We start from the raw sequence: 54,474 nt of genomic DNA, 5'->3' as shown, positions 1-54,474 counted from the left end.
CGCTGGCTGCGTTGTCGTCGATCGCCGGAGGCCCCTCCTGGCTCCTCCTCCGCCTTGCCAGCGCGGCGCCATCCGCCGCGCGCTTGACCGGCGACCCCTTGGAATAGATCATCTAGGCGAACGAGTTGGAGCCACACCCTGCTATGAGCGGGCAAGGCCCCAGCGATGATCGCGGAACCAGCGCTGGGCCTTGTCGCGGTTGGGCTCGATCCGGTCGGCCAGTCGTCTCAGGGCGTTCGCCAGTTTGCGGCGGTTGACTTGTTTCGACCGCTGGGCCTGGTGGCTTCGCCGCGCCAACTCGGCCGTCTTCAGTTTCGCGACGTGCACTTCGTAGCCGGCGGGAAGCATGGGAGTTCTCCTTGCAGGTTGGGCGCCCCTTCCGGGCGGCCGCTCACCCTTTCCACGAACGCCGCCGCCCCGATCCGACAACCGCTTCCCGAATCTCCGGGCCGCAACCCGGGCATGCGACCGACCACGCGCCACGTACGAGACGTGGATCGCGTGGCCGGTCGCGCTATGGCGGGGCCCGCCTCACGCGGGGTGCCGCTGGGCCGGGATCCGCATCGACAGTGCGGGTTCGATCCAGTCGGCCAGTTTTCTCAAACCGCCGGCCAGCGTGTGGCGCACTCGTTGTTTCGACCGCAGTGCCTGCTGGCTTGACCGCGCCAGCTCGGCCATCCGCAGCTTCGCGATCTGCTGTTGGTACTCGACGGGAGGCAGCATGCTCATGAGAAGTTCTCCTTGAAAGTCGTTGTAGGAAAGGAAGGGAAGGAACGAACGAGGGGAGGGACCGGAGCGAGGCCGTCAGGCCCGCGCGATCACCACGTCGCCGGACAGGGTGCGGATCTGGATCTCGACGGTCTGCTCGCCATCGGACGGCTGGTCCGACTGGTCGAGCTGCGACGACACGTCTCCGGACAGCGAGGTGACGTCGAGCCAGGCGGCCGTGCCGGTAGCCACGCCGAGGTAAACATCGCCCGACGCGCCGTCGACGTGGACCTGACCGCGCTCCACCCGACCGACCCGCAGGTCGCCGGAGGCGAACTTGCCGGTGACCGAGCCGTGCGCGACCTCGACGGCCGCGTCGCCGGAAGCGGTGTTGATTCGCAGGTCGCCGTTGACCTCGCCGATCCGGGCATCGCCGGATGCGGAGGAGGCTTCGGCGTTGCCGCCCACCCGCTCGACCGACACCGAGCCCGACGCGGTGGTCACCCGGGCGTCGCCGTCGACGGTGCGGCAGTTGATGTCGCCGCTGGCGCACTCGGCGCGCAGCGAGGCTACGTTCTCGACGTGCAGGTCGCCGGACGCGGTGTTCAGCTCGGTGTTGCCGAACCGCCCGCTGCCGTGCAGGTCGGCCGAGGCGGTCTTGACCCGTACGTTCGACCCTTCGGGCAGTCGCACCCGAACGCGGACGGACCCGCTGCGGCCGAACCACTTGCGGCCCTTCTCTGGCCCGTCGATCACGAGCCGGCCGTCGCTGAAGTCGACAGTCGTGTGCTCGGCGGTCTCCACGTCCTCCGAACGCCCGGGCTTGTACGGCTCGACCTCGACCTCGGTCTCGGTCACCGCGCCGGCTTCGACCGTGATGCCGCCGGAGGCGATGTTGATCCGCAGGTCGATGGGCTCAGGGGTCGCGAAAGTAGGCATGGTGGCTCCTTAGGTGTGTGTAGAAGAGAGAAGCTGGTACGGAGGAGAAGCGGTGCGCCGTCAGCGCGCCCAGCCGGAGAGGCGCTTACCGGACTTCGGTCCGCGCGACCCCCGGTATCCGTAGGTCTGTTCGGGTCCTCGCTGCGGCCCACCGGAGAGCGCCGTGGCGATGGTGCGGACGAGCCAGGCGTTCACGGAGATGCCCTCCGCGGCCGACGCCTCCTCGACCTGGGACTTCAGCGTCTCGGGCAGTCGCAGCGTGATTCGCGAGGTGCCCTGGTCGATGTCGCCACCCCCGCCGCCACCACCTGAGATGGTGAGCGACCCGCCCGGCGTGGTCAGCTGGAAGCCCGGAGGTGCGGGCGGAGACGGCGGCTCGGGAGCGGGCGGCGGTGTCACGACGAAGCTTGGCTCTCGTCCGCGCATCCGTACCTCGACGGATCCCGGCGCGAGGTCACGGGTAATTTCCTCGGAAGCAGTGGACAGCGCGTCCAGCAGCGCCAGCCGTACGGCGGCATCGAGAGCCGCGGTCAGGCGTTCGGCGGCAGTGCGGGCCTGGTCACCGGCCACCTCTGCGGCCGCCGAGAGATCCCGCTGGATGCTTTCGACATACGGCGTAAGTTCCATGACGTCATCATGACATCATGTGGCGTCAGGCGCAAGTCATCTCGCCGAAAAACTTCTCAGTCCTGCTCAGGAGCGCTCTGACCTCGGCGAACGGAATCCAGCAGCAGCTGCGCAACGTCGACGACCTCCATCGACTCGGGCGCCTTGCCGTCAGATTGCTGCGCCGTGACGCCATCTGACAGCATCACGCGGCAGAACGGGCAGCCGGTGGCGATCCGCTCGGCGCCCGTGCCGACCGCCTCGGTGGTCCGCTCCAGGTTGATCCGGGTGCCGATCCGCTCTTCCATCCACATCCGCCCACCGCCGGCGCCGCAGCACAGCGACTGTTGCCCACTCCGCGCCATCTCGCGCACCTCGAGCCCCGGCACCGCGCCGAGCAGTTCCCGCGGCGGCTCGTAGACCTGGTTGTGCCGGCCGAGGTAGCAGGGGTCGTGGTACGTCACGGGCAGCGCGCCATCGGCCGAGTCGCCGGAAGGCGCCACCGGCTGCAGCTTGCCCTCCCGCACCAGGCGGTTCAGCAGCTGCGTGTGGTGTACGACCTCCAGCTCCAGCCCGAGTTGCTTGTACTCGTTGCGAATGGTGTTGAAGCAGTGTGCGCACGTCACGACCACCTTCGACGCCCCGGCCTCGCGAAGCGTCTCGACGTTCTGCGCGGCCAGCATCTGGTAGACGAACTCGTTCCCCGCCCGCCGCGCGGGATCGCCCGTGCACGTCTCGCCCGACCCCAGCACCGCGAAGCCCACACCCGCCGTGTGCAGCAGCTCGGCGACGGCCCGCGTTGTCTGCTTGGCCCGGTCGTCGTAGGCGCCGGCGCACCCGACCCAGAAGAGGTATTCGACCTCGCCCAGCGACTCCACGGCCTCGCCGACGACCTTCACCTCGAACGGCAGGCTCTTGGCCCACTCCATCCGCCCACCGGGCGGCGCGTTCCACGGGTTGCCCTTGCTCTCCAGGCCGCGGAACATCTGGTTCAGCTCGCTCGGGAACTCCGACTCCACCAGCACCTGGTTGCGCCGCATGTCCATGATGTGGTCGACGTGCTCGATGTCGACCGGGCACTCTTGTACGCACGCGCCACACGACGTGCAGGCCCACAGCACGTCCGGGTCGATCACGCCGCCCTCGTCGACCGCGCCGACCAGGTCGCGGTCGGCCTCGCCGCCGGCCGCCCGGGCGTACGCGTGCTCGCGCAGGTCCATCACGACCTTCTTCGGCGACAGCGGCTTGTCGGTCATCCACGCCGGGCACTGCGACTGGCAGCGCCCGCACTCGGTGCACGTGGTGAAGTCGAGCAGCGCCTTCCAGGTGAACTCCTCGACGGCGCCGACACCGAAGATGTCGTCCTCGTTCGGGTCCTCGAAGTCGATCGGCTTGCCGCGCGACTGCATCTCCGGTAGCGGCCCGAGAGCCGGCCGGCCGTCGGCGTTGCGCCGGAACCAGATATTCGGGAACGCCGTGAACCGGTGCCACGCGACGCCCATGGTGAGGTTCGCCGCGATCACGGCGAACCACGCCATCGAGATCAGGATCTTCACCGTCGCCGTGACCCAGATCGCATTCGTCAGCGCGGCGGCGCTCATCCCGCCGAACCAGGCGCCCAGTGCCCCGCTCACCGGATGCGAGAGATCGGTCTGCGCGTCGGCCAGTGCGGCTTCGAGCCCGCGCAGCAACAGGATGCACACCGTCACGCCGACGATCGTCCACTCGACGTAGTAGGCCTGCCACATCCGCGAGTTCGCGAACCGGCTGCGGCGTCCGAGCCGGCCCGGAAGATTGGCCAAGCGGACCACGATCAGCGCGAGGATCGCGATACCGGTGAGAACAGAGAACGATTCGGCCACGAATTCGTACGGCCAGAAGTGCCCGATCAGCGGCAGTGCCCAGAGCGGGTCACCGGAGAAGAGCTGTCCGTACGCGGTGACGAGCGTGAAGAAGAGCAGCCCGAACCCGACGAACACGAACCAGTGCGCGACGCCGATGAACTTCCACTGCGCGAGCCGGCTGTGCCCGATCGTCTCGCGCAGCAACGTGAGCCAACGCTGCCCTGGCTGGTCAGTACGGCCGGAAGCCGGCTGACCCTGCCGGATGACGGCGACCATGGCCGCGGCGGCTCGCCCGACCAGCGCGACCGCGATCAGGGTCGTGACGGCCGACACGACGACGGCTGCGACATGCATGGCGAACCTCCGTAAGCCAGATGTTACTCACGAGTAGTAAAGCACGCGCCGATGAGTCGATCATGCAGGAGGCTGATCGTGTCCGTGGATCTGGTTAGGGTGTTTAGGGTCCGTTTGCTCGTCCCAGGCGAGCTGACGGACCCTAAGCCCAGTAAGCGCTCGCGACGAGGGCGCTTCGGCTCACGCGACCGAGGAGAGCCGCCGTGATCGAATTCGAATCCGTCAGCAAGGAATACGCTGACGGCACCGTCGCCGTTGATGCGCTCGACCTCCAGGCTCCGTCTGGTGAGATCACCGTGTTGGTGGGTCCGTCCGGATGTGGCAAGACCACATCGCTACGGATGATCAACCGCATGGTCGAACCATCCGGCGGACGGATCCTGATCGATGGTCAGGACACCAACGACAGCGACCCGGCAATCCTCCGCCGCGGCATCGGCTACGTCATTCAGCATGCCGGTCTGTTTCCCCACCGCACGGTCGTCGACAACATCGCGACGGTTCCCTACCTCCTCGGCTGGGATCGCCGCCAGGCCCGCACCCGGGCACACGAGCTGATGGAACGCGTGGGCCTCGACCGCAAGCTGGCCCGGCGTTATCCCGCCCAGCTGTCCGGCGGCCAGCAGCAGCGGGTCGGCGTGGCCCGCGCGCTCGCCGCCGATCCGCCGGTGATGCTGATGGACGAGCCGTTCAGTGCGGTCGACCCGGTCGTACGCGAGGGCCTGCAGGACGAGTTCCTGCGGCTGCAGTCCGAGCTCGACAAGACGATCGTGTTCGTCACCCACGACATCGACGAGGCGGTCAAGCTCGGCGACAAGGTCGCGGTGATGCGGGTGGGCGGCAAGCTCGCGCAGTTCGCCCAGCCCAAGGAGCTGCTCGAGCGGCCGGCCGACGAGTTCGTCGCCGGGTTCATCGGCAAGGACCGCGGCTATCGGGCGCTGTCGTTCACGCCGGCCGAGGGCATCGAGGTCGCCGACGAGCCCACGATCGAGCTCGACGCACCCACCGACCAGGCCCGGGCCGCCGCCCGCGACGGCTGGGTGCTCGTCGTCGACGCCGACCGCCGGCCGCAGGGCTGGCTCGATCTCACCAACGTCAACGGCATCGTGTCAGCCGACCTCCTCAACCGCGGTGGCACGGTCGCCGCGGTCGACGGCTCGCTGCGCGGCGTGCTCGACGCGGCACTGTCGTCGCCGACCGGACGCGGTGTGGTGGCCGATCCACAGGGCCGCCTGCTCGGCACGGTCCGCACCGGCACGGTGCTCGACCGGCTCGAGGAGCTGCACGGCGTCACCTCATCCAACGACCCGGCTCCGGCCACCTTCGCACCCGCCGACACCGTGATCGAGTCCACCGGCGACGGCGACAAGGACGGCGCCGCGCGATGATCGAGTGGCTCTCCGCCAACGTCGGCAAGGTCGTCGGCCTGTTCGGCTGGCACTTCCTGCTGGCCACGATCCCGCTCGTATTGGGACTCCTGATCTCGATACCGCTCGGCTGGCTGGCTCGCCGCTATCCCAGGCTGTATCCCCCCATGATCGGCGTGACCGGTCTGCTCTACACCATTCCCTCGCTGGCTCTGTTCGTCGCGCTTCCGGTGATCATCGGCACCGGCATCCTCGACCCGCTCAACGTCGTCGTCGCGCTGACCGTCTACACCATCGCGCTGCTCGTACGCACGGTCGCCGACGGCCTGGCCGCCGTGCCGGATGACGTCATGCAGGCCGCCACCGCGATGGGCTACCGCCCGGTCTGGCGCTTCCTCCAGGTCGAGCTGCCGGTCGCCGTCCCGGTGATCGCCGCCGGCATGCGGGTCGCGGCGGTGTCCAACGTCAGCATGGTGAGCGTCGCCGCGCTGATCGGCGTGCCGCAGCTCGGGCAGCTCTTCACCGACGGCTTCCAGCGCGACTTCCTGGCGCCACTGCTCACCGGCATCGTGCTGTGTGTCGTGCTGGCGCTGCTGCTCGACGGGTTCATCCTCGTACTCACCAGGGTTCTGACGCCGTGGCGAAGGGCGGTGGCCGGCGCATGACGCAGTGGCTTCTCGATCCAGTTCACTGGTCGGGTCCAGACGGCATTCCCCAGCGCCTGCTGGAGCATCTGGGCTACTCCCTGGCCGCCCTGGTGATCGCGGCGCTGATCGGCATCCCGCTCGGGCTCGCGATCGGCCACACCGGCAAGGGCACGTTCCTGGTCGCCGGCCTGGCCAACGCGCTACGCGCGCTGCCGACCCTCGGCCTGGTGATCGTCGTGGTGCTGCTGGTCGGCCCGCTGCTCACAGGCGACTTCGCGTTCATCCTGCCGAGCATCGTGGTCCTGGTCGTGCTGGCTGTGCCACCGATCCTCACCAGCACCTATGCCGGCGTGCAGGGCGTCGATCCGGCAGCCCGCGACGCCGCCTACGGCATGGGCATGACCGGCAACCAGGTGCTGTTCAAGGTCGAGACACCGTGCGCTTTGCCGCTGGTGCTCTCGGGTATTCGCAGCGCCATGCTGCAGATCGTCTCCACGGCGACCATCGCCGCGTACGTCTCGCTCGGAGGGCTCGGGCGGTTCGTCATCGACGGCCTGGCGTCTCAGGACTACTCCCAGATGCTCGGTGGTGCGATCCTGGTCGCCGCGCTGGCAGTGGTCGTGGAAGCCGTGCTCGCGGGTATCCAACGGCTGGTCGTCCCGCGTGGGCTGGCCGGCCGTTACCGCAAGCGAGGTCCTGCCAACGTTACGGAGGACGAGCCGGCCGAATTCGAACGGCCGGAAGAGGAGCTCGCCGGGGTTCGTTGAGCCCTGTTAAACAGGAAACCTGAAGGAGTGCTCTCCCAGATGAAACTCATCTACAAGTCCGCGGCCGCGCTCGTTGTGGGGGTGCTCGCGATCGCAGGCTGCGGGGCAGGCGGCGACCCGCTCACCAAGGAAACGAGCAAGGCGCCCGACAAGCCCGCGCCCAAGGACACGATCGCGGTCGGCTCGGCCAACTTCCCGGAGAGCGCACTGCTCGCCGAGATCTACGCCGGTGCGCTGAAGGCCAAGGGCGTCGAGGTGACCACCAAGCTCAACATCGGCAGCCGCGAGGCCTACCTCGGTGGTCTCCAGGACGGCTCGATCGACCTGGTGCCCGAATACACCGGCAACCTCCTGCAGTACTACGACAAGAAGGCCACGGCCAAGACGGCAGACGAGGTCTTCGCCGCGTTGCCGGCCGCTCTTCCCGACAAGCTGATCGTGCTCGACAAGGCCGCGGCCGAGGACAAGGACGCGGTGGCGGTCACCAAGGAGACCGCCGACAAGTACAACCTGAAGTCGATCGCCGACCTGAAGCCGGTGATGGGCGACCTCGTTCTGGGCGGTCCGCCCGAGTGGCGTACCCGCGCCAACGGCCTGCCGGGCCTGAAGAGCGTCTACGGGTTGACGTTCAAGTCGTTCCGTCCGCTCGACGTGGCCGGTCCGCTGACCGTGCAGGCGTTGAAGAACGGGCAGGTGCAGGCGGCCAACCTGTTCACCACGCAGTCGGCGATCGCTGCCAACAACTTCGTCGTACTCGAGGACCCGAACAACCTCTTCCTGCCGCAGAACGTCGTGCCGCTGATCAACAAGGCGAAGGCGACCGACAACGTCAAGACCGCGTTGAACGGCGTCTCCGCCAAGCTCGACACCGCGACGCTCGCCAACTTGGTGAAGGAGGTCGAGGTCGACAAGAAGGAGCCGGCCGCCGTCGCCGACTCCTGGTTGTCGGAGTCCGGCCTGAAGTAGCCCATCCGCTGCACCCACAATGACCACGGGTGCTCGGTCATTTAGCGTTGCCAGGCGAAGCTGCCACGGGTGACCGCAAATGACCGAGCACCCGTGGTCATTTGTGGTCTGCCTTCGGTATGGTCCGTAAGCGTGAATGCTCCGGCCGACCAGCTTTGCCTGACCTTGTTCGCGGTCACGCTTGTCCTGGCCGACGACGAACTGTGTTGCCGATCTCGCTGCTCGTAGCTCTCGTCATCCTCGCTCGTCAACCGGAGACTCGCCTTGACCGCTCCTGCCGTCAGCCCTGCCGCCACTCGACGTGGCCCGTTCACGCTCAGTCCGTCCGTCACAGCGTCGCCCGCACCCGCGCAACCCGGGCTTTCGCCGGTGAAGTGGGTGCCGCTCGGCATCTCCCTACTCGGCACGCTCGCGCTGGTGGCATACGTCTGGTCGGCGCACGGCGCCAAGCCCGGCGTGCTGCTCGCGCTCGGCGCCGGCCTCGGGATCACCTTGTTCCACTCGCGATTCGGCTTCACCTCGGCCTGGCGGCAGCTGGTCGCGGTCGGCAACGGCACAGGTCTCCGCGCCCACGCGGTCCTGCTCGGCACGACGGCGACCCTGTTCGCGTTGATCATCGGTACGGGCACCGGCCTGTTCGGCAGCACGCCGGCACCGAGCGCCGGCCCGCTCGGTGTGGCACTGGTGCTCGGCGCCTTCCTGTTCGGCGCTGGCATGCAGCTCGGTGGGGCCTGCGCGTCCGGCACGCTGTTCGCGGTCGGCTCGGGCCAGTCGGCGATCGTGCTGACGCTGGGCGGATTCATCGTCGGATCGGTGTTGTACGCCTGGCAGTTCGAGCTGGTCGACGACCTGCCCGCGCTGCCCGCGTTCGTGCTCTCCGAGCACGTCGGCTGGTTCGGCTCGTGGGCGGTCACGATCGTCGCGCTGCTGGCGATCGTCGTGGTGTCGCGGATCGTGCAGGCCCGCCGGGTACCCCCACCCGTCGGTGCCGTGCCGACGTCCCGCGGTGTCGCACGGGTGATCCGCGGCTCCTGGCCGCTCTGGGTCGGAGGCGTGGTGCTGGCCGCACTCGGGGCCGGCGTGCTGCTGGTGTCGGGTGGTGCCTGGGGCGTGACGAGCGCGTTCGGCCTGTGGGGCGCGAAGTTCCTGCAGGTGCTGGGATTCCACCCGGAGGCGTGGGCGTTCTGGCAGCAGCCGAAGAACGCCCAGATGCTGGTCGGCCCGATCCTCGCCGACAAGACCAGCTTGACGGACATCGGCATCATGCTGGGTGCGGCCGTGGCAGCCGCGGCGGGTGGCGCGTGGACGCTGCACCGCCGGATCCCTTGGCGTACGGCCGTGGCCGCCGTGCTCGGCGGCATCCTCATGGGCATCGGCGCGCGGCTGGCCAGCGGCTGCAACATCGGCGCCTACCTCGCGGGAATCGCGTCCGGCAGCCTGAGCGGCTGGATCTGGGCAGTGGCGGCGCTGGCCGGTACCTGGGTCGGCCTGCGGGCGCGCACGCTGTTCCGCCTGCCGAACCCCAAACCTCGCGACTCGGTGTGCTGAGCCCTCCGTGACTCACCGGCATGCACGGTCGGGTCACGCGACTTGGATAGCCTGCCCGTATGTCGATGCCTCCGCCGCAAGGTCCGCCTGGCCAGCCACCCGCCGGTCCGCCGCAAGGACCGCCGTACGGAGGACCGCCGCCGCAAGGTCCGCCTGGCGGACCGCCTCAGGGACCGCCGCAAGGACCGCCGCCACAGGGCCCGCCGTACGGAGGTCCGCCGCAGGGCCCGCCCGGTGGACCACCGCCGTACGGTCAACCCGGCTGGGGCCCCGGACCGGGTGGATCGGGAGGACCGCCCAAGAAGTCCAACGGCGGCCTGGTCGCGATCATCCTGATCGTCGCGGTGGTCGTGATCGCAGGCGTCGCGGGTGGCGGCTACGTGCTCTGGAAGCGCTTCTCGGGTAGTGAAGGCTCCTCGTCCGCAGCGCCGACCGAGGGTCCGTCCGGAACCGTCCGGACCGTGCCGAACGGCCTCGCGCTCGGTCCCGACGGCGGCGGCAAGCCCGGCATGGGCAACGGCATCGGCGAGGGCAGCAACCCCCAGGCGACGACCGTGGTCGAGCTGTACGAGGACTTCTTCTGCCCGCACTGCCAGGCGCTCGAGACCGAGGCCGGAGACTTCCTGCGCGCCCAGGCCAACAGCGGCCGGATCCGGATCGTGCGTTACCCGTTGACGTTCGTGGTGGGGGAGCAGAGCAAGCGGGCCGCGCTCGCCTACGCCTGCGCGGCCGACCAGGACACCTCTGGCAAGGGCGAGCTGGCATCGAAGGTCGCCAAGCAGCTGTTCGACTCGGTGCAGGCCAAGCAGGCGGACGCGGTGGAGGATCCCGCGATGGAGGAGCTGAGCAAGCAGACGCCTGACCCGGACCAGTTCATGTCCTGCGTCCAGAACCAGGACTACTCCGCCTGGGTCGGCTCGGTGGGCGATGCCGCGTCCGCGCGCCAGGTGACCGGCACGCCGACGGTCTTCGTCGACGGCAAGCAGGTGACGGCCACCGAGGGCGGCTGGCAGCAAGCCATCCAGGCCGCCCTCCAGTAAAGAAGCCCTACCCCCGAAGTTCCCGTCCGCCCGTCCATATCGTGGAATGGGCGGATGGGACACCCATCCATTCCAGTCGGGCCGCGCGGGCTCGACGAGGCCGCCGTCGTCGCCGTGGCGCGCGACGGCGCCCGCGTACACCTCACCGACGAGGCGACCAGCGCGATCACCGCAGGTCGTCAGATCGTGGAGAAGCTGGCAGCCTCTGACCAGCCGGCTTACGGCATCTCCACCGGCTTCGGCGCGCTCGCCACCCGGCACATCCCGGTGGAGCGGCGCGCCCAGCTGCAGCGCAACATCGTCCGCTCGCACGCCGCCGGCTCCGGTCCGGAGGTCGAACGCGAGGTGGTCCGCGCGATGATGGCGCTCCGACTCGCCACGTTCGCGAGCGGCCATACGGGTATCAGGCTCGAGACCGCCCGGACCCTCGAAGCGTTGCTCAACCACGGCATCACTCCGATCGTCCATGAGTACGGCAGCCTCGGTTGCTCCGGCGACCTGGCGCCGCTCTCGCACGTCGCGCTCGCGTTGACGGGTGAGGGTGACGTCCGGGACGCCGCCGGCAACCTCCTGCCGGCGGCCGACGCGATGCGCGACGCCGGCATCGCCGCAGTCCAGCTGGCCGAGAAGGAGGGACTGGCCCTGATCAACGGCACCGACGGGATGCTCGGCATGCTGGCGCTGGCCTGCCACGACCTCGCCCGCCTGCTCGACAACGCCGATCTCACGGCCGCGATGAGCGTGGAGGCGTTGCTCGGCACCGACCGCGTGTTCGCCGCCGACCTCCAGGAGCTCCGCCCGCACCCCGGCCAGGCCGAGTCGGCTCGCCGGATGCGTGAGCTGCTCCAGGACTCCGAGATCGTCGCCAGCCACCGCGGCCCGGACTGCAATCGCGTTCAGGACGCGTACTCCCTGCGCTGCGCGCCCCAGGTCACCGGCGCTGCCCGCGACACGCTCGCGCATGCGCGAACGGTCTCCGCCCGCGAGCTCGCGTCCGCCATCGACAACCCCGTCGTGCTCACCGACGGCCGCGTGGAGTCCAACGGCAACTTCCACGGCGCTCCGGTCGCGTACATGCTCGACTTCCTGGCGATCGTCGCCGCCGACGTCGCGAACATGTCCGAACGTCGCACCGACCGCTTCCTCGACGTGGCGAGAAACCACGGCTTGCCGGCGTTCCTGGCCGACGACCCGGGCGTCGACTCCGGCCACATGATCGCGCAGTACACCCAGGCCGGCATCGTCAACGAGCTGAAGCGCCTCGCCACCCCGGCCAGCGTCGACTCGATCCCGTCGTCGGCGATGCAGGAGGACCACGTGTCGATGGGCTGGGGCGCCGCCCGCAAGCTGAGGCGAGCACTCGACGGCCTGACCAGGGTGCTCGCGATCGAGCTGCTCACCGCCGCCCGCGCGCTCGACCTGCGGGCGCCGCTCCAGCCCGCGCCGAAGACAGCGGCGGCCGTCCGCGCGCTCCGGGAGAGAGTCCAGGGCCCGGGCCCGGATCGTCAGCTGAGCAAGGAAATCGAGCAGGCAGTCGAACTCGTACGGGAAGGAGCACTGCCATGACCCACGAAGGCGTACCCCGCACCGTCACCGCGCCACGCGGCACCACACTGCACGCCCAGGGGTGGCCGCAGGAGGCCGCTCTGCGCATGCTGCAGAACAACCTCGACCCCGAGGTGGCCGAGCATCCAGAGGAGCTCGTCGTCTACGGCGGCTCGGGTAAGGCCGCCCGCGACTGGCCGAGCTTCGAGGCCATCATCCGCGAGCTGGAGTGGCTGCGGGCCGACGAGACGTTGCTCGTACAGTCCGGCAAGCCGGTCGGTGTGCTGCGTACGCACGAGTGGGCGCCGCGCGTGCTGATCGCGAACTCCAACCTCGTACCCGACTGGGCTTCCTGGGAGGAGTTCCGGCGGCTCGAGGCGCTGGGCCTGACGATGTACGGCCAGATGACCGCGGGCTCCTGGATCTACATCGGCACACAGGGGATCCTGCAGGGCACGTACGAGACGTTCGCCGCGGTCGCCGCCAAGCTCGCTTCTCATGGGCACAGCGACCGCGACCTCGCGGGCACGATCACGTTGACGGCCGGCCTCGGCGGCATGGGCGGCGCGCAGCCGCTCGCGGTCACGATGAACGGTGGTGTCGTGATCTGCGTCGAGTGCGACGAGAGCCGGATCCAGCGCCGCCTCGAGACACGCTACCTCGACCAGCGGGCCGACTCACTCGATCACGCGCTGGCGCTCGCCGAGCAGGCCAAGGCCGACCGAAAGCCCTTGTCGGTTGGCGTTCTGGGCAACGCCGCCGAGGTCGTACCCGAGCTGCTGCGCCGTGGCGCGCCGATCGACATCGTGACCGACCAGACCTCCGCGCACGACCCGCTCGCGTACCTCCCGGTCGGCGTCGCGTTCGACGACTGGGCCACCGAACGCCAGAAGGATCCGAAGGGCTTCGTCGACAAGGCTCAAGCCTCCATGGCGAAACACGTCGAGGCGATGGTGGGGTTCGCCGACGCCGGTGCCGAGGTGTTCGACTACGGCAACTCGATCCGCGACGAGGCGCGCAAGGGCGGCTTCGGGCGGGCGTTCGACTTCCCCGGCTTCGTGCCGGCGTACATCCGGCCGTTGTTCTGCGAGGGAAAGGGCCCGTTCCGCTGGGTCGCGCTGTCCGGCGATCCGGCCGACATCGCGCGCACCGACCGGGCGGTGCTCGACCTGTTCGGCGACAACGAGCCGCTGGCGCGGTGGATCCGGCTGGCCGGCGAGCGGGTGCGGTTCCAGGGGCTTCCGGCGCGGATCTGCTGGCTGGGTTACGGCGAGCGCGACCGCGCGGGCCTGGAGTTCAACCAGCTGGTGGCGTCCGGCGAGCTGAAGGCACCGATCGTGATCGGGCGGGATCATCTCGACTGCGGCTCGGTCGCCTCGCCGTACCGCGAGACCGAATCCATGCTCGACGGTTCCGACGCGATCGCCGACTGGCCGCTGCTGAACGCGATGGTCAACGTCGCGAGCGGTGCGTCCTGGGTCTCGCTCCATCACGGTGGTGGTGTCGGCATCGGCCGGTCGATCCACGCGGGTCAGGTGTGTGTCGCCGACGGCACGCCGCTGGCCGCGCAGAAGCTCGAACGGGTGCTGACCAACGACCCGGCGATGGGCGTGCTCCGGCACGTCGACGCCGGCTACGAGTCGCCGCATCGCGACGAGCTGGCGCTCAGGCGGGAGCCGTGAGCTACGACGACATTTGGGAATCGCTGCTGCCGATCGGCCGCGAGCCGGCCACGGGTGGGTACCGCCGGTTCGCCGGAACGTCTGCTGATCGGGAGTGCCGCGAGTGGTTCTTCGAGCAGGCGCTGGGGCGCGGACTGGACGCCGTGGAGGATGAGCACCGCAACCTCTGGGCGTGGTGGGGTGATCGTACGGCCCGATCCGCCGTGGTGACCGGATCGCATCTCGACTCGGTGCCGGACGGCGGGGCGTACGACGGTCCGCTCGGCGTCGTCTCGGCGTTCGCGGCGCTGGACCAGCTGCGGGCGCGGGGCCTGGAGTCAGAGCTTCCACTGGGAATCGTCGCGTTCAACGAGGAGGAAGGTGCCCGGTCCGGCGTTTCCTGCGTGGGCTCGCGGCAGCTGGTAGGAGCGGGTCTCCACCACGGGATCGGTGTGTTCGTCGAGCTGCACATCGAGCAGGGCCGGGCGCTGGCCGACCTCGATGCACCGATCGGCGTGGCGACCGGCATCTGGCCGCATGGCCGCTGGCGGTTCACGTTCACCGGCCGGGCCGACCACGCGGGCACCACGCGGATGGAGGATCGGGCCGACCCGATGCTCACCTACGCCATGACGGCGCTGGCGGCGAACAAGCGGGCGCGGCTCAGCGGTGCGCGGGCGACGTTCGGCCGGCTGGAGGTCGAGCCGAACGGCACCAACGCGATCCCGTCGGCCGTACACGCCTGGCTCGACGCGCGGGCACCCGACGAGGACACCCTGCGGAAGGTCGTCGACGAGGTGGGCGCGCAGGCGACCGACCGGGCCGGCCGCGACGGTACGGAGCTGACCGTGGAACGCGAGTCGTTCACGGGCGCGGTGGAGTTCGATCCGGCGCTGCGGGACCAGGTGGCTGCCCTGCTCGGTGGTGTCCCACTGCTGCCGACCGCTGCCGGACACGACGCCGGCATCCTGGCCCAGGCCGGTGTCGCCTCCGCCATGCTGTTCGTACGCAATCGCACCGGAGTTTCGCATTCGCCGCACGAGCACGCCGACCGCGACGACTGCCTGGCCGGTGTGGACGCATTGACGAGGGTGCTGGCGGAGCTGCTGACGCGATGACGACGTATTGGTGTGAGCTGGCCTGGCTGCCGCCGGGTGCGGTGCACAAGGGAGTTGCCGTCACGGTGCACGGCGCTCACATCGACGCCGTACGACCGGGGATCGCGACGCCTCCGGCCGGAGCCGTGCGGCTCGACGGGCTCACGCTGCCGGGCTTCGCGAACGTGCACTCGCACGCGTTCCACCGCGCGCTGCGTGGGCGGGTGCAGGCGGAGGGCAGCTTCTGGACCTGGCGCGACCAGATGTACGAGCTGGCCGGGCGGCTGCGGCCGGACTCGTACTTCGAGCTGGCTCGCGCGACGTATGCCGAGATGGCGCTGGCGGGCATCACGTGCGTCGGCGAGTTCCACTACCTGCATCACGACGTCTCCGGGCAGCCCTACTCTCCCGATCCGAACGCGATGGGCGAGGCGCTGATCGCCGCCGCGCGGGAGGCGGGCGTACGGATCGCGCTGCTCGACACCTGCTACCTCGCCGGCGGAATCGGTGAGCCGACGCACGGGGTGCAGCGCCGCTTCGACGACGGCTCGGCCGACGGCTGGGCCGCGCGGGTCGAGCCGCTGTCCGAGCGGTACCTCGCGGAGCCGGGCGTGGTGATCGGCGCGGCGATCCATTCTGTCCGGGCCGTGCCCGACGGTGAGCTGGCGACCGTAGCGGCCTGGCCGAACCGGCACCACGCGCCACTGCACGTCCACCTGTCGGAGCAGCCGCAGGAGAACGCCGACTGCGAGGCGGCCTACGGGCTGTCACCGACGCGGCTCCTGCACAAGTCCGGCGCGCTCGGCCCGCGAACGACAGCCGTCCACGCCACCCACCTGGACGACGCCGACATCGCGCTGCTCGGCCAGACCGGTACGACGATCGGCCTCTGCCCGACGACCGAACGCGACCTGGGCGACGGCATCGGCCCGGCCCGCGCGCTGGCGGACGCCGGCTGCGAGCTGACGCTGGGCAGCGACAGCCACGCGGTGATCGATCCGCTGGAGGAAACCCGCGCGCTGGAACTCGACGAACGGCTGCGTTCGCGCACCCGCGGCCAGTGGCCTGCCGCCGAGTTGTTGCGCGCGGCGTGCGAAGCGGGCCACGCGGCGCTCGGCTTCGCGGGAGCGGGCGTGATCACGCCGGGCGCGTGGGCCGACCTGGTGTCGGTGCGGCTGGACAGCGTTCGTACTGCGGGCTCGGACCGCGACCACGCCGAGACCGCCGTCCTCTACGCCGCGACCGCCGCCGACGTCCACCACGTCGTCGCCTCCGGCCGCGTCCTCACCACGGGCGACGGCAACCACCACACCCTCGGCCCAGTGGCGACCGCCCTCACCACCGCCATCACCGCCCTCGCCCTCCGCGAATGACCACGTTGCACGCCTGCTCGAAGCAGGCTCCCGTGGCGTGGCTGCACGGCGAACCGTGGGCTCGCTCATGCCACAAAGGCACACGCGGCCGGCGTGGAGTCATCGCCCTCGGCGGCGTGATCTGACGATCGCCTCGGAAGGGCGACAGTGTCACGGTTGCGCGGGCACCTCGATCGACATCACGCAGTTCTTCAACCCCTTGGGCCGGACGTACCTGAAGCCGAGTCGTTCGTAGAGCCGGCGGGTGCCGTTGTAGAGGAACGACGATGACATCTTCTTCGTCTGGTGCGTCAGGTCGTGCGGATAGGCCTCGACCACGCCGCCACCGGACTGCGCGATGAGGTCGAGGGCGCCCCGGATCGCGATCTCGGTGATACCCCGGCGGCGGTACCTCCGGTCAACGAAGACACAGGTGATCCGGTAGTCGGGGTCGCGGTCCTTCTCGGCGTCGTACTGCTTGCGATGGTGGAGCGTGGGCAGCTCGGTCGGCGTGCCGTACTCCGCCCACGCGATGGCCATGTCGCCGTCCATCACCAGCGCCGCGTGGGCTGCGCCGGCCTCGACGTACTGCTTCTTCAGCTCCCGGTTGGCCTCGGCTCCCTGCCCGCGCTCGGGGCCGTCGGGATGGAACCAGATGCACCAGCAGCCGCCGAAGATCCCGTTGTGTCGCTGCACGAGGGCGTCGAACGCCGGCCAGGTCGCGGCAGTCAGAGGGCTGACCTCCAACGTCGCGTCGCTGCTCGTCTCGGTACTCATGGGCTTACCGTAGAACGGTTACCGGACGATGCGCTTCCGGATCAGCGACCCGTTATCAGTATCGCGGGCGCGGGTCGGTCAGGTCAGGGCGCGCCGGAAGGATGGCGCCGGGGAAGATGAGCGGTATGACGTCGATCGCGCTGACGGGGATCGGGTTGCTGGTCACCAACAGTCCCGAGTACGGCCACGGCCCGCTCGGCGAGATCCGGGACGCCGCCCTCGTCGTCGACCATGGCGATGTCGTCTGGGTCGGCCCGAGGACCAAGGCTCCCGTCGCCGACCTCGCCGTCGACGCCGCCGGCCGCTGCGTGGTCCCCGGCTTCGTCGACAGCCACACCCACCCGGTCTTCGCGGGCGACCGGGCCAGGGAGTTCGCCGCCCGGATGGCCGGTGAGCAGTACGCCGCCAAGGGCATCGCCCAGACCGTCGCCGCCACCCGCGCCGCTCCCGACGACGTACTCCAGGCCAACCTCGCCCGGCTCGCGAACGAGCTCCGCCGCCACGGCACCACCACGTTCGAGGCGAAGTCCGGCTACGGACTCACCGTCGCCGACGAGAAGCGGGCGCTGGCCATCGCCCACCAGTTCACCGACGAGACCACGTTCCTCGGTGCCCACGTCGTCCCGCCGGAGTACGCCCACGCGCCCGACGACTACGTGGCGCTCGTCAGCGGCGAAATGCTCCAGGCCGTCCGGCCGTACGCCAGGTGGATCGACGTCTTCGTCGAGAAGGGCGCCTTCGACGAGGATCAGGCCCGTGGCATCCTCGCCAGCGGAAAGCGAGCCGGCCTCGGACTAAGAGTCCACGCGAACCAGCTCGCCCACGGCCAGGGAATTCAACTGGCCTGCGAGTTCGGGGCCAGTTCCGCCGATCACTGCACCTACGCCACCAAACAGGACATCGCCGCCCTCGCCGACGCCGGAGTTGTCGGCACCTTCCTGCCAGGCGCGGAGTTTTCGACCAGGTCGCCCTATCCCGACGCCCGCGAATTCCTGAAAGCCGGCGTCACGATCGCACTCGCAACCGACTGCAATCCGGGTACGTCCTATACATCCGCGATGCCATTTTGTATCGCGCTCGCCGTTCGCGAAATGCACCTTACGCCCGCAGAGGCCCTTTATGCGGCCACCAAAGGCGGTGCGAAAGCGCTCCGAAATGACCGCATTGGCGCTCTTTGTCCCGATTCACGTGCGGATCTGGCGATTTTGGATGCTCCCGACTACATTCACCTCGCCTATCGCCCGGGTGTGCAGCTCGTCGCCGACACCTGGAAGGCCGGTCGCCCCGGGTCAGAGGCACACTCTCGCTAACCGTAAGGGCGCATAACCGGAAAGCGATTTTGCCTTTCCCTACAAAGAAAAGTTTCCGCATTTTCTAGAGCGCCCACGCGATCTTGCCCTAGGCTCCCTGCTGCTCTTCTCTACCCAATTTCACGACAAGACCCGGGGGGTCGCCAACAGTGAAGCAGTATCGGCTGGTCGGTGGGCTGCTAGCCGCCGCCACCGCGTTGAGCGGTGCGGCGTTCCTGGCTCCAACGGCCAACGCGGGTTCTACAGGAAACTGGAGCGCTGGTGGCTCCAACACCGTCATGACCAAGAAGGGGTCGGACGGACGTACCCACATCGTCATCCCCAAGGGCGGTGCGATCGCGCGTCCCTCGGGTGTCTCCGCTGACCCGAAGGCTGCCGCCACGGCGCATCTGGCCACGCAGGCAGGGAAGTTCGGAGCGAAGGCCTCCGACCTGAAGATCGGGTCCGTCAGCAAGGTCGGCACCGGCAACATCGTCAAGGCCGACCAGGTGATCGACGGCGCCAAGGTCATCGGTGGCCAGCTGGCGGTTTCGCTCGACAAGAACGGCGCGCTGGAGTGGATCGCCGGTGAGGCCGCCCCGACAGTGGGCAGCTTCCCGGGCGCGACCACCTACAACAAGGGCCAGCTCGCAGAGATCGCGAAGCGCGCCGCAGCCCTGCGGATGGGCCAGCGGTCCACCGAGGGCATGAAGGTACGCACGGTCGGCCGTAACTGGTACGACCCGACGCTCGTCGGTGCTCCCGGTGCGAAGCCGGGTGCCAGGCCCGTCATCTCCTACGAGGTCACGGCCAAGGACGGCAGCGAGAAGTACCAAGTGATGGTCAACGCAGCCACCAAGCAGGTCGAGGTGGCTTACGACATGCACCAGGAGATCGACCGCCTGGTGTGCGACGCGAACAACACCGAAGTCGAGTTCTACGACTGCGCCAACGGCAACCCCGAGGTCACGATCGAGCGCCGGGAAGGCGACGGCCCGTCGGGTATCGCCGACGTCGACAACGCGTACCAGTACGCGCACGACACCTCGGTCCGCTACGCCTCGTACGTCAACGTCGACCTGACGAACCTCATTGGTTCCGACTACGCCGACGGCGAGGGCAAGAACATCCGCTCCACGGTCCGCTTCTGTGTGGCCGGCGCTGACTGCCCCTACGCCAACGCGTTCTGGGACGGCCGGCAGATCGCCTTCGGTGCGGGTCTGGTCGAGGACGACGTGGTGGCTCACGAGTTCACGCACGGCGTGACGCAGAACACCTCGAACCTGGTCTACCTCTTCCAGGCGGGCGCCATCAACGAGGGCCTGTCCGACATCTGGGGCGAGATCGTCGACCAGACGAACGGCAGTGCCGACGACACGGCGGCCAACCGGTGGAAGATCGGTGAGGGCAGCTCGCTCGGCGTGATTCGCGACATGGCGAACCCGCCGGCGTTCGACCAGCCCGACAAGATGACGTCGCCGATCTGGTTCTACGACCCGAGCGACCCGCTGGTCGACAACGGTGGCGTCCACGCCAACAGCGGTGTGCTCAACAAGGCCGCCTACCTGCTCGGCCAGGGTGGCACGTTCAACGGCTACACCGTCGACAAGATCGGTCTCGCCAAGCTCGGGAAGATCACCTGGTCGCTGCAGAACCTCATCACCAGCGGCGCCGACTACAAGGACATCTTCTACACGATGCCGCTGGCCTGCCGTAAGAACATCGGCCGCACCGGTAGCTACATCACCGAGGCTGACTGCCAGCAGGTCGACAAGGCTGTGCGCGCGACCGAGATGTACAAGGACCCGCTGCAGGGTGCGCCGACCAACGTCGACTACTGCCCGAGCGGCGCGGTGACGAGCAAGTACACCCAGGGCTTCGAGTCCAAGGTCGCTGACTGGACCTGGGACGAGAACTGGGTGCTCGGCAGCTCTGTCGACTTCCGCTACGCGGCGGTCGGCAAGGACTCCGCGGTCGCGTGGGTCTTCGCCGGTGACAACAAGTCGCTGACGCAGAACACCGCCATCGCGGCGACCAACGGCATGTTCCTCCGGTTCGACCACTCGTATCTGCTCGACACCGGCGACGCCGGACGGGTCGAATACTCGGTGAACAACGGCGGTACATGGCAGTCGGCTTCGACACTTCCGAACGTCGGCGGTCCGGCCACCTTTACCGGTGTGTCGAACGGTTACTCCGCCGCTCGTTACGACCTGTCGTCGCTGGCTGGACAGAACGTGAAGATCCGGTTCCGCGCCACCGCCGTTACTAACAACTCGGCGTGGTGGGTTGACAACGTTAAGTTCTACACCTGTGGGTAACTCTGTGGGTAAGTAAACGGAGTTAAAGGGCCCCATGTCTGGTTATCCACAGACATGGGGCCCTTGCTATGCAAGCGACATTTACCCCGCTAGGCTCTGCCAGGCATCTCTATATCCCTATTCCTCGAGAGATCCGGGGGTAAGTTGTGAAGTACCGACGCACAGTCGGCGGTTTCGCCGCGCTGGCGACGGTGGTTAGTGGAAGCGCGCTCGTCGCGCTAGCCACTCCATCGGTGGCCGGCGTGGGTACCGGGCCCAGCTTTGGCAGCAGTGGCCAGGGAGGATCGAGCGACGCGGTCAAGCTGCTTCGTGGCAGCAATGGCGCCGTCAGTGGTGTCGAGGCCAAGGACAAGCCGATCGCATCGCCGGTCAAGGGTTCGCCTGAGGTTGCTGCTCGGGCGCACATGAAGAAGTACGCATCCTCGTTCGGGGTTGACGCTGGTTCGCTGTCGACTATCTCGACCACCAAGGTCGGTGTTGGTTCCGCGGTCAAGCTCCAGCAGAAGGTCGGCGGACTGCCCGTCATCGGTGGCGACCTGGTCGTCGCGATGGACGGCGACAACGCCCTCGAGGCGATTGTCGGTGAGGTCGCCAAGGGCGGCCTCACGAAGTCGAAGCAGTCGATCAGCAAGGCCAAGGCATTGCTGCTGGCCCGTCAGTACGTCGCCGACAAGGCGAAGGTCGACCTGAGCAAGCTCTCGGGTTCCGTCGCCGAGCGCGCCGTGTACAACCCGGAGATCATCGGAGCGCCTGGCGCGAACTCCAACCGTGAGGTCTACGTCGTCAACATCGCGGCGTCCAACGGTGAGGTTTCGTACAAGGTGTTCGTCGACAAGGGCTTCGGCACGGTCACCCTGGCGGTTAACAACCACATGGAGGCCCTCAGCCGCAAGGTCTGCGACACCAACAACCAGCACCTGGCTCCCGAAGCTCAGGTCTGTGACGGTCAGGCCAACGACTACGTTCGTACCGAAGGCCAGGCCGCGAGCGGCATCGAGGACGCCGACGAGGTTTACGACAACCTCGGCAAGTCGGCGCAGTGGTACGCCTCGTACGCCAACGTCGACCTGACCAAGCTGGTCTCCAACCCGGACGAGAACGGTGGCGCCGCTCTGCGCGCGACCACTCGCGTCTGCGCTGAGGAGCTGCTGGCTCAGTGCCCCGAGCAGAACGCTCACTGGGACTCCTCGACGCAGCAGATGTACTACGGCGAGGGCTTCACCGCTCTCGACGTGACCGGGCACGAGGTCTCGCACGGTGTCACCGCTGCGACGTCCAACCTGCTCTACGCCTACCAGTCGGGTGCGATCAACGAGTCGCTCTCCGACATCTTCGGCGAGCTGATCGACCAGGCTTCGAACCCGGCCAAGCGCACGGGTGACCAGTCGTGGCTGATCGGTGAGGACATCCCCGGCGGCGCGATCCGCTCGATGTCCGACCCGGGCCAGTTCGACCAGCCCGACAAGATGACCTCTGACAACTGGACGTCGGACCCCGACTTCCAGGACCAGGGTGGCGTTCACTACAACAGCGGTGTTGGCAACAAGGCCGCATACCTGATCGCAGCCGGTGGCGACTTCAACGGCTACCAGGTTCGGGGAATTGGCCTGGCCAAGTCCTTCAAGCTCTGGTGGTCCGTCGAGAACCTGCTGAGCTCGGGTGCCGACTACAAGAACCTCTTCCAGGTTCTTCCGATCGCCTGCAAGAAGAACGTTGGCCGTCAGGGCACCTACATGACTGCTGACGACTGCGCGCAGGTCGAGAAGGCGATTCGCGCCACTGAAATGTGGAAGGACGCCGCCTCGGACGCCCCGACGGCCACCCCGTACTGCGAGAGCGGTTCGGTGAAGACGTCGTACGTCCAGGGCTTCGACGCCAAGCCGTCCGACTGGACCTACGCCGGTGGCGCGGACCAGACGAACGCGTTCGGCTTCGACAACGTTGAGTCGGGCGACGACTCGCTGGTCCTCTACACCTACGAAGGTGAAGTCACCAGCGGTTCGGCCACGTCGAAGGCAGTCTCGGTGCCCGCGGGCAGCAAGCTGCGTATCGACTACTCCACGCTGTTCGGTTACGGCACGCCGGTCGACAGCACCACGCTGACGCTCCAGTACAACGACGGCTCCGGCTGGAAGGCCGCGAGCGGTCTGGACAACGTCAACGGTGACGCTTGGACTGGTCACTCGAAGGGCTGGTCCTCGGCTCGCTACGACCTGTCCTCGCTGGCCGGCAAGTCGGTTCAGTTCCGCTTCACCGTGAGCGGCACGACCGGCGACGCGACCTACAACCCGTGGGCGATTGCCAACGTCGACAACTTCAAGGTCTACACCTGTGGCTGATGGCTTCGGCCTCAGCTTCCGGCTGACCTGAAGGTTGCTCGTCAACCTTTGACAGGAGCCCCGGATCCCGCCTCGGCGGGTCCGGGGCTCCTGCTTTCGGTGGTCTGTCGGTGGGCCCTGTTACCTTGATTGGCACAACCAACACAAACGAACACGAGAGCCCCAGATCCGCGTCGGCGGACTTTCTGGGGCTCTTTGTGTTTCAGGAGAAGGGATACCACTTGAGCCACTTCGGACCCACACACCAGTCCTCCGTGCTGCAGCCGACGCCGCTCAGCAGGTCGATGGCGCGTTGCACGGTCTCCACGTTGGTCTCCGCCCAGTTGGCGATCTCCTCACAGGTGGCGCCGTGCTGGTGCGCGCGAAACATGATGAGGTCGCGGTCGTCGCCGGCCTCGGTGAGCACCTTCGCCAGGTGGCCGAGGCGGTCGATGAAGAAGTCGGGCTTGTCGTCGGCACTGGGACCTCTGTCTTCGTCGAAGAGGACTGTCATACGGGCTCCCGTGAGTGTTGCTGTCATCGCTGGGGGTGACAGCAGTAAAGCCCGGCCTGACGGGCCTGTGCAACACTTCGGCGAACGGAATCGCCAACGAAACAAGGATTTCTGTCCTTCGGCGCGAAGAGGACCGCCGCGTCTTTCAGATCGGAGGAAGAAGTCTTTCAGAACGGGTGAAAGGGTCGACGATGACCGAAGAGACGACGGGCTCGACGCTGCAGCGACGGCAGCTCGGGCGGAGACTGCGAGACCTACGCCTTTGCGCACGGCTCACGGTACGCGCGGCAGCCGAGGCGCTGGAGTGGTCTGAAACCAAGATGTGGCGGATCGAGACCGGGCAGACCGCGATGCGCGGTCTCGACGTTGAGGCTATGTGCCGGATCTACGGTGCGACGGCGGAAGTGATGCGCGGGCTGATGAAGCTCGCGAAGGCGGCCAAGGCGACGGGTTGGTGGCAGACATACGACGACGTACTGCCGGAGTACTTCGATGCCTACCTCGGCATGGAAGAGGCGGCCTCGCAGTTGCTCGGCTATGAGCCGCAGTTCGTGCCAGGGCTGTTTCAGATCTCGGACTACTCGGCCGCGCTGTTCCGGACGAGCAATCCTGGCATGCCCGAGGGCGAGATCGAACGCCGAGTGCGGTTCCGGATGACTCGGCAAGGGTTGCTGACACGCGTCGCTGGACGACCAGAGCTTCATGCGGTGATCGACGAAGCCGCCCTTCGCCGGCCAATTGGCGGCCGGGCGGTGATGGCAGCCCAGCTGAGGCGGCTGATCGAGGTCAGCGACCTTCCGAACGTCACCCTCCAGGTGATCCCCTTCCGGGTCGGTGGACATATCGGCCTCGATACCGGAGCGTTCGTGCTCGTGCGATTCCCGTTGGATATCGCGGCGAAGGAGACTGAGCCGCCACTGGTTTTCCAGGAGGGGTTCACGGGGTGCCTCTATCTGGAGAAGCCATCCGAGGTTCAGAGGTTTGGCGACGCGTTCGCAACGCTCGTAGACTCCGCTCTCGACGCCAGGGCGTCACAGAGCTTCATCCTGCAAGCGGCAAGGGAGTTCGAACAATGAACTGGCGGAAGCCGAGCTATAGCAACGGCCAGAGCGGAAACTGCGTCGAGGTTGCAGGTGCGACGGGTCGGATGGTTGTGCGCGACTCGAAGGACAAGACAGGGCCCGTCCTGTCCTTCGGTCTCGCAGATTGGTCCGCGTTCGTAGCGGAGGTTCAGCCACTGAGCCGGCGGTAGCGACGCACGGACAACGGCAGGCAGACCGCCACGATCAGCAGCGGCCAGAGGAGCGCCAGGACTACCGCGTGCTGCGCCACCCAGGTCTCGCCGCCCCAGCCGGGGTTGCCGAACAGCTCGCGGGCGGCCGAAACGGTCGCCGACAGGGGGTTCCACTCGGCGATGGCGCCCAGCCAGCCGGGCATCGTCGCGGGGGAGACGAAGATGTTGGCGAGGAAGCCGATCGGGAACTCCAGCGTGCGTACGGCTGTCACGCTCTCGGGATTGCGGTAGAACCTGAGCCCGAGGTAGATGCCGAGCCACACGAACGCGAACCGCAGCCAGAGCAGGAGCCCGATCGCCACCAGGGCCTCCGTCAGTCCGTTGTGTGCGCGCCAGCCCATCAGCAGTCCGCACCCGAGGAGTACGGCCAGTGCGAGCACCGAGTTGAGCAGGTCGGCGCAGGCGCGTCCGACGACCACGGCCGACCGTGCCATCGGCATCGAACGGAACCGGTCGGTGACGCCTCTGGCGGCATCGGTACTGATCGACGTCATGGTGGCGCCGATACCGAAGACCATCGTCATCGCGTACATGCCGGGTAGGAGGAAGTCGAGGTAGTTCCCGCCGCCAGGGACCGTCATCGCGCCGCCGAAGAGGTACCCGAACATCAGCGCGATCATGATCGGGAACAGCACGCTGTTGGCGATGACCGCCGCGGGCTGCCTGGCCCAGTGCGCCAGGTCCCGGCGCGTCATGGTCCAGCCGTCGGCGAGCGCCCAGGCGAAACCGGTCATGCGGCGACCTCTCTTTCAGCCGAGCCGGCTGTGAGGTGGAGGAACGCTTCGTCGAGCGTGGGCCGGCGCAGCGCGATGTCGTCCGCGACCACGTTCTGCTCGGCCAGGGTCTGCACCAGCCCGGTCAACGCCGTCGCCCGATCGGTTACGCGCCCGCTGATCCGCCTGGTGTCCGGATCGACGTCGGGCGGAGAGCCGCAGATCCGGGTGAGGACCTCGACGGCGATCGGCAGCGCGGCGGGATCGTTCACCACGACGTCGATCCGGTCGCCGCCGATCATCGACTTGAGCCGGTCGGGCGTGCCCTCCGCGATCACCTTGCCGCCGAGGGCGAGTACGGAGATCTGGTCGGCGAGCTGGTCGGCCTCGTCGAGATACTGCGTGGTCAGCAGTACGGTCGTGCCGCCGGCGGCGAGCGCGCGGACGGCCCGCCAGACCTCGTTCCTGCCGTGTGGATCGAGCCCGGTGGTCGGCTCGTCGAGGAAGAGTACGGAGGGCGCCAGGATCAGCCCGGCGGCCAGGTCCAGCCGGCGCCGCATGCCACCGGAGTACTGCTTGACCGGCTTGCGCCCGGTGTCGGCGAGCCCGAACTGTTCCAGCAACTCCTCCGCTCGCTTGGCGGCTGCCCGTTTGCCCAGGTGATAGAGCCGCCCGAACAGCTCCAGGTTCTGCCGGCCGCTGAGGATCTCGTCGACGGCCGCGTGCTGCCCGATCAGCCCGATCCGAGACCGCACCTGTGCCGATTCCCGCCGCACGTCGCATCCCGCGACCTCGGCTCGTCCGCCGTCGAAGCGCAGCAACGTGGTCAGGATCTGCACCGCCGTCGTCTTGCCGGCACCGTTCGGTCCGAGTACGCCGTGGACGGCGCCGGCCCGGACCGTCAGGTCGAACCCGTCGAGTGCGGTGGTCTTGCCGTAGCGCTTGACCAGGCCCTCGGCCAGCACTGCTGTGCTCATCTGCCCCTCCGAAACTCTCTACGCCGTATAAGATTTTGGAGAGTATAGCTTACGGTGTAGAGAGTTTTGATGGTGTGGAGAATGGACCGGTGACCGAGCAGACAGGCGCCGGCGACCTCGCGCGCAGCATCGAGCTGCTGTGGCGAACCCAGCAGCCCCCGCGGCGTGGGCCCAGGCCTCGCTTCAGCGTCGACCAGATCGCCGAAGCGGCCATCGCGATCGCCGACGGTGAGGGTCTTCCGGCGGTGTCGATGCGCCGGATGGCCGAGCGGCTCGGCGTGACGGCGATGTCGCTCTACGCGTACGTGCCGAGCAAGTCCGAGCTCCTCGACGTCATGCTCGATGCGGTCTACGGCGAGCTTGACGTCGACGCCGGCGGTGCCGAGACCGGCTGGCGGGCCAGGCTGGAGCTGGTCGCGCGGCAGAACTGGCAGCTCTACCTACGCCACCCCTGGTTGCTCCAGGTCGCCACCAGCCGCCCGGTTCTCGGGCCGAACGAGGCTGTCAAATACGACTACGAGCTGCGCGCCGTCGACGGCATCGGCCTCGGTGACGTCGACATGGACCTCGTGGTCAGCCTGGTCACCGACTACGTGCACGGCGCCGTCAGAGGTGCGATCGAAGCCGCCCGGGCCGAGCGGCGCAGCGGCCTGACCGACGAGGAATGGTGGCGAGCCGCGGCGCCGTTGCTCGAGAAGGTCTTCGACCCGGATCGCTACCCGACCGCGACCAGGGTGGGAGTGGCGGCCGGCGCGGCCTACAACTCCGCCCATGACCCCGCACGGTCCTTCGAGTTCGGGCTCCAGCGCGTACTCGACGGGATCGAGGCCTACCTCGGGCCGGGCCGCCACGTTTGAGTCCGGACCTGCGCCGGGAAGGCGCAAGTCCAGGCGACCCCGAGCGGGAACAAGGGTTCGTCCTGATGCGTTAGGAACCTTGAGTCGGGTAGGCTCAACGTCCGACAGACTGAAGACATCGACCAAATGGAGGCAACAACAACATGGCCCGTGCGGTTGGGATTGACTTGGGGACCACGAACTCGGTGGTGGCCGTGTTGGAGGGCGGCGAGCCGACGGTAGTGACGAACGCGGAGGGTGCGCGCACCACGCCGTCGGTGGTGGCGTTCGCGAAGTCGGGTGAGGTGCTGGTTGGTGAGGTTGCCAAGCGGCAGGCCGTGACCAACGTGGATCGCACGATTCGCAGCGTGAAGCGGCACATGGGCACCGACTGGAAGACCCAGATCGATGGCAAGGACTTCACGCCGCAGCAGATTTCGGCGTTCGTCCTGCAGAAGCTGAAGCGGGACGCCGAGGCGTATCTCGGAGAGAAGGTCACCGACGCGGTGATCACGGTCCCGGCCTACTTCAACGACTCGCAGCGGCAGGCGACCAAGGAGGCCGGTGAGATCGCCGGCCTGAACGTCCAGCGGATCATCAACGAGCCGACCGCGGCCGCGCTGGCCTACGGCCTCGACAAGGAGTCCGACCAGACGATCCTGGTCTTCGACCTGGGCGGCGGCACGTTCGACGTCAGCCTCCTGGAGATCGGTGAGGGGGTGTTCGAGGTCAAGGCCACCAGTGGTGACAACCACCTGGGTGGCGACGACTGGGACGCCAAGATCGTCGAGTGGCTGGTCACCCAGTTCAAGAACAAGCAGGGTGTCGACCTGTCCAAGGACAAGATCGCCCTGCAGCGGCTGACCGAGGCGGCGGAGAAGGCCAAGATCGAGCTCTCCAGCGCCAGCGAGTCCAACATCAACCTGCCCTACATCACGCTGGGCGAGTCGGGCCCGCTCCACCTGGACGAGAAGCTCACCCGCAGCGAGTTCCAGCGCCTGACCGGTGACCTCCTCGAGCGCGTCCGCCGGCCGTTCCAGCAGGTGCTCAAGGACGGCGGCATCGACGTCGCCAAGATCGACCATGTGATCCTGGTCGGCGGTTCCACCCGGATGCCCGCCGTGGCCGACATGGTCAAGGAGCTCACCGGCGGCAAGGACCCCCACAAGGGCGTCAACCCCGACGAGGTCGTCGCCGTGGGCGCGTCTCTGCAGGCCGGCGTCCTCAAGGGCGAGGTCAAGGACGTCCTCCTGCTCGACGTCACCCCGCTCTCGCTGGGTATCGCGACCAAGGGTGGCGTGTTCACCAAGATCATCGAGCGCAACACCACGATCCCGACCAAGCGGTCGGAGGTGTTCACCACGGCTGAGGACAACCAGCCGAGCGTGATGATCGAGGTCTTCCAGGGCGAGCGTGAGATGGCCCGCGACAACAAGTCGCTCGGCAACTTCGACCTCACCGGCCTGCCCCCGGCGCCGCGTAACGTGCCGCAGATCGAGGTCACGTTCGACATCGACGCCAACGGCATCGTCCACGTGTCCGCCAAGGACCTCGCGACCGGCCGTGAGCAGAAGATGGTCGTCTCCGGTGGCTCCGCGCTGCCCAAGGACGACATCGACAAGATGATCCGCGACGCCGAGCAGTACGCCGAAGAGGACCGGCAGCGCCGGGAGGCCGCCGAGCTGCGCAACACCGCCGACTCGATGGTCTACCAGGCCGAGAAGTTCATCGCCGACAACGGCGACAAGGTGCCCGCCGACGGCAAGGCCGACGTCGAGGCCCAGATCGCCGAGGTCAAGAAGGCCCTCGAAGGCGACGACAGCGACGCGCTCAAGTCCGCCGTCGACAAGCTCAACGAGGCCCAGACCAAGATGGGCGCGGCCATGTACGCCCAGGCCCAGCAGGAGGCTGGTGGCGCCGAAGGCACCGCCGGCGAAGGCGCGGCCCAGGACGGCACCAGCGACACCGCCAACGACGATGACGATGTTGTCGAGGCCGAGATCGTCGATGAGGACAAGCCCGGCAACGGTGAGCAGGGTGGTCAGAAGTGACGAACGGCGGCACGCCACCGTTCGGATCCGACTCTGAGCAACAGCAGCAGACCGGACCGGTCATCCGGGACAACCGAAAGATCGACCCGGAGACCGGCGAAGTCCGGCAGAGGGCGCAGGAGTCTGCGCCCTCGCCGGACGACGACGCTGCTGCCGGAGCGCCCTCCGAACCACAGGCAGAAGAAGCAGCAACGAACGTGGGGCAGGCGGAAATCGACGACCTGAAGCAGCAGTTGGCCGATCGAACGCTCGATCTGCAACGACTGCAGGCTGAATACATCAACTACAAGCGTCGTGTCGACCGAGATCGGCAGGCCGTACGCGACCTGGCCGTCGCCAGCGTGCTGACCGACCTGCTGCCGGTCATCGACGACATCGGCCGGGCCCGCGAGCACGGCGAGCTCGAAGGCGGCTTCAAAGCCGTCGCCGAGTCGTTCGAGGCCTCGCTCAACAAGCTTGGCCTGGAACGCTTCGGCGAGGTCGGCGAGGCGTTCGACCCGCACGTACACGAGGCGTTGATGCACTCCTATTCCGACGAGGTTCAGGTCGCCAGCGTGTCGCATCTCCTGCAGCCGGGCTACCGGCTCGGAGAGCGCGTGCTGCGTCCGGCCCGGGTCGCGGTCGCGGAGCCCACCGAGGGCCTGCCGCCCCAGCCCGCGGCCGACACCGACGAACCGCAGGACGCCGCACAACAGTCAGCCCAGCCCGGCGAGTCTGACGCTCAGCCCGACACGGGCGAGCAGGGCTAGGACCCGAGGGAGGGCGCACGATGGTCTCGAAAGACTGGGTTGAAAAGGACTTCTACAAGGTCCTCGGCGTATCCAAGGATGCGCCGGCCGACGAGATCAAGAAGGCCTACCGCAAGCTGGCCAGGGCTAACCACCCGGACGCCAACAAGGGTGACCCCAAGGCCGAGGAGCGGTTCAAGGCGGTCTCGGAGGCTTACTCCGTGCTGTCCGATCCAGCCAAACGCAAGGAATACGACGAGGCGCGGTCGCTGTTCGGCGCCGGCGGTCTCCGCTTCCCCGGAGGCCAGCCCGGCGGTGGCAACCAGGGCTTCCCGTTCGACCTCGGTGACATCTTCCAGCAGGGCAGCGGGCGGGTCGGCGACCTGTTCGGTGGCCTGTTCGGAGGTGGCGGCGGCCGCACCACCACCCGCACCACTTCGCGGGCGCGGCGTGGGGCCGACCTCGAAACCGAGGCGACGATCGACTTCCGCGAGTCGATCGACGGCGTGACGGTGCCGTTGCGAATGAGCAGCGACACTCCGTGCCAGGCCTGCTCCGGTACGGGCGCCAAGGCCGGCACTCTGCCCAAGGTCTGTGCCGACTGCGAAGGCACTGGCATGCGCGCCACCAGCCAGGGTGGCGTGTTCGCGATGACCGAACCGTGCCCGACCTGCAAGGGGCGCGGGCTGGTCGTCGAGGACCCCTGCCCGGTCTGCCACGGCTCCGGCCGCGGCGTCTCGACCCGGACGATGCAGGTCCGCATCCCTGCCGGGGTGCGTGACGGGCAGCGGATCCGGTTGAAGGCCAAGGGCGCCAAGGGCGAGTTCGGTGGTCCGGCCGGCGACCTTTACGTCACGGTCCACGTCCGGGGCGACGAGGTGTTCGGCCGCAAGGGCGAAAACCTCACGATCACGGTGCCGGTGACGTTCCCGGAGGCCGCGCTCGGTGCCGACATCAAGGTGCCGACGCTCGACGGTCCTTCGGTGACGTTGAAGGTCCCGCCGGGCACGCCCAACGGTCGTACGTTCCGCGTGCGCGGCAAGGGCGCCGGCCGCCGCGACGGCACCAGGGGCGACCTGCTGGTCACAGTCGAGGTGATCGTGCCCGACCACCTCGACGCAGAGGCCAAGGAAGCGCTCGACGCGTTCAAGAAGGCGTCGGGGACGGAGGATCCCCGCGGCCGGTTCTTCTCGGGAGGTGAGAGCTGATGGCTCCGCGTAAGGGCAGGTCGATGCCGCTCGGTGGAGTCGACGTCGACGCACCCGTCTACATCATCAGCGTGGCAGCCGAGCTCACCGGACTCCATCCGCAGACGCTGCGCACCTACGACCGGCTCGGGCTCGTCTCGCCCGGCCGGTCGGGTGGCGGCGGCCGGATGTACTCCATGCGCGACATCGAGACGCTGCGCCATGTGACGGAGCTGTCGGCGTCCGGCATCGGGCTCGAAGGTGTCAAGCGCATCCTCGAGCTCGAGGCCGAGGTCGAGGAGCTGCGCGAGCAGATCGCCGCGATGAGCATGACGCGGATGCCCGCGCCGTCACCCGACTCGCCGTACCCCGTCGAGCGGATGCCCCAGCACAGCACGGCCGTGGTGTTGTGGGGAAAGAAACGGAAATAGCAGAAACGACAGCACGCTTGGGGGACAAGGGAAACACATGGACGCTCTGAAGTTGACGACGAAGAGCCAGGACGCGGTCTCGGCAGCCGTACGCAACGCGTCCAACGCCGGCAACCCCTCGGTGGAGCCGGTGCACCTCCTGCTCATGCTGCTCGCCGACCCCAACGGTACAGCGAGCGCGCTGCTCGACGCCGTCGGCGCGAGCCGGTCGACGGTGGAGCAGGCCGCGAGCCAGGCGGCCGAGCGGATCCCGTCGGCCAGCGGCAGCTCGGTGCAGGCGCCGAACTTCTCGCGCACGCTCTACCAAGTGCTGCAGAAGGCTCAGGACCAGGCAGGTGAGCTCGGCGACGAGTACATCTCCACCGAGCACCTGTTGGTCGGCCTGGCCACCGTGAAGAGCCCCGCGCAGGAAGCGCTGGCGGCGCAGGGCGCGACGCCCGACGCGTTGCTGGGCGCGTTCCCGTCGGTCCGGGGTGAAGGCCGCGTGACCACGCCCGACCCCGAAGACACCTACAAGGCGCTGGAGAAATACAGCGTCGACCTCACCGCGCGGGCTCGCGAGAACCAGGTCGATCCGGTGATCGGCCGCGACTCCGAGATCCGGCGCCTGGTGCAGGTGCTGTCCCGGCGTACCAAGAACAACCCCGTGCTGATCGGCGATCCGGGCGTCGGCAAGACCGCGGTCGTCGAAGGGCTGGCGCAGCGGATCGTCGCTGGCGACGTGCCCGAGTCGTTGAAGGGGCGCCGGCTGGTGTCGCTCGACCTCGGCTCGATGGTCGCGGGCGCGAAATACCGCGGTGAGTTCGAGGAACGGCTGAAGGCCGTGCTCGACGAGATCAAGGCCAGCCACGGCCAGGTCATCACGTTCATCGACGAGCTGCACACGGTCGTCGGCGCCGGCGCCACCGGCGACTCCTCGATGGACGCCGGCAACATGCTGAAGCCGCTACTCGCACGCGGTGAGCTGCGCATGATCGGCGCGACGACGCTCGACGAATACCGCGAGCACATCGAGAAGGACCCCGCGTTCGAGCGGCGGTTCCAGCAGGTCTACGTCGGCGAGCCGTCGGTCGAGGACACCATCGCGATCCTGCGTGGGCTGAAGGAACGCTACGAAGCCCACCACAAGGTGCAGATCGCCGACACCGCGCTCGTCGCGGCCGCGGTGATGTCCGACCGTTACATCACCGGCCGGAAGCTGCCGGACAAGGCGATCGACCTGATCGACGAGTCCGCGTCCCGGCTGCGGATGGAGATCGACTCCTCTCCGGTCGAGATCGACCAGCTCCGGCGCGAGGTCGACCGGATGAAGATGGAGGAGCTCGCACTCGACAAGGAGCACGACGACGCCAGCCGGCAGCGGCTGTCGAACCTCCGTAAGGAGCTGGCCGACCGGCAGGAGTCTCTGCGTGGCTTGGAAGCTCGCTGGGAACGCGAGAAGTCGGGCCTCAACAAGGTCGGTGAGCTGAAGGAACGCATCGACGAGCTGCGCGGCGAGGCCGAGCGGGCCCAGCGTACCGGCGACCTGGAGGTCGCGTCCCGGCTGCTCTACGGCGAGATTCCCCAACTGGAGAAGCAACTCGAAGTCGCGGCCGCTTCGGAGGAGAAGATCGCCGACGAGGAGCCGATGGTCCACGACGAGGTCGGCGCCGACGAGATCGCCGAGGTTGTCTCCTCCTGGACAGGGATTCCGACCGGACGGCTGCTGCAGGGCGAGTCCGAGAAGCTGCTGCACATGGAGGACGAGCTCACCAAACGCGTTGTGGGACAGGAGAAAGCCGTCCGGGCGGTGTCCAACGCCGTCCGCCGGGCGCGGGCCGGCGTGTCCGACCCGGACCAGCCCACGGGCTCGTTCCTGTTCCTCGGCCCGACCGGCACCGGCAAGACCGAGCTGTCGAAGGCCTTGGCGGGCTTCCTGTTCGACGACGATCGCGCGATGGTGCGGATCGACATGAGCGAATACTCCGAGAAGCACTCGGTGGCCCGGCTGGTCGGTGCACCGCCTGGCTACGTCGGCTACGAAGAAGGCGGTCAGCTGACCGAGGCCGTGCGCCGGCGTCCGTACTCCGTCATCCTGCTCGACGAGGTGGAGAAGGCACACCCGGAGATCTTCGACATCCTGCTGCAGGTGCTCGACGACGGCCGGCTGACCGACGGCCAGGGTCGCACTGTCGACTTCCGTAACGTCATCCTGATCATGACTAGCAACCTCGGGTCGCAGTACCTCGCGGATCCGAAGCTCGACGAGGCGACCAAACGCGACATGGTGATGAACGTCGTGCGCACGTCGTTCAAGCCGGAGTTCCTGAACCGCCTCGACGAGATCGTGCTGTTCAACCCGCTCGACTCCTCCAACCTCGCGCAGATCGTCGACATCCAGGTGTCGTTGCTGCAACGGCGGCTGGCGGCGCGGCGGATCTCGCTGGACGTCACAGGCGGGGCACGGGAGTGGCTGGCGATGACGGGCTACGACCCGGTGTTCGGCGCCCGCCCGTTGCGCCGGCTGGTCCAGTCCGCGATCGGCGACAAGCTGGCCGAAGAAGTGCTGTCCGGCAACGTCCGCGACGGCGACACAGTGCTGGTCGACGTCAACGACGACAAGGACTCGCTCGAGGTGACGCCGGCTTCGTATCCCGTGCAGGCGTCCTGACTCAGGTGCCCTGACCGCTTCGCTCGCCGCGAATGACCACGTTAACCACGGGTTTGGCTGGTTAACGTGGTCATTCGCGCTTCGCCACGTGTCTGGCTCACGCGGTACATCGCCACGCCAGTGGGTGCTTCGCCACGCCCCGGCGCGTGGTTAACCAGCTAATTGCGTGGTTAACGTGGTCATTCGCTGACGACGGCGGGGGCGAGGCGATCGCGTAGCCGCGTCAGGTGGTCGTCGTTCAGGCCGCCGGGGCCGCGGAGGTAGGCCTCGACTCCGCCGTAGGTCGAGTCGAGGTGCTCGAGCGTGCGCACCATCGTCTCGGGGCGGGAACCGAGCCAGTCCTCGATGTCCGCGCGTCTCGTCCGGTCGGTGAGTTTGGCGAGCAGCACTTCGTTCAGCGCGATCGACCGGACGTCGGTCTCGGTCAGGGCGTAGTCGGCGACGATCTGGTCGTTGGGCACACCGGCAGCGCTCAGCGCGAGCGCCACCACCAGTCCAGAGCGGTCCTTGCCGGCATGGCAGTGCACGACGACGGCGCCCGGAGGCGCCGACGCGATCGCCGCGACCGCGCCCGCGAACGTCGTGGCCGAGCGCTTGAGCAGCAGGAAGTAGAGGTCGAGCAGTGAGTCGGCGTCGCCGATCGCGGCCTGCACGGGATGGCTGGAGTACCACGGTTCGCCCGCGAACGGACTCGGCCGGGCCGAACACTCGTCGAGGCCGCGCAGGTCGATGACCCGGCTGATGCCGTAGGACCGGAACGCCGACTGGCCGGCCGCGGTGAGCGTGCTGTGCTCGCCGGAACGGACGAGAGTCCGGTCCGGAACCACCCGGCCATCGGACGTGGGGGTGCCTGCGAGATCGCGGACGTTCGCACAGTCCGGCCAGTCCAACCACTGCACGCATCTCAAGCTACCAGCGCGGCGCCAGCCTCTTGACCGCTCACGACCGAGCCGGTCTAATGTCATGATGACGTCGAGGTGACGTCGGCGGCGGAGGGAGCAGCGTGAGGCGAATCCGGCACTGGCTTCAGCAACGAGCCATCCGCTGGCGCGCGCTCCTCACCCTTCTCCGCCGTGCCGGCGGCTGGCGCACGTACGCGCTGGCCGTCCTCACGCTCGTCCGCGGACTGCTCCCGTCGGGCATCATCCTCGCGACCGGCGCCCTGATCGGCGCCGTCCCAGGCGCTGTCGACAACGGGATCGGCTCGCCGGAAGGCGCGCGGGCGGTGTGGGCACTCGCCGCCCTGGCCGCCGCGTTCCTGCTGGCCGCCGCGCTCGACGCGCTCGCCGACTACGCCAACCCTGTGCTCGGCACCCGCTACATCGAGACCGTCCACGACACCGTCGCCCGCGCGACCCTCGGCACGAAGACGGTGGCCGAGCTCGAGGACCCCGAGGTCGTCGGCGAGCTCGCCGCCCTCGAGGAACACGACCGCACCGGCGTCCACCACACCGCCGTCCAGAACCTCCTGCACTGGGGCGGCCAGCGCGTCCAGGGCGCCGCGGCGTTCGTGCTGGCGTTCGGCTTCGCGTGGTGGGCGCCGTTCGTCCTGCTGGCCGGCGCCCGGATCGTCAACTGGACGTTCTTGCGGTACGTCGAGGAGGGTGCGGCGCTCGGCAACCTGCTGCAGGCCGGGAAGCTACGCCGCGGCCACTATCTCCGCCGGCTCGCGCTGGACGCACCGACCGGCAAGGAAATCCGGGTCTTCGGCCTGGGCGGCTGGGTGGTCGGCGAGTACGCCAGGGTGTGGCTCGCGGGCATGACCACGATCTGGCAGGGCAGGGCCGGCAAGCGCTGGGGCTTCGTGCTCGGCGGTGCCGCGCTCCTGGTGTCGCAGGGCATTGTGCTCGCGGCGATCGGCTGGTCCGGGCTGAGCGGGGCGATCTCGCTGGCCGCCGTCACGGTGTTCGTGCAGGCGGTGATCGCCTCCGAGTCGATGGGCCCGATCGGCGACGCGCAGTGGGCGCTGGGCCGCATCCTCAGCAGCGCCCAGCAAATCGTGGATCTCGAAGGCAGGCTCGCCCCAACACCCAGAACGTCCCACGACCGTGACCGGCCCGGCGGCGGCGCGGTCACGGTCCGGCTGAACGACGTGCGGTTCACCTACCGCGGCCGCGCCGAGCCGACCCTGAACGGCCTCAGCCTGACGATCCCAGCCGGCCAGTCGCTCGCGGTCGTCGGCGAGAACGGTGCCGGCAAGACCACGCTGATCAAGCTGCTCTGCGGCCTCTACGAACCCGGCACCGGCAGCATCCGCCTCGACAGCGAAGCGCGGATCGGCGTGATTTTCCAGGACTTCGTACGCTACGAGCTCTCCCTTCGCGACAACGTCGGCTTCGGCAGCCTGCCGCTCGCACACGATCAGGAGAAGCTCGAAACCGCGCTGACCGACGCCGGCGCGAGCGATCTGCTGACGACGTTGCCCGCCGGCTGGGACACCGTCCTGTCCCGCGCGTACGACAACGGCAGCGACCTGTCCGGCGGCCAGTGGCAGAAGGTCGCGCTGGCCCGGGCGCTGACGGCGATCCGCGGTGGCGCCGGACTGCTGATCCTCGACGAGCCGACCGCCAACCTCGACGTTCGCGCCGAGACCGAACTGTTCGAGCGGTTCCTCGAGCTGACCAAGGGCGTGACGACGATTCTGGTGTCGCACCGGTTGTCCAGCGTTCGGCACGCCGACCGGATCGTGGTGATCGCCGATGGCCGGCTGGCGGAGGATGGTACCCACGAGCAGCTGATGGCCGCCGGCGGCCGGTACGCACGGATGTACTCCTTGCAGGCAAGCCGATTCGCCGAAGGAGCCCCCGATGCGTGAGAGCTGGCGAGCGCTGCGGTTCCTGGTCGCGACGACCGTACGCGAGGAACCCTGGCGAGCGCTCGGCTCGTTGCTGGAACCCCTGTCGCGCCTGTCGTTCCCGCTGGTCGCGGTCTGGCTGAAGTTCCTGACCGACGGCATCGTGCAGCGCGACGTTTCGCTTGTCGTCGCAGGCGTCGTGGGTTTGGCGGTCGTCCAGTCCACGCTGGGCATCGCGGGCATCTTCGGCAACGACCTGCGGATCATCCTGTCGGAGCGGATCGGGTTCGCGATCGACCGCGAGGTGGCTACGATCGCGGCTGCCCTGCCTGGCATGGAACATCACGAACGGCCCGACTACCAGGACCGGCTCGAGCTGCTGCGGCGGAACCAAGCCGCGCTGGCGAACTCGCTGAACAGCTTGCTGAACGCTCTGAACGCCGTGGTCGGCGCGGCCGGCGCCCTGGTCGTACTCCTCTACCTCAGCCCGTGGCTGCTGTTCGTCGTGCTGTTCGCTGTTCCGGCGATCCCGATCGCGCGCCTGCAGCAGAAGTGGCAGAGGGCCGGCGAGGAGGAGTCGGCGACGCCGAGCCGGCTGGCTCGCCACCTGCGTGGTCTGACCGTGGATCGCGATGCGGGCATGGAGTTTCGCGTGTTCGGCCTGCAGGACGAGATCCGGCGGCGGTTCCGGTTGGCGTGGCGCGCCGCTCGCGAGCCGGTGCTGCGTGCCGAGCGCCGGACGGCCTGGACCAACATCGCGCGCCAGGCGGTCTTCGCGATCGGATACGTCGCCGCGGTCGTTCTCGTACTCTGGCGGGCCGTCCAGGGGCAAGCGACCGCCGGCGACGTCGTGGCGACGATCTTCATCTGCCAGCAGGTGGCGACGATGGTCGTGTGGCCGGTGTTCTCCCTTGCCAGGTTGGGACCCTTGCTACGGGCGGCCGGCCGGATGCTGTGGCTGCGCGACTACGCCGATACGGAAGCGGCCAAGCGGACGGGCTCGCTGGAGCCGCCTGCCGCGCTGCGCGAGGGCATCACGTTCGAGAGCGTGTCGTTCGCCTATCCGGGGACGGATCGCCTTGTCCTGCAGGATGTTTCGCTGACGATTCCCGCCGGCTCGGTCGTGGCGCTGGTGGGTGAGAACGGCGCCGGCAAGACGACGTTGGTGAAGCTGCTGACGCGGATGTACGAGCCGGCAGGCGGGCGCATCCTGGTCGACGGCGTGGATCTGGCGGAGATCTCCGTCGTGGAGTGGCGTTCGCGGCTGTCGGCGGCGTTCCAGGACTTCGCGAAGCTCGAGCTGGTCGCGCAACATGCCGTCGGCGTCGGAGACCTGCCGCGGCTGGACGACGCTTCGGCCGTCACCGGGGCGTTGCAGCGGGCCGGGGCCTCGGAGGTGGTGCCCGCGCTGCCGGCCGGGCTGTCGTCGCAGCTCGGCTCGAGCTGGCCCGATGGCGTCGACCTTTCGACCGGACAGTGGCAGAAGCTCGCGCTCGGGCGGGCGTTGCTGCGCTCGGATCCGCTGGTGGTGTTCTTCGACGAGCCGACCGCGAGCCTGGACGCGCCGACCGAGCACGCGCTGTTCGAGCGCTATGCCTCGGTGGCCCGGGCCGGCTCCACGGCCGGGGCGATCACGGTGCTGGTGTCGCACCGCTTCTCGACCGTGCGTACGGCCGACCTGATCGTCGTGGTGGGCGACGGCGGCGTGACGGAGCTGGGCTCGCACGAGGAGCTGATGAGCCGGGGCGGGCTCTACGCCGAGCTCTACACGCTGCAGGCACGCTCCTACGCCTGAGGGCTCCAAGCTGCCACCCTCTGGACACGGGGTGTTCCACATCGTATGGTCCGCGTTTGGGATCGCTCCCAGATTCTGTCCGCGCCCGGAACTGGATGGAGTGCTCATGCGGAAACGCCTGGTCGGTGCCTTCGCGGTGGCCGTGCTCGTTCCGACGCTGACGACCTCGGCCTTCGCGGCGCAGCCTGCCGAGCAGTCGGCCGGTGTGCCGGCCGCGCCGGCTGCCGCGGTGGAGTTGCTGGCCAACGGCGGCTTCGACAACGGCACGCAGTCGTGGACCAGCCCGACCGGCCAGGCGCTGAGCGTCGACGCCGGGCGGCTCCGGGTCTCGGTGCCGGCAGGCACGGCGAACCCATGGGACGCGATGCTGTCGCAGAAGCCGTTCACGTTGCAGTCAGGCCGTGAGTACACCCTCTCGTTCGACGCTTCGGCGAGCGCGGCCGCGACCGCGGTGACGACCGTGCAGCTCGGCGCTTCGCCGTACACGCACGCGACCAGCCAGTCGCTCGCGCTCGGCACGGCGAGCCGGCACTTCAGCTTCACGTTCACCTCCGGGCTGGCGACCTCCAACGGCGAGCTGACCTTCCAGCTGGGCGGCGGTCCGGGGTACACGTTCTTCCTCGACAACGTCTCGCTGGTCGCCGACAGCGCACCGGCCGCCGGCAACCCGATCGAGCTGACCAGCGGCTTCTACGTCGACCCGGACTCCAACCCCGCCAACTGGGTCCGCTCCAACGGCGGCGACGCCCGGGCCGCGCGGATCCAGAGTGCGATCGCGAGCAAACCGATGGCCCGGTGGTTCGGCAACTGGAGCGGCGACATTTCGGCCGCGGTGTCCGGCTTCGTGGGCGCGGCGGACCAGGCCGACAAGCTGCCGCTCCTCGTTGCGTACAACATCCCGGGCCGCGACTGCAACGGCCACTCCGGTGGCGGTGCGGGCAGCCCGGAGGCGTACCGCACCTGGATCTCGGCCTTCGCCTCCGCGATCGGCGACCGCCCGGCCGTCGTGGTCATCGAGCCGGACGCCCTGCCCCAGCTCGACTGCCTCCCGAACGACACCGAACGCCAGATCCGGACCGACATGATCGTGTACGCCAGTGAGCAGTTCCGCGACCGTGCCCCGAACACCTGGGCCTACCTCGACGCCGGCAACGCCACCTGGATCGCCGACGACACGATGGCCCAGCGTCTGGAGGCGGCGGGGCTGCGTAACGTCCACGGCTTCTCGATCAACGTCTCCAACTACCACACGACGGCGGACTCGGCGGCCTACTCCGACCGGGTGAACGCACGGCTGTCCGCGCGCTACGGCTACACCGTGCCGTACGTCGTCGACACCAGCCGCAACGGCAACGGCTCCAACGGCGAGTGGTGCAACCCGCCGGGCCGCAAGCTCGGCACGCCCAGCCAGGTAGGCGGCGGTGCCGAACTGCTGCTCTGGCTCAAAGTCCCCGGCGACTCCGACGGCCCGTGCGGCATCGCCCCCGACGTTCCCGCCGGCCAGTTCGACCCCGCCCTCGCCATCCACCTGATCGACGGCAACTGAGCCACTTCGGGTGGAGGCTGACGGACACTGCCCGCAGATGTCACCTGGTAGTCACGGACACGCCGGGTGGGGTTGGCGTAGGCGATCGGGCGCCTCGGGTAACCTCCCCTGCCGTTGCCCTCGAAATGGGTATGTAGATGGTCATCGGCGACCGGAGGCAGGAACAACGTGCACGGAGTGAGGCCGGAGGCGACTGAGCCGCTTCGGCGCATCGAGTTGGCCGCGCGCGAGGTGTTCGCGCCGTGGTTGTCGTGTGTGCTGGTTACTGGTTCGGTGCTGAAGGACGACTTCGTGCCGGGCTACTCCGACCTCGATGTTCGCGTTTTCCTCGCGATCGAGGCACTTCAGGGGCCGGACGGTCCGCCGCGGCTGGACCTCGCGCTGGCGTTTCGGGAGCGGATCGGCGATCTGAAGCCGTCGGCGCACGGGTTCAGTGAATTCCAGGTGAACTTCCGCCCGTTCGGCGACCCGGCCAGCGGCCGCGATCTGCCGCCGGGCAGTTATCGCCTGCTCTACGGCGAACCGCCCGCGTTCCTCGGCGAGATCACCGAGCAGGAGCTGCTGAAGTCCGCGTCCTGCGCCCTGTCCGACGTCGAGGCCGAGCTGCGGCGCTGGACCGCCGTCATCATCGACCGTACGGACGACCGGCTCGATCTGGTCGTACGCGGAATCGGCGCGGTGCTGCGCAAGTCGGCCTACTCCGCGGGCGTTCTGCTGACTGGCACCCCGTTCCGGGTCTGGGCCAGCGATCTCGAGGCGCTCGATCCGGTGCTCGACACCGCCGGGCTCGAAGCGGTGACCGCGTTCTTCGGCCTCGTACGCACGTGGCCGCGGCGTGGGCTCGATCCCGACTTCCACCGTGCGTTACTCCACCAGGGCTTCGAAGCGATGGTCTGCCTGCAGGCGTGGTGGGCGATGTCGCGAGGGCGGCTGGCACTCGCGCCCGCGTAGAGCGGAGGGTGTCCGCGATCGGCCGGGCACCTGCGTTTCCGCGCAGGTGCGGCGCGCCGGTGCGAGGCTGTGGACATGATCGCGCGCGTACGTTCCTTGCGAGTTCGGATCGTTGGTGCCGCCCTGCTCGTCGTCGGTTTGCTGGCGCTGGGCGCCGCCCCCGGCGCGTGGTCTGCCACCGAACAGACCGGCGACCAGACCGCCTCCCGGCAGACCGGCCCGGGTCAGCCGTACGTGCCGAACTGGTTCCCTGCCGACCTGCTCACCTGGAGCCCCGGCACCGACCCCGACGCCGCGTTCAACCGCTCGACGACGCCGCTGGCACCGCGCTTGGTCGATCAGCTGACCACCGCCAACTCCGACGCCAGGCACCGCCGCGTGATGGCGCTGTCCGTCTTCGCCAACACCGACGGCAACCCGTCACAGGGGTCGGCGGAGTTCGACTACTACACGTCCGAGTTCTGGCCGTACCTCGACACGCTCGTGTTCTGGGGCGGCTCGGCCGGCGAGGGCCTGATCCTCGCGCCGAACCCAACGGTCACCGACGCCGCGCACCGTAACGGCGTGCCGGTGCTGGGCACGGTGTTCCTTCCGCCCGAGGTGTACGGCGGGCAACTGCAGTGGGTGCGCGAGCTGCTGGTCAAGGACGCCAGGGGACACTTCCCCGCCGCCGAGAAGCTCGCGCAGATCGCGCGCTACTACGGCTTCGAGGGCTGGTTCATCAACCAGGAGACCGAAGGCGCCGACGCCGCGCTCGCCGCCGACATGAAGGCGTTCCTGGCCGAGTTGAAGGCCAGGGGCCAGCAGGTGCTGTGGTACGACTCGATGATCGAGTCCGGCGAGATCGCCTGGCAGAACCAGCTCAACTCGCTGAACGACGACTTCTTCAACGTCTCCGACCTGATGTTCCTCAACTACGGCTGGAACACGTCGAGGCTGGCCAGTTCGGCGGCGCTCGCGCAGTCGCTCGGACGCTCGCCGGCCGACCTGCACGCGGGCGTCGACGTGGGATGGCGTCAGTTCGCCGTACAGCCCTATCTGGACACGTTGTTCCCGGGCTCCGGTTCGGAGTCAGGGATCTCGCTCGCGTTGTACCGGCCGGACTTCACGCTCACCGGCACCGACGACAAGAGCCAGTTCGCCGCCAGGGAGAGCCGGTTCTGGGTCGGATCCGACAACGACCCGAGCGCGTCGACCGCAGACGGCGACGGCTGGCGGGGCGTCTCGGCGAAGGTGGCCGAGAGTACGGCGGTGACCCGGATGCCGTTCGTCACGAACTTCAACACCGGCCGCGGCACGTCATGGGCGTACAACGGCTCGACCTGGCAGCAGGGCGAGTGGAACAACCTGTCGGCACAGGACGTCCTGCCGACCTGGCGCTGGATCGTGCGGGGCGCGGCCCTGTCGGTTGGGTACGACTACGCGTCCGCGTTCCGCGGCGGCTCGTCGCTGCGGATCAGCGGCAACCTCGACCAGGCGACGACGATCCCGCTGTACGCGACGCGGGTGAAGCTCACGCGTTCGAGCCGCGTCGAGCTGACGGTGCGCGGGCAGGCGCCGGCGCAGCTCGTGCTGCGCTTCGCCGACTCGCCCGCGCAGGATGTCGTGGTGCCGCTGGGCAGTGGCGGCGGCGAGTGGACGACGCGAACGGCCGCGCTGGACCGGCATGCGGGGCGCACGCTGACGAGCATCGGCGTCCGCTTCACCGGCGCGAACCCGGCGCTCGACGTACGGCTCGGGCGGCTCGCGCTGCTGGACTCTTCCTCGGCCGGACCGGCGCCGTCTGCACCGTCGCGGGTCCGGGCCGTCTGGTCGTCCGACGGCAGTGGGGCGCGGGTGACCTGGGCGGCGTCGCGGTCTCGCGTACTCCGGTACGACGTGGAGGCGGTGTCGCCGGACGGCGTTCGTACCTGGCTGGGTACGACGACCGGAACCGCCTTCTGGGCTTCGGGAATCCCGTCCGGCGCCAAGCGGATCGAGGTCGTGCCGGTCGGGCTGGACCAGCGGCGTGGCGAGGCTGGAGCGGTCGGGCTGTAGCTCCCTATCGCGGCGGCTGCCGTAGGTGCTGCTGGATCCGGTCGCCGAGGTTTCGCCGCGTGCCGGGCGCCGCGGTCGGTGCGGATGGCGCGGGTTGCCCGGCCGGTCCGGTCGGTGCGACGGCCTTGACCACGGCGACAGCCACCGCGGTGGTGATCGGGATGGCGAGCACCAGGCCGATCGAGCCGACGAGCGTACGTACGACTTCTTCGGCGAGCTCGCCGCTCGTGAGCGCGGTCAGGATCGGCCGCTCGTACAGCGAGATCAGCAGCAGGATCGGCAACGCGGCGCCGGCATAGGCGAACGCGATCGTGTAGACCGTCGACGCGATGTGATCCCGCCCGATCCGCATCGCGCCCGCGAACAGGCGGCGAGCGGGCAGCGTGGGGGAGAGCTCGTGCAGCTCCCAGACGGCCGAGGCCTGCGTGATCGTGACGTCGTTGAGCACACCGAGACCGGCGATGATGATGCCGCACAGCACGATGTGCGACATGTTGAGGCCTTCGGTGCTCGACAGCAACGTCATGCCGTCCTCACTGCTGAGGCCGGTGAGCTGGGTGGCACCGGTCGCCCAGATCCCGACCACCGCGGTGACGATCAGGCCGAAAAGCGTGCCCAGCAAGGCGGTCGTGGTGCGCGCGGAGAACCCGTGCGCGAGGTAGAGGACGACGAACATGATGGCGGACGATCCGCAAAGCCCGACGAACAAGGGCGATTCGCCTTCGAGCAGGCCGGGGAGCATGAACGTGGCGAGGATGACGTAGGCGAACCCGAGCCCGATCAGGGCTCGCAGGCCTCTGAGGCGGGCGACCGCGATGACGACGACCGCGTACACGACGGCGAGCAGCCCCATCGGCGCTCCCCGGACGAAGTCGACGAACGCGTAGTAGTCGGCCTGCTCGTCGCCGACCTTGAGGTGCAGCAGCACCAGCTCGTCGCCGACCTGCACACCCGCGCGGTTGATGTTCGGCGGAAGGTCGACCTGCACCGGCTTGCCGCCGCCCGGAGGCTGGATGGTGGCGCGGACGCACTGGACCGCGCCCTGTCCGGGGTCCTCCGCGCTCGAACACGGGAACGTCGTGAGTTTCTCGGCCTTGGCCCGGAGCAACGTACCGCCGGGTGCGAAGTACGACGTGTCGAGCCGCTTGTCCGCCGGACTGTCCCCGCGCGGCCACAGCGCGACCACACCGACGACCGTGGCGAGCGCCAACGGCACCACGACGGCGAGCAACAACCCCATCGCCCGCCGGCGGGTGGCCCGCGCCTGCGGCGAGTCGTCGACCGGCCCACCATGCGAGTGCCCAACGTGGGCATGGCCACCCTGCGATCCGCTCGCGCGGCCGTGCGGCGGCGGGTCGAGATGCCGCCCGGGCCCGGTGCTGTTCGCCACGTGGGAACCCTAGCGGGCGTGGCTGGCCCGGCACCGTGAGCCATCCGCCGGCTGCGGGCTGTCCAGCGGGGGCTGTCCAGCCGGGCTGTCCGGCCGGGGTGGCTCAGCGGGACAGCTCAGCCGGGCAGTCCGACCTGGGCGATCCGCCGGCCGACGGCGGGCCCACGCTTGCCGTGGCGATCCTGTGCGGCGACGCCGCCTGGCCGACCTCCGTGACGAGGTACCGGAGGGACGTCGAGGTGGACCGCCGCTGTCCGTTGTTCGGCGCGATGATGGCGATCACGTGGGCGTGCCAGGCGTGGCCAGCCCGGCAGCTCAGCCAGGCAGGCGGCGCGGCAGCACGACGTAGCGGAAGCCGGGCTCGTCCTCTGCGTCTTCCTCCACCGACTTGCGGCCGGTCAGTAGCGCGGCGCGGATGCCCTCGTGGAAGCGAAGCCGTGCCCAGGTGGTTCCCACCGCGTCGAGGCCGTCGAGGAGGTAGCCGGCGTTGAAGGCGGTCGTCGTGCCGTCGCCTTCGAGGGTACAGGACAGGCGTTCGCGGCCGCGGGTGTCGACGTCGCCCGCGGCGCCGACGACCAGTTCGCCGTCGGTGATGGTCAGGACTACCGCGGAGTAGCGGTCGGCGACGATGCAGACGCGCCGCAACGCCGCCCGCAGGTCGTCCACCGCCACTGTCACCGCGCCGATGAAGGTGGTCGGCACCATCGCGCGCAGGTCGGGGTATTTGCCGTCGACCAGGCGCATCGTCGTGGTGCGCTGGGAGTCGGACAAGCTGAGCAGGGACTCCGTCCCCGTGCGTACGCCGATCGACAGCTCGCCCTTGTGGTCGAGCCCTTTCGCCGTGTCGGCCAGCAGCTTCGCCGGCACGATCGCGCGCTCCGGCAGGTCACCGCCCAAGCCGGCGGACCTGCTCCAGGGCAGCTCCACCAGCGCGATCCGATAGCGGTCGGACGCCGAGAGGTTGAGCCGCGACGCCTCGAACTCGAACAGGGCACCCGCCAGCACCGGCAGGGTGTCGTCGCGCATCGCGGCCTTGGCCAGCTGGGCGGCAGCCGTCGCGAACGGTTCGGCCCTCACCTGGCCGAGCGCGGCCGGCGCGGACGGCAGGGTCGGGTAGTCCTCCAGCGGCAGCGTCGGCAGGCCGAACTCGATCCCGCCCGCCCGGATCTCCACCACCGAGCCCGAAGCAGACAGCTCGACCGCCCCACCTGGCAGCGACTGCAACACCTCGGCGAACACGCGACCCGGCACCAGGATCTCGCCCGGCTCGTCGATCGGCACCGTCAGGTCGACCGTCGACCCCGCTTCGTAGTCGTAGCCGGCCAGCCGCACTCCGTCGCCGGATGCGCTGATCCGCAGGCCGGCCAGCGCGGGCAGAGGCGTCGAGCCGCTCGCATGCCGTGCCGCGAATGCCGCGGCCTTACCGAGCGGCTCACTCTCCGTCGTAAACCTCATCGCCCCGACTCCTCCCACTGGGTCCCTGCAGGCTCCGTCCCCCTACGGGGAAACCCGAGCTTAGACGCGTCCACCGACAGCCTCGAATCGTTCCGTCGTAGGAGGCCACCACCTCCCCACCGCGCCTAGGTTCGATAGCGGGCGGCACTGGAGCCGCCCGTCCTGGGAGGGAAACCAATGCATCGACGAATACGCCTCACGGCCGTCGCAGCGGCGGCCGCGTTGTCGGTCCTGGCAACCGGGCTGGCCGCCTCGCCGGCCACGGCGAACGCCAGAGCGACGGCCGTCGAGTGGGGGCAGTGTCCGGACTTCGGATCCCCAACGTCAGACCTTCCGTCGGCCGCCCGGCTCGAGTGCGGGACGGTCAGCGTTCCGCTGGACTATCGCCGGCCGGCCGGCGAGCGCATCGAGGTCGCGGTCTCGCGGCTGGCGAGTACGAACCCGGCCAAGCGTCGCGGCGTACTCCTGCTCAACCCCGGCGGCCCGGGCGGCCCTGGTCTCGAGCTGCCGGTACTGCTGGCCGAGGCAGGTATGCCGCAAAGCGTCCTCGACAGCTACGACGTGATCGGTTTCGACCCGCGCGGCGTCCGGTACAGCTCGCCGGTGAGCTGTGGATTCACGCCGGATCAGGTCAACCTGCTCCAGCCGACGTACCCGAAGAACTCCGCCGACGTCGCCGCTCGCGCTCCCGTCGTGCATGGGCTGATGCAGAAGTGCGCGGACGCCTACCCCGACGGCCGGCTGAGGTACTTCAACACGGAGAACACCGCGCGCGACCTGGATCGGATCCGGATCGCGTTGGGAGAAAGGAAGATCTCCTACCTCGGCTACTCCTACGGAACCTACCTCGGAACGGTCTACACCTCGTTGTTCCCCGAGCGCAGCGATCGCATCGTTCTCGACAGCACGGTCGGGCCGGACTGGGTCTGGCACACGGAGTTCCGCAACTTCGGGCTCGGCGGTGAGCTGGCCTACATCGACTTCGCGAAGTGGGCCGCCGAGCGCGACAGCACGTATCACCTCGGTGCGACTCGTCAGCAGGTCTACGACAAGACGCTCGAGCTGTTCGCCGAGGCAGACGACAGCCCGGATCCGTTGTTCGGCACTTTCGTACGCTGGCAGGTGTTCTCGGCCATCTACGAGGCGGCCGCCTATCCGGTCCTCGCCGAAGGACTGCGGGATCTCGACGCCCAGAATCCCGCTGCCGCCAAGCGGGCGTTCGAACGTACGGGCCTGGCCGAACCACCGGCCGACAGCAGCCCCACGCTCGCCATGTCGGTGTTGTGCGGCGACGCCGCCTGGCCGACGTCCGTCGCGACGTATCAGAGGGACGTCGCGGTGGATCGTCGCCGTTACCCGTTGTTCGGCGCGATGATGGCGAACATGTGGGGATGCCAGGCGTGGCCGTTCGGTCAGCTGGAGCCGACGGTCAGCGTCAACGACCGTGGGCCGCGAAACGTCCTTATCCTGCAGAACTTCCGCGACCCGGCGACGGTGTACCCCGGCGCTGTCCTGTTGCGTAAGGACTTCGCGAAGCGCTCGAAACTGGTGTCGGTCAACCAAGCCGGGCACGGCGTCTACATCGTCACGCCCAACGCCTGCGCCAACGACCTCACGACGGCGTACCTGGTCGACGGGATCATGCCGACGCACGACCGGTTCTGCGGAGCAGAGCGAAACGCCCTGTCCAGCAAGGCGAACCCGGCCGTACGGAAGGAGCTGGTCAGACGGCTGCGATAGTCCACGCAGCGGTGTGCTGCTCGCCCGGCGCGAGGACGACCAGGTCGACACCTGAGTTGAACGCGTCGGGCGGGCACGTCATCGGCTCGACCGCGAGGCCGATCCGGCTGAGCTCCGGCTCGGCGCGGTCGGCGGTGTGGATCTGCGCCCACGGGCACGCGGCGCTCCACCGCACCTCGACACCGCTGCCGTCGGCCGTGGTGAGCCGCGCCCGCGTCCCGCCGTTGGCGTCGGATGCGAAGCCGGTGAACGCGTGGTCGATGAACGTGTCGCCGATCGCGCGCGGCTCGCGGAAGTCGAACGGCGTGCCCGCGACGTCTTCCAATCCCTTGGGCAGCAGGCGATCCGGGGTCACGTCGAGGTAGCGTTCGGCCGGCAGGTCGAGCGTCCAGTCGTCGACCCGGCCGGCGCCCGCGACGACGTACGGATGCGGCGCGAAACCGTAGGGCGCGTTGGCGTCGCCGGAGTTGACCGCGGTGAACTCGCACCGCAGCCCGTCGGCGCCGACGGAGTAGGTCGCCGAGAGATCGAGCAGGAACGGATAGCCGTCCTGCGGATGCAGCCGGTAGGTCAGCTCGACGGCCGCCGGCTCGTGGCGGGCGCACGTCCAGCTGGACCAGACGACGAGCCCGTGCAGCGCGTTGTTGCGTGCGATCTCGTTGACCGGAACCTGCAGGCGCTGCCCGTCGAAGTCGTACGAGCCGTCGGCGATCCGGTTGGGCCACGGTGCGAGCACCGCGCCGCGGTAGGCCGGCCGGATCTCGTCGGCCGCGAACCCCACGACGAGGTCGCGTTCACCGTGGGTCAGCGTCCGCAGGGTCGCGCCGACCTCGGTGATGACGGCGCGATAGCCGTCGCCCCCGATCGGGTACTGCTGCCCGCTTGGCTGCACGGGTGCCTCCTCGTCGTTGGTGCTCGGTTGGCGGTATGAATCTTGCCCCGTGCGGGGGTAGGTTCCAAATAGATCCGAATCGCGACACGGTAAAGAGTCGGTCCAGTGGAGGTCAGATTGCCTGAGTTGGCCAGCAAGACGGCGGTAGTGACCGGGGGATCGCGCGGCATCGGCCGGGCGATCGTCGAACGTCTGGCCGCCGATGGTGCACGCGTGGTGTTCAGCTACGTCAGCAACAAGGAAGCCGCCGACGAGGTCGTCGAGGCGGTCCGTGCGGCCGGCGGCGAAGCCCATGCGGTGAAGGCGGATCTCGGCAACCTCGACGAGGTGCGCGCGCTGTTCGCGACGGCCGAGAGCCTGGTCGGCAGCCTCGACATCGTGGTCAACAACGCGGCGATGGGCACGCCCATGAGCATCGTCGACGTGACGGAGGAAGAATACGACCGCGTGATGAGCGCCAACGCCAAGGGCACGTTCTTCGCGCTGCAGGAAGCAGCTCGCCGGCTGCTGGACGGCGGCCGGATCGTCAACCTGTCCAGCGTCAACACTGTCTTGCCGGCGCCGAACAACTCCTTGTACCAAGGCAGCAAGGGCGCCGTCGAGCAGTTCACCCGGGTGGCGTCGCGCGAGCTGGGTCCGCGCGGGATCACTGTAAACACCGTATCGCCGGGCGCGACCGACACCGACCTGCTGCGTTCGTCCAACCCGCCGGAGGCGCTGGAGCAGGTGCCTGCGTTCGTACCTCTCGGACGTCTGGGGCAGCCGGCCGACGTGGCCGCGGTGGTCGCGTTCCTGGTCGGCCCGGACGGCGGATGGGTGACCGGGCAGAACATCGCGGCGGGCGGTGGGCTTCCGTAATGCGGGCGGCCTACATCTCCCGGCTCGGCACACCCGACGAGATCCGGGTCGGCGAACTGCCCGACCCACTGCCGGCCGCCGACGAGGTGCTGGTGCGGGTCGAGGCGGTTGCCGTGAACTCGGTCGACACCTACGTCCGTTCCGGGCAGTGGCGCACGCCGCTGCCCGGCTTCCCGTTCGTGATCGGGCGGGATCTGGTCGGCGTGGTGGTCGCCCGAGGCGAGGCGGCGCGTTCATCGTTCGCCGTGGGCACGCGAGTGTGGTGCAACTCCCTCGGCTACGCCGGCCGGCAGGGCGCGACGTCGGAGCTCGTGGTGGTTCCTTCGGACCGGCTCTACCGCCTGCCGGACGGGCTTGACCCGGTGCGTACGGTCGCGGTCTTCCACCCGGCGGCCACTGCGTATCTGGGGCTGATCCGGCATGCCGGCGGCGTCGGACCCGGCGACTCGGTGGTGGTCGGCGGGGCGTCCGGAAACATCGGCGGCTGCGTCTCGCGGCTGGCCTCGGCGCACGGAGCGCGGGTGATAGCGCTCGCGCGTTCGGAGGACTCGGCGTGGTGCGAGTCGCACGGAGCCTCGGCTGTCGTGGACTACCGCGACGCGGATCTGCGTAAGGCATTGTCGGCCGAAGCGCCATCGGGTGTGAACGTGTGGTTCGACACCTCGGGAAGGATCGACCTCGAACTCGCCGTTGAGCTCGCGGCCGATCGTGGGGCCATCGTAGTGGTTGCCGGACGGGGCGCACCGGCGGAGTTGACCTTGTGGCCGTTCTACCTCAAAACGCTACGCCTACTGGGATTCGTCATGAGCACCGCGACGGTCGCGGAGCTCGCCGCAGCCGCCCAGACGATCAACGGGCTGCTGTCCGATGACGCACTGGAAACCCGGATCGCGAAGGTTCTGCCGTTTTCGGAAGCGGTCGAGGCGCACCGCATGGTGGAAAACGGCACCCGCGGCCGGGTCGTGCTGGTCCCCTGACCGGATGCGGCCTGACGGTCTGGCCGACTGGCCGTCAGAGGTCGGTCGCGCCGTCGATCTGCTCGCGGATGATGTCGGCCTGCCCGGCGTGCCGTGCCGTCTCCTCGATCATGTGGACGATGATGCAGCGCAGCGAGACCTTCTCCGGCTCACCGCCGCTGGCGACCGCGGCGCGCGTCGACAGGTCCGCGCACGCTCGTGCGGTCTCGGGTGGCGCTAGACGACCGCTCCGGAGTCTTCGCGGCCGGCGCGGCGCCGGACCTTTTCGCGGCGGCGGGCCTGGGCCTGTGACGCCGGCGTTCCGCCGGGCAGCTTGGACTTCACCTTCGGCGGGTTGGACGGCCAGCGTTCCTGCAGCAGCCCCGCGATCGGCGGCGCGACCAGGCCGGACGAGAACGTACCGACCAGCAGGCCCACCAGCAGTGCCAGCGCGAAGTCGGTCAGCGAGTCGCCGCCGAGCACCGTGAGCGCCGCCAGGATGAACATCGCGCCCATGCCTGTGTTGACCGTACGCGGCACGGTCTGCAGGACGGCGAGGTTGGCGTTCGAGGCGAACGGCGCCTTCGGGTTCGCCGACCAGAGCTCGCGTACCCGGTCGAAGATGACCACGATGTCATTCACAGAACGGCCGATGATCGTCAGTGCGGCCGCCAGGAACACACCGTCGATCGGCTTGCCGAGCCAGGCGAACAGGCCTGTCACGATCACGATGTCGTGGAACATCGTCAGCATCGCCGCCAGGCCGAACGTCCAGCGGAACCGGATCGCCAGATAGAGCATCTGGGCCGCGAGCGCGATGGCGAGCGCGATCCCGGCCTTGAGTCGCAGCTCGTTGCCCAGGCTCGGTCCGATCAGCTCGTCGCGTTCCTTGGTGACCTTGCCGCCGATCTCCGCCAGGTCGCCGCGGAGTTCGGCTTCCTGAGCGTTGGTCATCTTGCTGGTACGGATCGACAGCTTGTCGTCCTCGGCGGTCTGCACGATCGCCTGCGGGAAGCCCGCGTCGGCGACGACTTCCCTTGCCTCGTTGACGTCCACGGTCTTCGCCGTGGAGTACTCCACGAGCCGGCCGCCGGTGAACTCCAGGCCGAAGTTCATCCCGCGTACGGCGATGCCCGCGATTGCCACGACGAGCATCGCCGCCGAGATCGCCAACCAGAGCTTGCGCCTGCCCATCAGGTTGATGTTGCGCTTGGTCAGCCACTCACGCACCCGGCCGAGTTGGCCGAGGCCGGAGAGCTTCGGCCGCTTCTGGATGAAGTTGCGGCGTACGGCCCATTCGGCGAACACCCGGGCGATGACCAGCGCGGAGATCATCGACGCCAGTACACCGACCGTCACCGTGACACCGAAGCCGCGGACGGGACCCGAAGCCAGGAAGAACATCAGCCCGGCGGCGAGCAGCGTTGTGACGTTGGTGTCGAGGATCGCCGACCACGCCCCCTTGGCGCCGCGGTCGAGCGCGGATCTCAAGCCTGCTTGGGGCCTGGCGGCGTACTCCTCCCGTGCTCGTTCGAACACCAGCACGTTGGCGTCGATCGCCATACCGATCGCGAGGACGAAGCCGGCGAGGCCGGGCAGCGTCAGCGTCGCCGACAGGCCGACCAGCATCGCGTACGACAGCAGTGCGTAGCAGCCGAGCGCGATCGTCGCGAGCAGGCCGACGACGCGGTAGATGAACGTGATGAACAGCGCGGTCAGCGCGAGGCCGATGATGGCCGCCTTGGCGCTGGCCTCGATGGCGTTCTCGCCGAGCGTCGGACCGACCGTGCTCTGCGAGATGACCTCGACCGGCACGGGCAGCGCGCCGCCCTTGATCAGGACGGCGAGCTCCTGCGCGGAAGCCTGGGTGAAGTTGCCCGTGATCTGGGTGCTGCCGCCGGAGATGCCGGTGTTGCACGCGACGCTCTGGTCGACCTGCGGCGACGAAATCACCTTGTTGTCCAGCACGATCGCGACGCGGCGGGTGGGATCGCCGGGCTGAGCGCAGGCGGCCTTGCCGGTGAGCGACTGCCAGGTGTTGCCGCCACTGCCGCGGAAGTCGATCGTGACGAACCAGCCGGTGCCCTGGCTGGGATCAGTGACGCCGGACGCGTCGGAGACCTGCTCGCCAGTCATGGCCGGGGCGCCGATTCTGACCGGCTGGCCGCCCTCGTCCGGGAGGATCTTCTCGTCCTTGTTCTGGGGCTTCTCGTTCGGCTGCGTCGGGACGCCGAGAACGGGATGGAACGTGAGCTGGGCGGTCTTGCCGATGACCTCGACCGCTTCACGCGGATCCTGGACGTCGGGCAGCTCGACGATGATCCGGTTCTCGCCGGAGCGCGTCATCGACGCCTCCGCGACGCCGAGCGCGTCGACGCGGCGCTGGAGTACCTGGATCGCGCGGTCGGTCGACTCCGCGTTGGCCTTGGTGGTCGAGCTGTCCTTGGTCTCCAGCACGATCTGCGTACCGCCGCGTAGGTCGAGGCCGAGCCTGGCGGGGATGAGGAGAGCGAGGGCGAGGGCGCCGGCGAGGACGGCGAAGGTGAACAGCGCGCGGTAGAGCGGTGCGCGCGACTTGCCGGACGACGGAGCCGGCGAGCGGTCGAACGATCGGGAACGCGACGACAACGGTGCCTCCGTAGGCAGGACTTTGCCGGGGTGCGGATCGGATGCGGAACCGTGTGCGCCTGCGTGGGCTGGGCTGCTTGCCGTTTCTGCCGGGCCGTGTGCCGGTGTGATGGATCAGCGGCGGTGGCTCAGGTGGCCGGCCGGCGTGGGCGAGGTGAGCCCAGCCCCGAGCCGGCAGCTTGGGCTCGGACTCGGGCTCGGGCCGAGGTCAGGCTCCAGGCTCGGGGCTGGGCTCGCGCTCGTCCGGCGGGCCGTCAGGCGCGGTGCGTCGCGGGCGGGGAACGCCCTGGGCGCGCGCCCGGATCGACGCCGGCGCGCGGGCCGGTGAGGTGTGCGCTCGCCTGGCCGTTGCGTAGTGCGGCCGGCCCGGCAACCGAGTGCGGCGGGCTGTCGCCGTGCGGCGTGGAGGAGGACGGACCACCGGAGACGACCAGCTTGGCCGTGATGTTCGCGGGCTGCGAGTCGGGTACGCCCGAACTCGGGCTCGAGGCCGGCCCGTGCCGGGTCGCGTGCTGCCCGGCGAGGGAGATGGTCGAGCTCGCGCCCGTACGGTGGGCGAACGTGGCGGCCGCCGCCGGTGCGGGAGCGCCGGCCAGCGGCGTGAGCAGAACCGCAGCGACGCTGAGGACCCACAGCAGCGCGGCCTTGCTCGCGCGCATCGTGGTCCTCCGGGCGGTCGGCTGCCTAGCTGTGGTTGCGGCCCGGAGCTGGCGCTATCGCGTTTCCGGGCCGGTACGTTCGGTGGTCGGGCCAGTGTACGGCAGCTCGGCGGGCCTGTCCTTGGCCTCGTTCGCGATCACGATCCCGGCGTTCGGGTCGTACCGCACTCTCGGCGGCGCTCCGTTGGTCTGGCGGGCCGGCGCCTGCGCCTCGTGCTCGAGGTAGTCCTGCTGGTGCTGGCGGCC

46 protein-coding genes (1 of these 46 running past the window's edge) are annotated in these 54,474 nt (G+C 68.8%); 29 read left to right on the top strand and 17 right to left on the bottom strand.

Translation table 11 applies throughout. The annotated features are described in order from the left end of the window. Positions 1 to 141: 141 nt before the first annotated feature. The 5 genes from ACYVF6_RS03055 to ACYVF6_RS03035 form a co-directional block, all read right to left on the bottom strand. Complete coding sequence (locus tag ACYVF6_RS03055) at positions 142 to 348, bottom strand: hypothetical protein (protein WP_460515463.1); 207 nt, start codon at positions 346 to 348, stop codon at positions 142 to 144. 183 nt (positions 349 to 531) lie between these two features. Further along, positions 532 to 729: a hypothetical protein gene (locus ACYVF6_RS03050; RefSeq protein WP_460515462.1), complete on the bottom strand. Its 198-nt coding sequence runs from the start codon at positions 727 to 729 to the stop codon at positions 532 to 534. Between the two features lie 75 nt (positions 730 to 804). After that, positions 805 to 1,647 (bottom strand): DUF4097 family beta strand repeat-containing protein, encoded by an 843-nt coding sequence (locus tag ACYVF6_RS03045; protein ID WP_460515460.1) that lies wholly within the window; start codon positions 1,645 to 1,647, stop codon positions 805 to 807. 60 nt (positions 1,648 to 1,707) lie between these two features. Next, the gene (locus ACYVF6_RS03040; RefSeq protein ID WP_460515458.1) at positions 1,708 to 2,274 is read right to left on the bottom strand and encodes a hypothetical protein; all 567 of its coding nucleotides are present in this window, start codon (positions 2,272 to 2,274) and stop codon (positions 1,708 to 1,710) included. A 56-nt stretch (positions 2,275 to 2,330) separates the two neighbouring features. Beyond that, positions 2,331 to 4,451, bottom strand: coding sequence for a (Fe-S)-binding protein (locus tag ACYVF6_RS03035; RefSeq protein ID WP_460515455.1), 2,121 nt, complete (start codon positions 4,449 to 4,451; stop codon positions 2,331 to 2,333). Between the two features lie 203 nt (positions 4,452 to 4,654). On the opposite strand from ACYVF6_RS03035, the gene ACYVF6_RS03030 reads away from it, so the two are divergent. The 10 genes from ACYVF6_RS03030 (at position 4,655) to ACYVF6_RS02985 (ending at position 16,462) form a co-directional block, all read left to right on the top strand. Next, positions 4,655 to 5,839: an ABC transporter ATP-binding protein gene (locus tag ACYVF6_RS03030; protein ID WP_460515453.1), complete on the top strand. Its 1,185-nt coding sequence runs from the start codon at positions 4,655 to 4,657 to the stop codon at positions 5,837 to 5,839. Next, positions 5,836 to 6,483, top strand: coding sequence for an ABC transporter permease (locus ACYVF6_RS03025; RefSeq protein WP_460515451.1), 648 nt, complete (start codon positions 5,836 to 5,838; stop codon positions 6,481 to 6,483). The genes ACYVF6_RS03030 and ACYVF6_RS03025 overlap by 4 nt, the downstream gene beginning before the upstream one ends. Continuing rightward, complete coding sequence (locus tag ACYVF6_RS03020; protein ID WP_460515449.1) at positions 6,480 to 7,232, top strand: ABC transporter permease; 753 nt, start codon at positions 6,480 to 6,482, stop codon at positions 7,230 to 7,232. The genes ACYVF6_RS03025 and ACYVF6_RS03020 overlap by 4 nt, the downstream gene beginning before the upstream one ends. A gap of 39 nt (positions 7,233 to 7,271) precedes the next feature. Next, the gene (locus ACYVF6_RS03015) at positions 7,272 to 8,198 is read left to right on the top strand and encodes an ABC transporter substrate-binding protein (protein WP_460515446.1); all 927 of its coding nucleotides are present in this window, start codon (positions 7,272 to 7,274) and stop codon (positions 8,196 to 8,198) included. 369 nt (positions 8,199 to 8,567) lie between these two features. Beyond that, positions 8,568 to 9,746: a YeeE/YedE family protein gene (locus ACYVF6_RS03010; RefSeq protein WP_460515444.1), complete on the top strand. Its 1,179-nt coding sequence runs from the start codon at positions 8,568 to 8,570 to the stop codon at positions 9,744 to 9,746. Between the two features lie 59 nt (positions 9,747 to 9,805). Continuing rightward, positions 9,806 to 10,786: a DsbA family protein gene (locus tag ACYVF6_RS03005; RefSeq protein ID WP_460515443.1), complete on the top strand. Its 981-nt coding sequence runs from the start codon at positions 9,806 to 9,808 to the stop codon at positions 10,784 to 10,786. Positions 10,787 to 10,840: 54 nt separating this feature from the next. Further along, a complete protein-coding gene (hutH, locus tag ACYVF6_RS03000) occupies positions 10,841 to 12,352 on the top strand; it encodes a histidine ammonia-lyase (RefSeq protein ID WP_460515441.1) in 1,512 nt (503 codons plus the stop codon). Continuing rightward, positions 12,349 to 14,013, top strand: a complete 1,665-nt coding sequence (gene hutU, locus ACYVF6_RS02995; protein WP_460515439.1) for a urocanate hydratase — start codon at positions 12,349 to 12,351, stop codon at positions 14,011 to 14,013. The genes hutH and hutU overlap by 4 nt, the downstream gene beginning before the upstream one ends. Continuing rightward, positions 14,010 to 15,110 carry a Zn-dependent hydrolase gene (locus ACYVF6_RS02990; RefSeq protein ID WP_460515438.1) on the top strand — a complete coding sequence of 367 codons (1,101 nt, stop codon included), beginning with the start codon at positions 14,010 to 14,012 and terminating at the stop codon, positions 15,108 to 15,110. The genes hutU and ACYVF6_RS02990 overlap by 4 nt, the downstream gene beginning before the upstream one ends. Beyond that, positions 15,107 to 16,462: a formimidoylglutamate deiminase gene (locus ACYVF6_RS02985; RefSeq protein ID WP_460515436.1), complete on the top strand. Its 1,356-nt coding sequence runs from the start codon at positions 15,107 to 15,109 to the stop codon at positions 16,460 to 16,462. The genes ACYVF6_RS02990 and ACYVF6_RS02985 overlap by 4 nt, the downstream gene beginning before the upstream one ends. 150 nt (positions 16,463 to 16,612) lie before the next feature. On the opposite strand, the gene ACYVF6_RS02980 is transcribed toward ACYVF6_RS02985, so the two are convergent. Beyond that, positions 16,613 to 17,218 carry a GNAT family protein gene (locus ACYVF6_RS02980; protein ID WP_460515434.1) on the bottom strand — a complete coding sequence of 202 codons (606 nt, stop codon included), beginning with the start codon at positions 17,216 to 17,218 and terminating at the stop codon, positions 16,613 to 16,615. Between the two features lie 125 nt (positions 17,219 to 17,343). Here ACYVF6_RS02980 and hutI point away from each other — a divergent pair, with 125 nt between their 5' ends. The 3 genes from hutI (at position 17,344) to ACYVF6_RS02965 (ending at position 23,167) form a co-directional block, all read left to right on the top strand. After that, a complete protein-coding gene (gene hutI / locus ACYVF6_RS02975) occupies positions 17,344 to 18,528 on the top strand; it encodes an imidazolonepropionase (RefSeq protein WP_460515469.1) in 1,185 nt (394 codons plus the stop codon). Between the two features lie 149 nt (positions 18,529 to 18,677). Continuing rightward, complete coding sequence (locus tag ACYVF6_RS02970; protein WP_460515432.1) at positions 18,678 to 20,828, top strand: M4 family metallopeptidase; 2,151 nt, start codon at positions 18,678 to 18,680, stop codon at positions 20,826 to 20,828. Positions 20,829 to 21,232: 404 nt separating this feature from the next. Then, the gene (locus ACYVF6_RS02965) at positions 21,233 to 23,167 is read left to right on the top strand and encodes a M4 family metallopeptidase (protein WP_460515430.1); all 1,935 of its coding nucleotides are present in this window, start codon (positions 21,233 to 21,235) and stop codon (positions 23,165 to 23,167) included. 202 nt (positions 23,168 to 23,369) lie between these two features. Here the strand turns inward: ACYVF6_RS02965 and ACYVF6_RS02960 are convergent, their stop codons facing one another. Continuing rightward, positions 23,370 to 23,660, bottom strand: a complete 291-nt coding sequence (locus ACYVF6_RS02960) for a hypothetical protein (RefSeq protein ID WP_460515428.1) — start codon at positions 23,658 to 23,660, stop codon at positions 23,370 to 23,372. A gap of 35 nt (positions 23,661 to 23,695) precedes the next feature. Here ACYVF6_RS02960 and ACYVF6_RS02955 point away from each other — a divergent pair, with 35 nt between their 5' ends. Both ACYVF6_RS02955 and ACYVF6_RS02950 read left to right on the top strand, forming a co-directional pair. Continuing rightward, positions 23,696 to 24,736: a DUF5753 domain-containing protein gene (locus tag ACYVF6_RS02955; protein WP_460515427.1), complete on the top strand. Its 1,041-nt coding sequence runs from the start codon at positions 23,696 to 23,698 to the stop codon at positions 24,734 to 24,736. Continuing rightward, positions 24,733 to 24,912: a DUF397 domain-containing protein gene (locus ACYVF6_RS02950; protein WP_460515425.1), complete on the top strand. Its 180-nt coding sequence runs from the start codon at positions 24,733 to 24,735 to the stop codon at positions 24,910 to 24,912. The genes ACYVF6_RS02955 and ACYVF6_RS02950 overlap by 4 nt, the downstream gene beginning before the upstream one ends. Here the strand turns inward: ACYVF6_RS02950 and ACYVF6_RS02945 are convergent. Continuing rightward, the gene (locus ACYVF6_RS02945) at positions 24,891 to 25,688 is read right to left on the bottom strand and encodes an ABC transporter permease (protein ID WP_460515423.1); all 798 of its coding nucleotides are present in this window, start codon (positions 25,686 to 25,688) and stop codon (positions 24,891 to 24,893) included. The genes ACYVF6_RS02950 and ACYVF6_RS02945 overlap by 22 nt on opposite strands. Then, positions 25,685 to 26,644: a DrrA family ABC transporter ATP-binding protein gene (locus tag ACYVF6_RS02940; protein WP_460515421.1), complete on the bottom strand. Its 960-nt coding sequence runs from the start codon at positions 26,642 to 26,644 to the stop codon at positions 25,685 to 25,687. The genes ACYVF6_RS02945 and ACYVF6_RS02940 overlap by 4 nt, the downstream gene beginning before the upstream one ends. A gap of 89 nt (positions 26,645 to 26,733) precedes the next feature. Between ACYVF6_RS02940 and ACYVF6_RS02935 the strand changes: the two genes are divergently transcribed. The 6 genes from ACYVF6_RS02935 to clpB all read left to right on the top strand — a co-directional run bounded on the left by ACYVF6_RS02935 (position 26,734) and on the right by clpB (position 34,527). Continuing rightward, the gene (locus tag ACYVF6_RS02935) at positions 26,734 to 27,501 is read left to right on the top strand and encodes a TetR/AcrR family transcriptional regulator C-terminal domain-containing protein (protein WP_460515419.1); all 768 of its coding nucleotides are present in this window, start codon (positions 26,734 to 26,736) and stop codon (positions 27,499 to 27,501) included. A 143-nt stretch (positions 27,502 to 27,644) separates the two neighbouring features. Then, positions 27,645 to 29,531 carry an Hsp70 family protein gene (dnaK, locus tag ACYVF6_RS02930; RefSeq protein WP_460515417.1) on the top strand — a complete coding sequence of 629 codons (1,887 nt, stop codon included), beginning with the start codon at positions 27,645 to 27,647 and terminating at the stop codon, positions 29,529 to 29,531. Further along, positions 29,528 to 30,280, top strand: a complete 753-nt coding sequence (gene grpE / locus ACYVF6_RS02925; protein ID WP_460515416.1) for a nucleotide exchange factor GrpE — start codon at positions 29,528 to 29,530, stop codon at positions 30,278 to 30,280. The genes dnaK and grpE overlap by 4 nt, the downstream gene beginning before the upstream one ends. 20 nt (positions 30,281 to 30,300) lie before the next feature. Continuing rightward, positions 30,301 to 31,467: a molecular chaperone DnaJ gene (gene dnaJ / locus ACYVF6_RS02920; protein ID WP_460515414.1), complete on the top strand. Its 1,167-nt coding sequence runs from the start codon at positions 30,301 to 30,303 to the stop codon at positions 31,465 to 31,467. Further along, on the top strand, positions 31,467 to 31,877 hold the full coding sequence (locus ACYVF6_RS02915; RefSeq protein WP_460515412.1) for a MerR family transcriptional regulator: 411 nt from the start codon (positions 31,467 to 31,469) through the stop codon (positions 31,875 to 31,877). The genes dnaJ and ACYVF6_RS02915 overlap by 1 nt, the downstream gene beginning before the upstream one ends. A 37-nt stretch (positions 31,878 to 31,914) precedes the next feature. Further along, the gene (gene clpB / locus ACYVF6_RS02910) at positions 31,915 to 34,527 is read left to right on the top strand and encodes an ATP-dependent Clp protease ATP-binding subunit (RefSeq protein ID WP_460515409.1); all 2,613 of its coding nucleotides are present in this window, start codon (positions 31,915 to 31,917) and stop codon (positions 34,525 to 34,527) included. A gap of 179 nt (positions 34,528 to 34,706) precedes the next feature. Here clpB and ACYVF6_RS02905 read toward each other — a convergent pair whose 3' ends face one another. Continuing rightward, positions 34,707 to 35,426, bottom strand: coding sequence for a tyrosine-protein phosphatase (locus ACYVF6_RS02905; RefSeq protein WP_460515407.1), 720 nt, complete (start codon positions 35,424 to 35,426; stop codon positions 34,707 to 34,709). Between the two features lie 104 nt (positions 35,427 to 35,530). On the opposite strand from ACYVF6_RS02905, the gene ACYVF6_RS02900 reads away from it, so the two are divergent. The 5 genes from ACYVF6_RS02900 to ACYVF6_RS02880 all read left to right on the top strand — a co-directional run bounded on the left by ACYVF6_RS02900 (position 35,531) and on the right by ACYVF6_RS02880 (position 43,650). After that, positions 35,531 to 37,342 (top strand): ABC transporter ATP-binding protein, encoded by a 1,812-nt coding sequence (locus ACYVF6_RS02900; protein WP_460515405.1) that lies wholly within the window; start codon positions 35,531 to 35,533, stop codon positions 37,340 to 37,342. Further along, positions 37,335 to 39,116 carry an ABC transporter ATP-binding protein gene (locus ACYVF6_RS02895; RefSeq protein ID WP_460515403.1) on the top strand — a complete coding sequence of 594 codons (1,782 nt, stop codon included), beginning with the start codon at positions 37,335 to 37,337 and terminating at the stop codon, positions 39,114 to 39,116. The genes ACYVF6_RS02900 and ACYVF6_RS02895 overlap by 8 nt, the downstream gene beginning before the upstream one ends. Before the next feature lie 106 nt (positions 39,117 to 39,222). Next, positions 39,223 to 40,662, top strand: a complete 1,440-nt coding sequence (locus tag ACYVF6_RS02890; protein ID WP_460515401.1) for a glycoside hydrolase family 6 protein — start codon at positions 39,223 to 39,225, stop codon at positions 40,660 to 40,662. A gap of 168 nt (positions 40,663 to 40,830) precedes the next feature. After that, positions 40,831 to 41,613, top strand: a complete 783-nt coding sequence (locus ACYVF6_RS02885) for a hypothetical protein (RefSeq protein ID WP_460515400.1) — start codon at positions 40,831 to 40,833, stop codon at positions 41,611 to 41,613. A gap of 75 nt (positions 41,614 to 41,688) precedes the next feature. After that, positions 41,689 to 43,650, top strand: coding sequence for an endo-beta-N-acetylglucosaminidase (locus ACYVF6_RS02880; RefSeq protein WP_460515398.1), 1,962 nt, complete (start codon positions 41,689 to 41,691; stop codon positions 43,648 to 43,650). Positions 43,651 to 43,654: 4 nt separating this feature from the next. On the opposite strand, the gene ACYVF6_RS02875 is transcribed toward ACYVF6_RS02880, so the two are convergent. Together ACYVF6_RS02875 and dnaN are read right to left on the bottom strand one after the other, a co-directional pair. Next, on the bottom strand, positions 43,655 to 45,040 hold the full coding sequence (locus ACYVF6_RS02875; RefSeq protein ID WP_460515396.1) for a YibE/F family protein: 1,386 nt from the start codon (positions 45,038 to 45,040) through the stop codon (positions 43,655 to 43,657). Between the two features lie 315 nt (positions 45,041 to 45,355). Further along, complete coding sequence (gene dnaN / locus ACYVF6_RS02870; RefSeq protein ID WP_460515394.1) at positions 45,356 to 46,495, bottom strand: DNA polymerase III subunit beta; 1,140 nt, start codon at positions 46,493 to 46,495, stop codon at positions 45,356 to 45,358. A 177-nt stretch (positions 46,496 to 46,672) separates the two neighbouring features. Between dnaN and ACYVF6_RS02865 the strand changes: the two genes are divergently transcribed. Further along, entirely contained in the window at positions 46,673 to 48,235 is a 1,563-nt protein-coding gene (locus tag ACYVF6_RS02865; RefSeq protein ID WP_460515392.1) for an alpha/beta hydrolase, read from the top strand. Here the strand turns inward: ACYVF6_RS02865 and ACYVF6_RS02860 are convergent. Further along, entirely contained in the window at positions 48,219 to 49,127 is a 909-nt protein-coding gene (locus tag ACYVF6_RS02860; RefSeq protein WP_460515390.1) for an aldose 1-epimerase family protein, read from the bottom strand. The genes ACYVF6_RS02865 and ACYVF6_RS02860 overlap by 17 nt on opposite strands. 126 nt (positions 49,128 to 49,253) lie before the next feature. On the opposite strand from ACYVF6_RS02860, the gene ACYVF6_RS02855 reads away from it, so the two are divergent. Both ACYVF6_RS02855 and ACYVF6_RS02850 read left to right on the top strand, forming a co-directional pair. Beyond that, on the top strand, positions 49,254 to 49,985 hold the full coding sequence (locus tag ACYVF6_RS02855) for an SDR family oxidoreductase (protein ID WP_460515388.1): 732 nt from the start codon (positions 49,254 to 49,256) through the stop codon (positions 49,983 to 49,985). Beyond that, positions 49,985 to 50,962 carry an NADPH:quinone reductase gene (locus ACYVF6_RS02850; RefSeq protein ID WP_460515386.1) on the top strand — a complete coding sequence of 326 codons (978 nt, stop codon included), beginning with the start codon at positions 49,985 to 49,987 and terminating at the stop codon, positions 50,960 to 50,962. The genes ACYVF6_RS02855 and ACYVF6_RS02850 overlap by 1 nt, the downstream gene beginning before the upstream one ends. A gap of 34 nt (positions 50,963 to 50,996) precedes the next feature. Here ACYVF6_RS02850 and ACYVF6_RS02845 read toward each other — a convergent pair whose 3' ends face one another. From ACYVF6_RS02845 to ACYVF6_RS02830, 4 genes are all read right to left on the bottom strand, one after another. Beyond that, positions 50,997 to 51,146: a mycothiol transferase gene (locus tag ACYVF6_RS02845; RefSeq protein WP_460515467.1), complete on the bottom strand. Its 150-nt coding sequence runs from the start codon at positions 51,144 to 51,146 to the stop codon at positions 50,997 to 50,999. Between the two features lie 32 nt (positions 51,147 to 51,178). Then, entirely contained in the window at positions 51,179 to 53,569 is a 2,391-nt protein-coding gene (gene secD / locus ACYVF6_RS02840) for a protein translocase subunit SecD/SecF (protein WP_460515384.1), read from the bottom strand. 254 nt (positions 53,570 to 53,823) lie between these two features. Next, positions 53,824 to 54,228, bottom strand: coding sequence for a hypothetical protein (locus tag ACYVF6_RS02835; RefSeq protein ID WP_460515381.1), 405 nt, complete (start codon positions 54,226 to 54,228; stop codon positions 53,824 to 53,826). A gap of 54 nt (positions 54,229 to 54,282) precedes the next feature. Continuing rightward, positions 54,283 to 54,474, bottom strand: the 3' portion of a protein-coding gene (locus ACYVF6_RS02830) for a hypothetical protein (protein ID WP_460515379.1). Its footprint extends 153 nt past the window's final position; only the last 192 of its 345 coding nucleotides appear in the window; its start codon lies off the right edge, out of view; it ends in the stop codon at positions 54,283 to 54,285.

It is taken from the genome of Flindersiella endophytica (genome assembly GCF_054779015.1).
This window is presented reverse-complemented; position numbering and strand designations above follow the sequence as displayed.

Excerpts from the sequence above, each read along its gene's own strand:
- ACYVF6_RS03020 (WP_460515449.1), top strand. The coding sequence starts at position 6,480 with ATGACGCAGTGGCTTCTCGATCCAGTTCACTGGTCGGGTCCAGACGGC.
- ACYVF6_RS02880 (WP_460515398.1), top strand. The coding sequence starts at position 41,689 with ATGATCGCGCGCGTACGTTCCTTGCGAGTTCGGATCGTTGGTGCCGCC.
- ACYVF6_RS03045 (WP_460515460.1), bottom strand. The coding sequence starts at position 1,647 with ATGCCTACTTTCGCGACCCCTGAGCCCATCGACCTGCGGATCAACATC.
- ACYVF6_RS03050 (WP_460515462.1), bottom strand. The coding sequence starts at position 729 with ATGAGCATGCTGCCTCCCGTCGAGTACCAACAGCAGATCGCGAAGCTG.
- ACYVF6_RS02965 (WP_460515430.1), top strand. The coding sequence starts at position 21,233 with ATGAAGAAGTACGCATCCTCGTTCGGGGTTGACGCTGGTTCGCTGTCG.
- ACYVF6_RS02865 (WP_460515392.1), top strand. The coding sequence starts at position 46,673 with ATGCATCGACGAATACGCCTCACGGCCGTCGCAGCGGCGGCCGCGTTG.
- clpB (WP_460515409.1), top strand. The coding sequence starts at position 31,915 with ATGGACGCTCTGAAGTTGACGACGAAGAGCCAGGACGCGGTCTCGGCA.
- ACYVF6_RS02960 (WP_460515428.1), bottom strand. The coding sequence starts at position 23,660 with ATGACAGTCCTCTTCGACGAAGACAGAGGTCCCAGTGCCGACGACAAG.
- ACYVF6_RS02980 (WP_460515434.1), bottom strand. The coding sequence starts at position 17,218 with ATGAGTACCGAGACGAGCAGCGACGCGACGTTGGAGGTCAGCCCTCTG.
- ACYVF6_RS03005 (WP_460515443.1), top strand. The coding sequence starts at position 9,806 with ATGTCGATGCCTCCGCCGCAAGGTCCGCCTGGCCAGCCACCCGCCGGT.
- ACYVF6_RS02850 (WP_460515386.1), top strand. The coding sequence starts at position 49,985 with ATGCGGGCGGCCTACATCTCCCGGCTCGGCACACCCGACGAGATCCGG.
- ACYVF6_RS02895 (WP_460515403.1), top strand. The coding sequence starts at position 37,335 with ATGCGTGAGAGCTGGCGAGCGCTGCGGTTCCTGGTCGCGACGACCGTA.
- dnaJ (WP_460515414.1), top strand. The coding sequence starts at position 30,301 with ATGGTCTCGAAAGACTGGGTTGAAAAGGACTTCTACAAGGTCCTCGGC.
- ACYVF6_RS02950 (WP_460515425.1), top strand. The coding sequence starts at position 24,733 with ATGAACTGGCGGAAGCCGAGCTATAGCAACGGCCAGAGCGGAAACTGC.
- hutU (WP_460515439.1), top strand. The coding sequence starts at position 12,349 with ATGACCCACGAAGGCGTACCCCGCACCGTCACCGCGCCACGCGGCACC.
- ACYVF6_RS02940 (WP_460515421.1), bottom strand. The coding sequence starts at position 26,644 with ATGAGCACAGCAGTGCTGGCCGAGGGCCTGGTCAAGCGCTACGGCAAG.
- ACYVF6_RS02915 (WP_460515412.1), top strand. The coding sequence starts at position 31,467 with ATGGCTCCGCGTAAGGGCAGGTCGATGCCGCTCGGTGGAGTCGACGTC.
- ACYVF6_RS03040 (WP_460515458.1), bottom strand. The coding sequence starts at position 2,274 with ATGGAACTTACGCCGTATGTCGAAAGCATCCAGCGGGATCTCTCGGCG.
- ACYVF6_RS03015 (WP_460515446.1), top strand. The coding sequence starts at position 7,272 with ATGAAACTCATCTACAAGTCCGCGGCCGCGCTCGTTGTGGGGGTGCTC.
- ACYVF6_RS03025 (WP_460515451.1), top strand. The coding sequence starts at position 5,836 with ATGATCGAGTGGCTCTCCGCCAACGTCGGCAAGGTCGTCGGCCTGTTC.
- dnaN (WP_460515394.1), bottom strand. The coding sequence starts at position 46,495 with ATGAGGTTTACGACGGAGAGTGAGCCGCTCGGTAAGGCCGCGGCATTC.
- ACYVF6_RS03035 (WP_460515455.1), bottom strand. The coding sequence starts at position 4,451 with ATGCATGTCGCAGCCGTCGTCGTGTCGGCCGTCACGACCCTGATCGCG.
- ACYVF6_RS02945 (WP_460515423.1), bottom strand. The coding sequence starts at position 25,688 with ATGACCGGTTTCGCCTGGGCGCTCGCCGACGGCTGGACCATGACGCGC.
- hutI (WP_460515469.1), top strand. The coding sequence starts at position 17,344 with ATGACGTCGATCGCGCTGACGGGGATCGGGTTGCTGGTCACCAACAGT.
- dnaK (WP_460515417.1), top strand. The coding sequence starts at position 27,645 with ATGGCCCGTGCGGTTGGGATTGACTTGGGGACCACGAACTCGGTGGTG.
- ACYVF6_RS03055 (WP_460515463.1), bottom strand. The coding sequence starts at position 348 with ATGCTTCCCGCCGGCTACGAAGTGCACGTCGCGAAACTGAAGACGGCC.
- ACYVF6_RS02890 (WP_460515401.1), top strand. The coding sequence starts at position 39,223 with ATGCGGAAACGCCTGGTCGGTGCCTTCGCGGTGGCCGTGCTCGTTCCG.
- ACYVF6_RS02835 (WP_460515381.1), bottom strand. The coding sequence starts at position 54,228 with ATGCGCGCGAGCAAGGCCGCGCTGCTGTGGGTCCTCAGCGTCGCTGCG.
- hutH (WP_460515441.1), top strand. The coding sequence starts at position 10,841 with ATGGGACACCCATCCATTCCAGTCGGGCCGCGCGGGCTCGACGAGGCC.
- ACYVF6_RS02985 (WP_460515436.1), top strand. The coding sequence starts at position 15,107 with ATGACGACGTATTGGTGTGAGCTGGCCTGGCTGCCGCCGGGTGCGGTG.